The 57671-nt window shown below is 38.3% G+C and carries 41 protein-coding genes, 2 tRNA genes, 2 rRNA genes and 1 pseudogene (2 of these 46 cut by a window edge); 20 read left to right on the plus strand and 26 right to left on the minus strand.

Annotation, left to right across the window (positions count from 1 at the left end; genetic code table 11):
* The 8 genes from AL022_RS01040 to rdgB form a co-directional block, all read left to right on the plus strand.
* A protein-coding gene (locus AL022_RS01040) for a DUF6048 family protein (protein WP_014934378.1) crosses the window boundary here: on the plus strand, positions 1 to 118 show its end. It extends 650 nt beyond the left edge of the window; the window shows 118 of its 768 coding nt (coding positions 651-768); the start codon falls outside the window, past its left edge; the stop codon is at positions 116 to 118.
* Between the two features lie 45 nt (positions 119 to 163).
* A complete protein-coding gene (locus AL022_RS01045) occupies positions 164 to 775 on the plus strand; it encodes a signal peptidase II (protein ID WP_014934379.1) in 612 nt (203 codons plus the stop codon).
* Between the two features lie 11 nt (positions 776 to 786).
* Complete coding sequence (locus tag AL022_RS01050; RefSeq protein WP_014934380.1) at positions 787 to 1371, plus strand: lipoprotein signal peptidase; 585 nt, start codon at positions 787 to 789, stop codon at positions 1369 to 1371.
* 513 nt (positions 1372 to 1884) lie between these two features.
* Positions 1885 to 2043: a 50S ribosomal protein L34 gene (gene rpmH / locus AL022_RS04220; protein WP_014934381.1), complete on the plus strand. Its 159-nt coding sequence runs from the start codon at positions 1885 to 1887 to the stop codon at positions 2041 to 2043.
* A gap of 24 nt (positions 2044 to 2067) precedes the next feature.
* Positions 2068 to 2475, plus strand: a complete 408-nt coding sequence (gene rnpA, locus AL022_RS01055) for a ribonuclease P protein component (RefSeq protein WP_083851388.1) — start codon at positions 2068 to 2070, stop codon at positions 2473 to 2475.
* 149 nt (positions 2476 to 2624) lie between these two features.
* Positions 2625 to 5978, plus strand: coding sequence for an HD domain-containing protein (locus AL022_RS01060; protein WP_014934383.1), 3354 nt, complete (start codon positions 2625 to 2627; stop codon positions 5976 to 5978).
* 34 nt (positions 5979 to 6012) lie between these two features.
* On the plus strand, positions 6013 to 6759 hold the full coding sequence (fabG, locus tag AL022_RS01065) for a 3-oxoacyl-[acyl-carrier-protein] reductase (protein WP_014934384.1): 747 nt from the start codon (positions 6013 to 6015) through the stop codon (positions 6757 to 6759).
* Between the two features lie 186 nt (positions 6760 to 6945).
* On the plus strand, positions 6946 to 7539 hold the full coding sequence (gene rdgB, locus AL022_RS01070; protein WP_014934385.1) for an RdgB/HAM1 family non-canonical purine NTP pyrophosphatase: 594 nt from the start codon (positions 6946 to 6948) through the stop codon (positions 7537 to 7539).
* A 12-nt stretch (positions 7540 to 7551) separates the two neighbouring features.
* Here the strand turns inward: rdgB and fabD are convergent, their stop codons facing one another.
* The 3 genes from fabD to dprA all read right to left on the minus strand — a co-directional run bounded on the left by fabD (position 7552) and on the right by dprA (position 10526).
* The gene (gene fabD / locus AL022_RS01075) at positions 7552 to 8448 is read right to left on the minus strand and encodes an ACP S-malonyltransferase (RefSeq protein ID WP_014934386.1); all 897 of its coding nucleotides are present in this window, start codon (positions 8446 to 8448) and stop codon (positions 7552 to 7554) included.
* A gap of 71 nt (positions 8449 to 8519) precedes the next feature.
* Complete coding sequence (trhO, locus tag AL022_RS01080; RefSeq protein ID WP_014934387.1) at positions 8520 to 9326, minus strand: oxygen-dependent tRNA uridine(34) hydroxylase TrhO; 807 nt, start codon at positions 9324 to 9326, stop codon at positions 8520 to 8522.
* 69 nt (positions 9327 to 9395) lie between these two features.
* Entirely contained in the window at positions 9396 to 10526 is a 1131-nt protein-coding gene (dprA, locus tag AL022_RS01085) for a DNA-processing protein DprA (protein ID WP_014934388.1), read from the minus strand.
* A gap of 674 nt (positions 10527 to 11200) precedes the next feature.
* On the opposite strand from dprA, the gene AL022_RS01095 reads away from it, so the two are divergent.
* Positions 11201 to 12640, plus strand: a complete 1440-nt coding sequence (locus AL022_RS01095) for a sodium:solute symporter family protein (protein ID WP_014934391.1) — start codon at positions 11201 to 11203, stop codon at positions 12638 to 12640.
* Positions 12641 to 12825: 185 nt separating this feature from the next.
* Here AL022_RS01095 and AL022_RS01100 read toward each other — a convergent pair whose 3' ends face one another.
* The 12 genes from AL022_RS01100 to thrS all read right to left on the minus strand — a co-directional run bounded on the left by AL022_RS01100 (position 12826) and on the right by thrS (position 29578).
* Entirely contained in the window at positions 12826 to 14256 is a 1431-nt protein-coding gene (locus tag AL022_RS01100; protein ID WP_014934392.1) for a cryptochrome/photolyase family protein, read from the minus strand.
* An 8-nt stretch (positions 14257 to 14264) separates the two neighbouring features.
* Positions 14265 to 16853 carry a DNA gyrase subunit A gene (gene gyrA / locus AL022_RS01105; RefSeq protein ID WP_014934393.1) on the minus strand — a complete coding sequence of 863 codons (2589 nt, stop codon included), beginning with the start codon at positions 16851 to 16853 and terminating at the stop codon, positions 14265 to 14267.
* 76 nt (positions 16854 to 16929) lie between these two features.
* Positions 16930 to 18330: an aspartate--tRNA(Asn) ligase gene (gene aspS / locus AL022_RS01110; protein ID WP_014934394.1), complete on the minus strand. Its 1401-nt coding sequence runs from the start codon at positions 18328 to 18330 to the stop codon at positions 16930 to 16932.
* A gap of 43 nt (positions 18331 to 18373) precedes the next feature.
* Positions 18374 to 19360, minus strand: a complete 987-nt coding sequence (locus AL022_RS01115; RefSeq protein ID WP_014934395.1) for an ABC transporter ATP-binding protein — start codon at positions 19358 to 19360, stop codon at positions 18374 to 18376.
* Positions 19361 to 19364: 4 nt separating this feature from the next.
* A complete protein-coding gene (locus tag AL022_RS01120) occupies positions 19365 to 20357 on the minus strand; it encodes an ABC transporter ATP-binding protein (protein ID WP_014934396.1) in 993 nt (330 codons plus the stop codon).
* Between the two features lie 2 nt (positions 20358 to 20359).
* Positions 20360 to 21220, minus strand: a complete 861-nt coding sequence (locus AL022_RS01125; protein WP_014934397.1) for an ABC transporter permease — start codon at positions 21218 to 21220, stop codon at positions 20360 to 20362.
* A 7-nt stretch (positions 21221 to 21227) separates the two neighbouring features.
* Positions 21228 to 22169 (minus strand): ABC transporter permease, encoded by a 942-nt coding sequence (locus AL022_RS01130; protein ID WP_014934399.1) that lies wholly within the window; start codon positions 22167 to 22169, stop codon positions 21228 to 21230.
* A gap of 143 nt (positions 22170 to 22312) precedes the next feature.
* Positions 22313 to 24058: an ABC transporter substrate-binding protein gene (locus AL022_RS01135; protein ID WP_014934400.1), complete on the minus strand. Its 1746-nt coding sequence runs from the start codon at positions 24056 to 24058 to the stop codon at positions 22313 to 22315.
* 240 nt (positions 24059 to 24298) lie between these two features.
* A complete protein-coding gene (lpxA, locus tag AL022_RS01140) occupies positions 24299 to 25069 on the minus strand; it encodes an acyl-ACP--UDP-N-acetylglucosamine O-acyltransferase (protein WP_014934401.1) in 771 nt (256 codons plus the stop codon).
* Positions 25056 to 26483 carry a bifunctional UDP-3-O-[3-hydroxymyristoyl] N-acetylglucosamine deacetylase/3-hydroxyacyl-ACP dehydratase gene (locus AL022_RS01145; protein ID WP_014934402.1) on the minus strand — a complete coding sequence of 476 codons (1428 nt, stop codon included), beginning with the start codon at positions 26481 to 26483 and terminating at the stop codon, positions 25056 to 25058. Before AL022_RS01145 ends, lpxA begins: the two co-directional genes overlap by 14 nt.
* A gap of 66 nt (positions 26484 to 26549) precedes the next feature.
* Positions 26550 to 27545 carry a UDP-3-O-(3-hydroxymyristoyl)glucosamine N-acyltransferase gene (gene lpxD, locus AL022_RS01150; protein WP_014934403.1) on the minus strand — a complete coding sequence of 332 codons (996 nt, stop codon included), beginning with the start codon at positions 27543 to 27545 and terminating at the stop codon, positions 26550 to 26552.
* 110 nt (positions 27546 to 27655) lie between these two features.
* Complete coding sequence (gene thrS, locus AL022_RS01155; protein ID WP_014934404.1) at positions 27656 to 29578, minus strand: threonine--tRNA ligase; 1923 nt, start codon at positions 29576 to 29578, stop codon at positions 27656 to 27658.
* A 38-nt stretch (positions 29579 to 29616) separates the two neighbouring features.
* On the opposite strand from thrS, the gene AL022_RS04635 reads away from it, so the two are divergent.
* Positions 29617 to 29742, plus strand: a complete 126-nt coding sequence (locus tag AL022_RS04635) for a hypothetical protein (protein ID WP_256364577.1) — start codon at positions 29617 to 29619, stop codon at positions 29740 to 29742.
* Between the two features lie 578 nt (positions 29743 to 30320).
* Here AL022_RS04635 and AL022_RS01160 read toward each other — a convergent pair.
* From AL022_RS01160 to AL022_RS01170, 3 genes are all read right to left on the minus strand, one after another.
* Positions 30321 to 32807, minus strand: coding sequence for a bifunctional UDP-N-acetylmuramoyl-tripeptide:D-alanyl-D-alanine ligase/alanine racemase (locus AL022_RS01160; protein ID WP_014934407.1), 2487 nt, complete (start codon positions 32805 to 32807; stop codon positions 30321 to 30323).
* 127 nt (positions 32808 to 32934) lie between these two features.
* Complete coding sequence (groL, locus tag AL022_RS01165; RefSeq protein WP_014934409.1) at positions 32935 to 34572, minus strand: chaperonin GroEL; 1638 nt, start codon at positions 34570 to 34572, stop codon at positions 32935 to 32937.
* Between the two features lie 55 nt (positions 34573 to 34627).
* A complete protein-coding gene (locus AL022_RS01170) occupies positions 34628 to 34906 on the minus strand; it encodes a co-chaperone GroES (RefSeq protein ID WP_014934410.1) in 279 nt (92 codons plus the stop codon).
* A gap of 358 nt (positions 34907 to 35264) precedes the next feature.
* Here AL022_RS01170 and AL022_RS01175 point away from each other — a divergent pair, with 358 nt between their 5' ends.
* On the plus strand, positions 35265 to 37661 hold the full coding sequence (locus tag AL022_RS01175; protein WP_014934411.1) for an alpha-ketoacid dehydrogenase subunit alpha/beta: 2397 nt from the start codon (positions 35265 to 35267) through the stop codon (positions 37659 to 37661).
* Positions 37662 to 37903: 242 nt separating this feature from the next.
* Here the strand turns inward: AL022_RS01175 and rrf are convergent.
* A 5S ribosomal RNA gene (rrf, locus tag AL022_RS01180) occupies positions 37904 to 38015 on the minus strand.
* A gap of 94 nt (positions 38016 to 38109) precedes the next feature.
* Positions 38110 to 41009 (minus strand): 23S ribosomal RNA (locus tag AL022_RS01185).
* Positions 41010 to 41767: 758 nt separating this feature from the next.
* Between AL022_RS01185 and AL022_RS01190 the strand changes: the two genes are divergently transcribed.
* The 3 genes and pseudogenes from AL022_RS01190 to AL022_RS01200 all read left to right on the plus strand — a co-directional run bounded on the left by AL022_RS01190 (position 41768) and on the right by AL022_RS01200 (position 45342).
* Positions 41768 to 42070, plus strand: a complete 303-nt coding sequence (locus AL022_RS01190) for an iron-sulfur cluster assembly protein (RefSeq protein WP_014934413.1) — start codon at positions 41768 to 41770, stop codon at positions 42068 to 42070.
* 57 nt (positions 42071 to 42127) lie between these two features.
* Positions 42128 to 44566, plus strand: coding sequence for an FtsK/SpoIIIE family DNA translocase (locus tag AL022_RS01195; RefSeq protein WP_014934414.1), 2439 nt, complete (start codon positions 42128 to 42130; stop codon positions 44564 to 44566).
* Positions 44567 to 44634: 68 nt separating this feature from the next.
* Positions 44635 to 45342: pseudogene (locus AL022_RS01200) on the plus strand (IS6 family transposase).
* A gap of 73 nt (positions 45343 to 45415) precedes the next feature.
* Here AL022_RS01200 and tsaE read toward each other — a convergent pair.
* The 6 genes from tsaE to AL022_RS01230 form a co-directional block, all read right to left on the minus strand.
* Positions 45416 to 45829 (minus strand): tRNA (adenosine(37)-N6)-threonylcarbamoyltransferase complex ATPase subunit type 1 TsaE, encoded by a 414-nt coding sequence (tsaE, locus tag AL022_RS01205; RefSeq protein WP_014934417.1) that lies wholly within the window; start codon positions 45827 to 45829, stop codon positions 45416 to 45418.
* The gene (locus AL022_RS01210) at positions 45826 to 47943 is read right to left on the minus strand and encodes a MutS-related protein (protein WP_158309908.1); all 2118 of its coding nucleotides are present in this window, start codon (positions 47941 to 47943) and stop codon (positions 45826 to 45828) included. Before AL022_RS01210 ends, tsaE begins: the two co-directional genes overlap by 4 nt.
* A gap of 207 nt (positions 47944 to 48150) precedes the next feature.
* Positions 48151 to 50454: a type I DNA topoisomerase gene (gene topA, locus AL022_RS01215; protein WP_014934419.1), complete on the minus strand. Its 2304-nt coding sequence runs from the start codon at positions 50452 to 50454 to the stop codon at positions 48151 to 48153.
* 157 nt (positions 50455 to 50611) lie between these two features.
* Positions 50612 to 53233: a BamA/OMP85 family outer membrane protein gene (locus tag AL022_RS01220; protein WP_158309909.1), complete on the minus strand. Its 2622-nt coding sequence runs from the start codon at positions 53231 to 53233 to the stop codon at positions 50612 to 50614.
* Positions 53234 to 53379: 146 nt separating this feature from the next.
* Positions 53380 to 54426, minus strand: a complete 1047-nt coding sequence (gene queA / locus AL022_RS01225; RefSeq protein WP_014934421.1) for a tRNA preQ1(34) S-adenosylmethionine ribosyltransferase-isomerase QueA — start codon at positions 54424 to 54426, stop codon at positions 53380 to 53382.
* Between the two features lie 123 nt (positions 54427 to 54549).
* Positions 54550 to 55188, minus strand: coding sequence for a hypothetical protein (locus AL022_RS01230; protein WP_158309910.1), 639 nt, complete (start codon positions 55186 to 55188; stop codon positions 54550 to 54552).
* Between the two features lie 272 nt (positions 55189 to 55460).
* Between AL022_RS01230 and AL022_RS01235 the strand changes: the two genes are divergently transcribed.
* The 6 genes from AL022_RS01235 to AL022_RS01255 form a co-directional block, all read left to right on the plus strand.
* Positions 55461 to 55781: a YraN family protein gene (locus AL022_RS01235; RefSeq protein ID WP_014934424.1), complete on the plus strand. Its 321-nt coding sequence runs from the start codon at positions 55461 to 55463 to the stop codon at positions 55779 to 55781.
* A 165-nt stretch (positions 55782 to 55946) separates the two neighbouring features.
* Complete coding sequence (locus tag AL022_RS01240; protein ID WP_014934425.1) at positions 55947 to 56615, plus strand: L-threonylcarbamoyladenylate synthase; 669 nt, start codon at positions 55947 to 55949, stop codon at positions 56613 to 56615.
* A 127-nt stretch (positions 56616 to 56742) separates the two neighbouring features.
* Positions 56743 to 56825, plus strand: a tRNA-Leu gene (locus tag AL022_RS01245).
* A 73-nt stretch (positions 56826 to 56898) separates the two neighbouring features.
* Positions 56899 to 56973: transfer RNA gene (locus tag AL022_RS01250), tRNA-Val, on the plus strand.
* Positions 56964 to 57098 carry a hypothetical protein gene (locus AL022_RS04640; protein ID WP_256364578.1) on the plus strand — a complete coding sequence of 45 codons (135 nt, stop codon included), beginning with the start codon at positions 56964 to 56966 and terminating at the stop codon, positions 57096 to 57098. The genes AL022_RS01250 and AL022_RS04640 overlap by 10 nt, the downstream gene beginning before the upstream one ends.
* 73 nt (positions 57099 to 57171) lie before the next feature.
* On the plus strand, positions 57172 to 57671 hold the 5' portion of the coding sequence (locus tag AL022_RS01255) for a M23 family metallopeptidase (protein WP_041546054.1). The gene runs 202 nt beyond the window's last position; 500 of the gene's 702 nt are visible here — the first part of the coding sequence; the start codon lies at positions 57172 to 57174; its stop codon lies off the right edge, out of view.

Here is a 57671-nt window from a genome sequence, read left to right on the forward strand (position 1 = left end):
CGGATTAGCAGAATTTGACGATGTTTTTGGTTATAGTTTGTATCTTTTAATCCGTATTCCACTACAGAAAACAGACAAAATATGCCATCAAAACCTTGCGCAAAAAAGTACAACATAAACAAATGATGGCTCGCTATATAGCATAATTAGACCTTATTGTATCATGAAGAAACATCTAAAATACTTTTTAGTATGGTTGCTGATCATTCTTGCCGATCAAGGGTGTAAACTTTGGGTGTATAGTCACATGTCATTGGGGTTAGACCACCATATTAAAATCTTTGGCGACCTATTTAAGTTTACCTATGTATTAAACTATGGTATGGCTTTCGGATGGCAATTTAGCTTTAAATATGGAAAGTTACTGATTACGCTTATCCGTCTTTTTGCCTCTTTTTATATAGCCATCCATATTCTTCGGTTATTGGCACACGCTGCCCCGCCTATTTGGATTTGGGGATGGATATTGCTTGTATCAGGCGCAATCGGCAATTGCATTGATAGTGTTTTTTATGGTATTTATTTAAACAATGCACCCGATATAGCGCCAATGAAGTGGTTCCATGGTCAAGTTATTGATATGCTCCATATTGATTTTTGGTCTGGTATCCTCCCCGATTGGATACCCATTTGGGGAGGGCAAGCGGTCTGTGTGCTGCCTATTTTTAATATAGCAGATATGTCTATTTTTTTTGGATTGGGGCTCCTATTCTACGCTTGTAAACGATTGCTTCCATCTCAAAAAAAAGAGCAAACAAAGGATTTTATCCTATAAAATATTTTATCATGAAACAGTTTGTAAAGTACTTTTTTATAATATCGCTGATTGTTCTTGCAGATCAGGCCTCTAAACTTTGGGTATATACCCATATGGAAATGGGGACAGAGGGACAAATAAATCTTTTGAGCAATATCTTCAAACTTACCTATACTTTGAATCCAGGTATGGCTTTTAGCATGCATCTTGGTTTCAAGTATGAAAAAGTATTGATTACAACCTTCCGTGTTTTGGCTTCTTTATATATCTTCTGGTATATCATTCAATCCATAAGAAGAAAGGCAGCTGCGCCTTGGATCTTAGGATGGAGTTTGATTGTAGGGGGGGCTATTGGCAATAGTATAGATAGCGTTTTTTATGGTGTTTATTTGAATAACGCGCCTACAGATGCCCCTATGAAGTGGTTATATGGTCAGGTCATTGATATGCTCCATATTGACCTTTGGTCTGGTCTTATGCCTAGTTGGCTACCTATTTGGGGAGGATATTATGTATATTGCCTCCCTATTTTTAATATAGCAGATGTAGCAGTATCCGCTGGATTAATAGTTGTTTTATACGCCTTTCATCTACAAGATGCTCCAAATCATTAATGTTGGGTTTGCCGCATTTGTTTTAAAGAAAATATTAAATTGGCCTTTCCATTTAATACTTATTAAAAATGTTTTCTATTACTACAAGATTATTAGAATATTTTAAAGGACGATCCATCAAAAAAACAAGAAATAATAACTTATTGAAAATGAGTCTATTTTTTAAATAGATAGATACAAGCATTTGGATTCTATCAGAGATTTACCTACCTTGCTAAGGCAAAATCAGTAACCATTCTAGGCAAAGCCACTACTTAATAGCTGCACACTCATTTAAGCGTGGTCGCATGCATGCCATAAACAAATGGATGAAATTTGGTTATTGCTATCTAAGATAAAACTTAATCTATAAATAATGTATATTGATTGATTGATTGATTGATTGATTGATTGATTGATTGATTGATTGATTGATTGATTGATTGATTGATACATAAAAGAACATATAAACGAACCATATAAAAAGTAAAGGTTTTATTTATTCTAAAGCTATATTTAAGATTTTAACCGGCTATGAAAAGAACATTTCAACCATCACTTAGAAAACGAACCAACAAACATGGCTTTAGAGAGCGAATGTCGACAGCTAATGGTCGCGCTGTATTGGCCAGAAGGCGTGCCAAAGGACGGGTTAAGTTAACGGTTTCTGATGAACTTAGGCACAAACGTTAATACATCCTCCTTCTGCTATTGGCCATGGGAAAAAACAAATTCCCCAAGTACAATAGATTAGTCAACCGAAGCGATATACGTATGCTTTTTCAGCAGGGTAGTGTGCTTAAGCTGCATCCCTGTAGTGTGTTTTATCTACAAAAAAAGAAAGAGCTATTTTTATACAATAAGGTTCTATTTGCGGTATCTAAACGAAACATCCCCTCTGCGGTGCAACGTAATCGTGTAAAACGGTTGCTTCGGGAAGCTTATCGAATCCATAAATCCATATTGGATGATGTTTTAGAGACCACTGCTTCTAAATTTGTCTTTTTAATAGGATATGTGTATACTGGGAAAGAGGAAAACATCCACTATCCTATGTTCAATAGGGCAGTTATTAAATCGTTGGAACATTTTAGATTCTTGCTAAATAGAACGCCACCTGAATAGTGATTCAATACTGACTGTTAACGGCTTGGTATAGCTTTAATAATGAGTTTACGGGTCCTATCATTTGTTATCTAAAATTTTATAGACGATTGTGGGGTTAAATCCTTATAAAAGCATATTTTTTCAGCAAAATAACAAAAGGGCTCTACATGCATTTAAACAGTCTTATTTTTCTTCTTTTTCTATTGGTTAACCTATTTGTTGGCATACGGTCCATTAGACGTCCTCGTACCCAGCATACGCAATCTACTACAGCCAATATTATTGGGGCCATCTTAGCCATAACCTATGGGGGGGAAGTGCTCTGTAATCCGCTTAATATAGATGACTTATTACGGTTGGCAGGTAATACGATTAGTTATTTTATAATAGGAAACTTGCTCGCAAATCGTTTGCATTTTTTTTTAAGCAATGGTTCAGTAGCAGAAACAATGGGCAAGCTCTATGGCCATCTTATTCGAAAAATTGTAGCCATATGTGGCATATTACATAGCGCAGGAGTAGCGGCCATACAATTCAAACTACTCTCGATTGCTATATGCTCGTTTTTTCCTATTCAAGCAAATTGTAGCTTGATTATAGCTGCGCTCTTGATAACCTTTAGTATTGGATCGAATAACATACAATCCCTAACGTTGGTACGTGTAGTACGTTGTACTACCTTTGGCATATTATTACCCATGATGGCTTGGACGGTATGGAAATATATGGTAAGTCAGTATAATGGCAATCAAATGCATCTTGCTTTAGCCATTAAACACTCCTGGAATAGCTTAATCGACCTTCATACTGATCCATTAGACTATATTGCTTATTTTACTGTTTTTGCTATACCCGGTTTCTATCCTGCTCAGGTAGAACGTATTGTACTTTCTAAAAATGCCACCCAAATCAAAAGTTCCTTTAATGGAGCTGGTTTTTTTTCCCTAAGCATAAACTTACTTTTAGTATGGGTTGCATTATTGGTACAGAAAGATACTTGTAACTTGATGCTATCAACTATTCCCTGCAGTACCTCTGCTACGTATATGGAATTAAAACCATTATTTATGCTAGGGATTGCAGCTTTAACCATCTCTACAGCAGGCGCAAACTTACATGCAGCTACTGGTTTAATGGCCAATGATTTACCCAATTTATTTAAATGGGTCAAACAACCAGTTCTGTATCAGGCTATAGTAGGGATAATGGCTATACTTCTTTCACTATACACTAAAGATCAAGTAATATGGATGGCCATTATGCTGTTTAAAACGGTTATAAGTGTACCATTACTGCTCTCTTTAATTGGGATTTTCTTGCATCGAGATGCAGTCTTAGTAGGTATGCTAACAGGTGGTTTAACCACTATCGCATCGTACTGTTTTGAATCTAACCTAGGTATACATGGTGTATGGTCAGCCATTGGCATGAATCTACTGAGCAGTATTGCTATTCAAATGGTAAAACGCAAACAGCTGACTAAATCATATCACGATGCATTCGCCCAAACAATAGTATCCAACACACAACCATTATGGAAAAAATTGTCCAAATATACTTTGAAACATATGAAGCAATTTAACCTTTGGGACTACCTTCAAAAACAACGGCCAAAAGATCCTTTGCCTTATATACTTTTTAGTTTTTATATTTTGTTGACAGGTTATGGCTCTTTTTATACTTTCTCTAGTAATCCCAAATGGTACACTATATTAGAATCGTTTGTGCTTATACCAAGCCTCGTTGTAGCTACATTTTTCTTAGTTTATCTCTCGATTACTCCTCAACCATATATCCATAAAATTGCATCAGTAATATGGCCATTGAGTCATATTTATTTCTTTTTCTTAGTAGGAACTGGTATGGCTATACTCAGTAAATTCGCACATATACATAATATCATTTTTATGATTAATCTAGCCTTAGCTATCTTTATAACTCCATCGATTGTGGTATGGTTTGGATATATGATAAGTGCGATCATGACCTGGATCATCTTCCACTATATGAGTAGTAATACATTTATAGCTTGCTTCTTAGACCTGAATATAACCATTGCATATGGAATATTTATGCTCTTTCTTTTAATTGGTGGCTTGCTCTATCATAATAAGGGCGTAGAAAAACTTTTATCCATTATACAAGCATTAACTTCTGAAAAAGAGGAACACAATGCAAAACAATTTTTTAATACACAACAAATAGAAGCACTTGCTTATGAAAGCAATTGTATTATATCTCAATTGAATAACAAACTCACTCGATTGGAAAAACCGGAAGAGCGCTTTCTTGCTTATTCAGAACAAGCTGCTATGTTAAAAAAGTATCGCAACCGTATTTTTAACCACCTAAAACATAACCTCTATTTAACTACCAATTGGATTAGCATTGATCAACTATTGGCCGAATGTTTCGATGCCATCGAAACGAACAATATATATAATGCGCCATATGTGATGATAGATACCAAACACCTCTATATACAATGTGCTATAGAAAGTATAAAAAACCTAATCATTAATAGTTTATACTCCTGTAGTGCATATAATACCCTACATGACCACAAAGAAAATGATATATATATCTATATAGATGATACAAAATTAGGTTATCGGTTAACACTTTTAGAGGGCAAATTACAAAAAGTAAATGCGATTAGCTTGATCATCACAACTTCTACACGTTTGCCTATCATACGCCCTTTATACAAAGTAACAGAAATGGCAGATATTCAAATATTAGATGGAAATGAGGAAAAAATTGATTCAGAAAATCAACATATCGTCGATGCACATTATGGTTACTATGAACGCTTCAATTCTGAATCAGCTATTACCCATTTATACGTAATACCTGTAAACGTAAAGGAAATTACGAAGGCATTTGCTACGCTTTCACCTGTGGTCCATACAAAAAGGACAGAGTTAGATCCAATAAGTATGCAACAAGAAGCAGATTTTTTAGAAAAAGTTAAGCAGAAAAAAGAGCTGGACATTGATACAGTTATAGATGCACTGCAATTGATTAAAGTTTATTATACAACGCAAAGAAGAAAAACAGGTGAGTTATCGTATTTACATCCTATGGCAGTGGCTTCCATCTTACTGAATATAACAGATGATGCGCATGTTATTATTGCTGGCTTAGTACATGATGTAGTACAAAACACGCCTCTTACAGAAGCAGGCTTAACCACACTATTTGGCAATTATATTACACAGATTGTACGGGTTGCAGCCCATTTAGAAAAAGAACTACCAAGCGAAAAAGATAATTATACTACCTATATTGAAGCTATAATACGTAATAAAAATCATGATGCTATACTGGTCAGGCTAGCAGATGTGTTGCATAACGCAAGAACAATTGCTGGTCACACAGTTGAAAAACAGATAGAAAAGGCAAGATTAATCCAAAAATTTTACCTACCATTGGCGATACAAATGCAGCTAGTGACTATAAGCGACGAATTGCAGCTACATATTCAAAATGTATTAAATATAGCCATGGTAAAACACTAATAACTTAATTTTAATCTTGAACCATATAATCGATATGCATCTAAAAGAAAAAAGAATATTTATTACAGGTGCCACACGAGGAATCGGAAAAGCCATTGCACTTAAATTGGCAGAGGCAGGTGGCCATATTGCTTTTACTTATTGTGAATCTGACTTAAAAGCGGTACAAGCTACAGAAGCAGCATTGCGTGCTTTTGGCGTTAAGGTTCAGTCTATGCATGTAGACGCTTCTGACTTTAAGGCTACGCATAAAGTAATAGAAGATACAATAGATAGGTTTGGTGGACTAGATGTATTGATTAATAATGCAGGCATTACTAGAGATAACTTGCTATTGCGTATGCCAGAAGCAGATTGGGACGCAGTATTAAATATAAATTTAAAATCTGTCTTTAACGCTGTCAAAGCATCTATTAAAACCTTTCTTAAGCAACGCAGTGGTTCTATTATCAATATAGCTTCTATTGTAGGCATTAGTGGCCACGCTGGACAAACAAACTATGCAGCTTCTAAGGCTGGTATAATTGGTTTTACCAAGTCAATTGCCTTAGAACTAGGTAGTAGAAACATACGTGCGAATGTTATTGCACCAGGCTTTATAGCCACCGCTATGACAGACCAAATGGAGCCATCGATTCAACAAGCCTGGATCCAAAATATTCCGCTTAAGCGGGTAGGACTTCCAGAAGACGTAGCGAATTGTACGCTTTTTTTAGCTTCTGATGCATCAAACTATATTACGGGACAAGTCATCCAGGTAGATGGCGGTTTGCTTACATAGCACAAAAGCATATATATTATATGTGTAGTATACTAACTTATTTATTTGTATATTGGTAAAAGTCCCTTTGCCAATATATTGTTGTCTCCTGCTAAACCATTCCCAGAACAAGCAGCGCTAAAGGTACCTTATCCGCTCCTAAGCTGGTAAATAGCTATTTTTGATTTAAAACATTAAGAAAACTTTATGAAAAAAGTAGTATTAGCTACAGCCAATCCTGGTAAAGTTGCTGAATTGTCTGAACTGCTGAAAGGATTCAAATTTGATATTATTGCTCAAAATGATCTAGGTATAAGTTCAATTGAAGAAATTGGGCTAACTTTTATAGAAAATGCTATTTTAAAAGCACGTCATGCCACAAAAGTAACTGGCTTACCTGCTATTGCTGAGGACTCAGGTATTTCTGTTCATGCATTAAACGGTGCACCAGGTATCTATTCAGCACGCTATAGTGGTCCGTATGCTTCTCATCAAGATAATATGAAGAAATTATTAACAGAGATGAAAAATATACCAGACAATGAACGTCAAGCCCAATTTGATTGTCTATTGGTTTATTTACGCCACCCCGAAGATCCCACACCACTGGTATGTCATGGTATATGGAAGGGTTTGGTAAGGCGTGAACCTAAAGGTAATAACGGTTTTGGGTATGATCCTATTTTTTATGATCCGCAGCTAGGTCTTACAGCAGCTGAATTAACAAAAGAAAAGAAAAATATTGTATCACACCGTGGCCAAGCTTTAAGGAAACTACTAGAATCTTTGGGTAAGCGCTAAATTACTAGACTACTAGCTTTCCAAATAGCTTAGCTGAAGAGATCCAATGGATAAATCAGGAATTATTTTTCGGGTTAACCCTTGTAAAACAGTTCCTGGACCACATTCAATGCATTCGCTAATGCCATTTTGCACTATATGGTGAATGGTTTTTGTCCAATAAATAGGTGCAACCAACTGCTGCAGTAAGTTTTCTTTTATGATTTGGGGATCGGTAACGGGTAACCCAGTCACATTTTGATAAATAGGACAAGTCCCTTTAGCAAAAGAAATAGAGGCAAGTGCAGTGGAAAAATTTTCCTGGGCAGGCGCCATAAGTGGAGAATGAAACCCTCCTTCTACTTGTAAGGGTATTACTTTTCGCGCACCTGCTTGTATCAAAGCTTCTATGGCCAAGGTGACACCTGCTTGGCTGCCTGAAATAACCAATTGTCCTGGGCAATTGTAATTGGCTGGAACGACAACTTCTTGTGTAATCCTTGCGCAAATTGCTTCAACTACTTCGTCCGTTAGACCCAATACAGCAGCCATTGTACCGGGACAAAGCTGACAAGCTTTTTGCATCGCTTTAGAACGGACCGCTACCAAATAAAGGCCATCTTCAAATGGAATAACCTTACTGGCCACCAGAGCGGCTATTTCGCCTAAAGAGTGGCCTGCCACGGCTGCTGGATGAAACGCATCACTTAGGAAAGCGGTTGCAACCGCATATAAAAAAATAGCAGGCTGTGCAACAGTAGTTGGTTTTAACGCTTCTAAACTACCTTCTAACATAACCTGTGTCAAATCCATACCTAAGATCCGATCAGCTGTTGCAAACATTTGACGTGCGCGTTTGCTATGTTGATAAAGCGCTTTGCCCATCCCTATATATTGACTCCCTTGACCAGGAAATAAATAGCCTTTCATTTGTATATATTTAACCTTAAAGTACTGCTTAAAAGGTTTATCGGATTCATTTCTTTATGCATAGCCCTATATTATTTATTTTTTAGACAAAATTTACACTGCACACCAGGTTGGTAATCTGCATCTAGATCTGCTGGGGTTAAAGGCATACGACAACCATAGCAAAGTAGGCAACTTCCTTTTTTTAATCCATGGTCTAAGGATATGCGCTCATCAAAAACAAAACATTCGCCTTGCCATTTGGATTGATCTACTTTGGTATGGGCTAAATATTGTAGGATGCCACCACTGAGTTGATACACTTCTTTGAACCCATTGGCCAACATATAAGCAGATGCTTTTTCACATCTGATGCCTCCTGTACAAAACATCGCAATGGGTTGCCCTTTGTAAGCCATTAAATTTTGGTCAACAAAAGTAGGAAATTGACTAAAATAGGTGGTATGCGGGTTTAAGGCACCGGAAAAACTTCCCAATCGACATTCATAATCGTTTCGGACGTCAATAACAAGCGCTGCCTGTTCTAAAGTTTGATTCCAGTCTTTGGCTAAGACGTGGCGACCACGTAGTGGCATAAATGAACCTTTTGACCGGTGCATAGTAATAATTTCTTTTTTAATCCTAATCTTTAGACGGCGAAATGGTTTAGTGCTGGCTTCAGAATATTGATACCACAAATCGTTAAATGATGGCATAGCCGTTAGATGAGCTAGGGCCTGATCCAATGAACCAGGTAAACCAGCAATGGTACCATTGATCCCCTCTGGGGCAATCAGTAGTGTGCCGGTTAGGGCTTTACATATGGATTGAAGTTTCTGCTGTAGCGCAGTTAGGTCACTTAGGGGTACAAATTTATATAAAGTCGCTACTTTAAACATATATTGAATGATGTTGATCTATGCATGCCATTTAAGCTACCTCAAATTTAGCTAAATTCTTTACATAAATCATACTTTACGGTTGTGGCTATAGATAGGAGCTATTGTAAAACGCTTACCTGGTAGGGCATGTAATAATCCTTGTAACTCTAAAGACAATAATGCGGCTTGTAAGATCCCAGGTGGCAAGTCCGTAGCATGGATTAAAGCATCAATGGTGATGGGTTGCGTAGCTTCCTGAACCTGGATAAAAACGGTTTGTTCTGATTCAGTAAGTGGATAGTTAAGATAAGTATCTGATTGAGATGGCTTGTCGACTTCCCAATTCATGATATAGACCAAGTCATCGATATGGGTCAAAAGATGTGCTTGATTACGTTTAATCAATCGATGGCATCCTGCGGCAGTAGCTGAGTAGATACTACCTGGCAAAGCAAAGACTTCCCGATGATAACTATTGGCATAGTAAGCGGTAATTAATGCACCACTTTTTTCCTTAGCTTCAATAACTATGGTTACATCTGCCAAACCAGCTAAAATTCTATTGCGGGCTACAAAAGTATAGGGACCTAGGCCACTTCCTATGGGATACTCCGTGAGTAATCCTCCGCTGCCCCCACACATCTCCAAAGCTATTTTTTTGTGTGCAGTAGGATAAATCTGATCCAAACTTGTAGGCAAAACGGCTACAGTGGTGAGCCCTATCTCTAATGCTTGCTTATGGACCCATATATCTGCTCCATAGGCCAAACCACTGACTACAAGGGGCTGATAGGGAAGAAGTTCTTCTAAAAACTTAGTAATAGCGGCTTGCCCATAGGGTGTCAATTGTCTGGTACCAACAATGGTGACTACCCGCTGTTGATTCAAAAGGGCTTGCCCTTTATAGTACAAGATAGCAGGACGATCTGGTAAGTCTAACAATCTTTTGGGATAGATATCCTCCTCTATGGTTAGCAACTGAATGGCTTCTGATGCATGCAACTGTAGGATTTTTTCTGCCCGAGCCAAACTACTGCTTGAGGTGATCGATTGAGCTAGTGTATAGGGCAGAAAAGTATTGCCTTTATGTGCAGCTGCAAAGACTGCTTGAGCGCTGCCAAAATAGGCCAATAATTTTTTCAACCGAACCGCACCTATACCTGGTACCAAAGAAAGTGCCAATCGGTAGTGTTTTTCTGCTGAAGTAAGGGAGGCCATTGTATTGTATAATCCTAATGTGCAATAGCTAATTTAAACTTTTTTGATCAAAAACGGCTGTAATACTTACCTTATATCGCTCTACAATTTACCTAACTAACGCACAAGATAGTGCTTAACCTTTATACACCAAAGATATCAAACCACTTGTATATGTAGTAAAAATTAAGTAATATGCAAATTATTTCATAGATTCTATCCTCAATAAGAAGTGATGTATGCTATCATTTAACACACTGTTCCTAATAGTAGGTGGCTTTTTAGTATTGAACTTGGTAGTAGGACTAGCTAGTAAACCAGCGACCACATTTCGGGAATATGCTGTGGGCAACAAACGGTTTCCTACAGCTATGCTAGTAGCTTCAATATTGGCTACTAGTTTTGGGGGAGGAACAGTAACCCATATGGATTTATCTACTTGATTTACAACTGTATTAATAGAGTATTTTATTGGTATTTTTGCTAAAAATTAGCTATTTTACTTGATTCTATCAAGTAATTTTTAATATACAAACCTGATAAACAAAAGTAATTTATATAATATATATTCTTTATACAACTGTTTATAAATAAATTTTATTAAATTATTTTATAACTGTTTATAAAATTAAAATATATTATAATTCAGAATTCACGTTAAAAAATATTTATGCAAAATAACCCATAACTACATTATGTCACTTGATGTTTTATTGATACTACTTGGAGTATTTTTGCTATTAACATTGGTAATTTCTTGTTTCTCTTTAAATAGAAAGGTTTCGAACTTTCAGCAACATGCCATTGGTCATAAACAATTTTCTACAGCTACCATAGTAGCTACTATATCCGCTACGCATTGTGCAGGTACACTGCTAAAACGTAGTATAGTAGATGGTTCTATGGGGATATTTTATATAGCTTATAGAATAGGTATTGCTGTTTTTCCATTATTATTATTAAGCTGGTTATCAGGACATATGTACAAGTTTATGCATAATCTATCGATGCCAGAGACGATGGCTACTTTATCTCGTAGTTATGGCAGACTGATAACTGCTCTGTTTGAGGTTTTCCATGCGATCATTATGATCTCATTACAAATTCAGGTTATATCTAATACAGTTAGCCCATTGATAACTTCAGCTAGTCCACTAGTTATTACTACACTAATTACAGTAATCATACTTGTTTATGCTATGTCTGGTGGTGCGCGTGCTATTACATTGACAGATATATGGCACTGTATTGTTTTCTCTACACTCCTTATTGTACTAACTTGGTTAGTTTTAAAAAAAACAGGTACCCAAATTATTGAATTTATTCATTTTTTAAAATCTAAAAGACAATTCGAACTACATAATCTTATGTATTATGATGATAATAATAAGATAACAAGTATACTTCAATACCTCGCTTTTCCTTTTGGTGCTATAGGTCCACATATGGTTCATAATGTATATATATGTTCTAGTCCCAATCAAGCAAGAAAGGCATTTTTATATGCTGGTATTTTTTGTACTATGATTACACTATGTATGCTAATAGTTGGCTTATTTATTTTTTACTGGTTTCCACATATAAAAAGTGAATGTATTTGGGACCATTTTCTGTCTCATGCTTCTACTCCTTTAAAAGGAATGGTCTGTTTTATTACATTATCTTGTGCTATGTCTACAGTTGATTCTAGATTACATGTAGTTAGTATTATAATTGGTTATGACATACTAAGAAGTATACCTTTCTTAAGAAGATTTGTGCACGCTTACCAACTCTTAGTAACGCGTACAGCTCTATTCGCTGTGACACTACTCACGCTGGCATTGGCTTTTAATTATTCTAGCATTACGCTAGTAAGAATTCTGACATGGTATGGTCTTTTTTATATGCCAACAATAATAGCTCCATTTATTTTAGTTGTTTTAGGCTTACGTACTACTTATCCTGTCACTTTAATAGGCATGTCTACCGGACTACTATCTGTTTTTGCATGGCATAAGTGGATATTTCCTATAATTCATACAAATAACAGCTACTTTCCTTGTATATTAATGAATGGTCTAGCTATTATTATGGCACACTATTTACTAACCAAATACAGAAAAAATAAACAATCTAACAAGCCATTAACCTGATACAGTCTATTTGTTTAGTCCCGGATAATTGTGGTATATTATATAGTTCAACAAACAAATGGAAAAATAACTTATGGGACAAATCTTACACTCAAATTCCAGAACAACGGAGGCCACCTGTGCGTTGCCTCACAAATCCAACTTCCTACTATACGCTCGAAATATACAGGCTCTTTTTCGGGCCACTACGCTCCTATTTTTTTAAAAGTTTCTATGGCACGTATTCTAGATAATGTATAATCCACCATCGGTTTAGGATAATCGGTATGGAAGGTATGAAAATCCATAGTATGGATGATGTGTCCAGGTACTCTTTCTAGACTTGGTAAGTATTTTTTGACATAGTGACCATCGGGATCAAATTTTTTTCCTTGTAGATAAGGATTAAAAACTCGAAAATAAGGGGGCGCATCTACTCCACAAGCGCTGGACCATTGCCACCCTCCTACATTGGAAGCGAGCTCATAATCCATAAGGTGCTGCGCAAAAAAACTTTCACCTTTGCGCCAATCTAAAAGTAGATTTTTACTAAAAAAGCTGGCTACAATCATTCTTGCTCTATTATGCATCCATCCTTCAGACCATAGCTGCTGAACGGCTGCATCTATGATTGGATAACCGGTTTGCCCATGGACAAACCGATTATAATCTTCTGGTTTGCTATTCCAAGGTATGGTATGGCGGTATTTTTCTTGGAACGCTTCATGGATAATATTTGGAAAATGGTATAAAATATTTGCATAAAATTCACGCCAAATTAATTCATTGATCCAAGTCGTAACGCCTACATTTGAGGCCAATGCACATGCCTTGCGATAACAGGAGCGAATAGATATCAACCCGAATCTTAAATAGGGGCCGCATCTGCTGGTCCCATTCAGCTCTAAAAAGTCTCGATTTGCTTTGTAATGGTCTACCTGGTTTTTAAGAAAACCATCTAATGGATTAACGCCATTTTTAGGATCCCATAGGCTATCTTTTTTATATATATAGCCAACCTGTTTTAAAACTTTTTCCACCCCTACATTCAAGTCAATAGATCTACCATCTAGCGCTGAAGGGATAAATAATCTCCCCTCTAAGGTATAGTTATATTCTATTAGAAGCCTATTCTGTGCCAACGCTCCCTGAGCGGCTATATAGGCCCTAAATGCTTTCATATAAGCGGTATATACTTTATAAGGCTGGTTAGATTGGGTGCGCATCGTACCCGGCTTTATAAGCAAATGGTCACAATATAGATGTAGGGTGCAATGGGGCGCCAATGCTTTTTGAAGGGTTCTATCGCGTTCTATATTGGCTGGCTCATAATCTTCATCGGCATAAATGGCTTCAACCTTTAAATCGTTAACCAGTTTAGGAATAATCTCTAAAGGTGTGCCATGAAAAACGAAAAGGCTGCCTTCTAACCTTTTTAATGCATCATGGAGTAAACAAAGCGTATGGGCTAGAAAAGAGAGTCTCCTATCATAAGGATTGGGAAACTGCTTTAAAATAGTGGTATCAAAAATAAAAATGGGTAAAACTTTATCCACATGCCGTAATGCGGCTGCAAAAGGCTTATTATCCTGTAGGCGCAAATTACGCCGCAACCAAACGATAGCAACTTGAGCCATAAAAAAGTTTAATCTTCTATTGGATCATCTAAACCTTCAATTTCTTCTCGTAAGGCTAGATCTTCTTCTATAACTTGATCACCCGACGCTGGAGCTATACCCATTTCTGCTACATCGGATGGCACTTTATGATCTGGCCCATCTACCTCGTCTAACATATCTATTCTAGCTACAGAAACTACTTTATCCTCTTGTCCCAATCGAATCAACCGAACACCCTGTGTCGCTCTGCCTATAAGGGGTAAGGTACTTACTTGTATCCGAATGGCCAAACCAGCTTGGTTCATAATCATCAATTCATCCTGGTTTTTTACCGCATGAATGGCCACTAGCTTTCCGGTTTTTTCAGTAATTTGCATGGTTTTTACTCCCTTACCGCCTCTTTTGGTAATACGATAATCTAAAAGGGAGGAACGTTTGCCATACCCATTTTCAGAAACTACCAAGACGTCCCAATCTGATGTCGGGAAACAGGCCATGCCAATTACACGATCCTGTTCATGGGCTAAGGTGATGCCCCTTATGCCGGAAGCTACCCGTCCCATAGGACGTACATCTTGTTCATTAAATTGTGTAGCCCTACCAGAGGCCAAGGCCAATACAATGTGATGGGTACCATTGGTCAGCTGTACATCTAATAGCGAATCGCCTGCTCGAATTACAATCGCATGAATGCCATTGGCACGTGGGATAGCATAGGCACGAAGGGGTGTTTTTTTAATGATTCCTTGCCTAGTAGACATAACGACATAATGCTGATCCACATAGGTCTGATCTTGCAAATCCCTAACTTGAATGATACTACGGACCTGATCTCCAGGCGCTATATTGATTAAGTTTTGTATGGCTTTTCCTTGTGTAGCTTTCTTAGTTTCTGGTATGGTATACACCTTTACCCAATAGATTTTACCATATTCGGTAAATATTAGCAAATATTGGTGCGCAGTAGCGATAAATAGATGGGCGGTAACGTCATCTTTTTTAGTAGTAATGCCCTTAGCTCCTACACCCCCTCGACCTTGTAGACGGTAGTCAACCAGTGGTGTGCGTTTAATATAACCTTGATTGGAAATCATAATGACCATTTCAGTATCTGGAATCATATCTTCCATGGTAAAGGCATCTGCTTCATATTCCACTACAGTCCTACGTGCATCGCCATAACGCTCTTTCAGTTCCATCAACTCCTCTTTAATCAACTGCATACGAAGCGGTTTATCAGCCAATACAGCCAATAAATGGTCAATCAGTTTCTGTACCTGATGGTATTCCTCTATGATCTTAGCCCGTTCTAAACCTGTAAGCCGCTGCAAACGCATCTCTAGAATGGCTTTTACTTGTAGCGCACTCAAAGGAAAGGTCTCCATCAATGCAGCTTTAGCGATCTCTGCATCCTTTGAACCACGAATCAATGCGATAACCTTATCTAAATGATCCAAAGCAATAAGATAACCCTCTAACAGATGTATTTTCTTTTTTGCATGTTCTAAATCAAAGGTGGTTTTTCGTACCAATACTTCATGTCTATGGTCTACAAAATGAACAATAAGTGCTTTGAGGTTTAAAATTTTAGGCCTACCTTCCACCAAGGCGACATTGTTCACACTGAAAGAGCTTTGTAACTGGGTTTGTTTATAGAGGTTATTGAGTACAACATGGGCGATTGCGTCCCGCTTAAGGTCATACACAATACGCATACCTTCTTTGTCAGATTCATCTCGAATATCGGCAATCCCTTCTATTTTTTTTTCGTTAACCAGCTGTGCGGTCCTTTCTATCATAACCGCTTTATTCACTTGATATGGTATCTCTGTTACAATAATTTGCTCTTTCCCATTGGCAGACACTTCCACTGTAGCTTTCCCGCGCAATAGGATACGCCCTTTGCCTGTTTGAAAGGCTTCACGTACCCCACTGTAGCCATAAATTATGCCTCCAGTAGGAAAATCAGGGGCAATCATATATTCCATTAAGTCAGGAATGGTTATATCATGATCCTCAATATAGGCTACAATAGCGCTTAATGTTTCTGATAGATTATGAGGCGCCATATTGGTGGCCATACCGACTGCAATACCAGAAGCGCCATTTAAAAGCAAATTGGGAAGTTTAGCAGGTAATACAACGGGTTCTTCTAAAGAGGCATCAAAGTTAAGCTGAAAATCAACAGTATTTTTATTTATTTCTTTAATAAGCTCTTCCGAAACGCGTACCAAACGGGCTTCGGTATAACGCATAGCGGCAGGCGCATCTCCATCGATGGATCCAAAGTTACCTTGCCCTTCTATGAGCGGATAACGGAGTGCCCAACTTTGGGCCATACGGGCTAAGCTTTCATAAACGGGTACATCACCATGTGGATGGTACTTACCCAATACTTCCCCCACAATTCTTGCAGACTTCTTGTAAGTTTTACTCTGACTAAGACCAAGCTCATACATACCATACAATACGCGCCTATGCACAGGTTTTAAACCATCGCGCACATCGGGGAGTGCCCTAGCGACAATCACAGACATAGAATAATCTATGTAGGCATCCCGCATTTCATCCTCTATATTAATTGGGATAATACGATCCGATGGTGTTGGCTCCATAAGTAGGGAATTAAAATTTATAAATGGTTAAAAATAGACCTGAAATGGTATGATCACATCACAATACATAGCGTTATTAAGGATACAACCGTTTAGGATCACGCGGAAATAAGCTGCTGTAACGTACATCTGGTAACCCTAAAAAACATTTTAACATCCGTTCTAGCCCCATACCAACGCCTGCATGAGGCGGCACTCCATATTTAAATGCATTCAAATAATGATCTAGGGTAGTGGGCGCTATGCCGAGCTGCGCAACGCGTTGGGATAAACTAACGTAATCATGTATCCGCTGTGCACCGGAAAGGATTTCTACACCTCGTAACATAAAATCATAGGCATGGGTATATCGGCCATCATTTGGGTCAACCATGGTATAAAAGGGACGGACACTAGATGGATAATGGGTAATCACATACAAATCTGTATGATACTTTTCTTTTACAATAACACCTAGCTGCTTTTCATCCTCCTTAGATAAATCGTCGAAATCTCCTCTTTCTTTGCCATAGGCCTTTAGAAAGGAAACGGCATCTGGAAAAGGTATAACGACCAATTCTGATGAAAAAGTTAGTGGGAGCAGATTAAAACAAGATCGTATAATAGCGATTTCTCGATGGTATTTCTTACTTAATGTATCAAACAGATCCAACAATAGCTGATATACTAGATGGACTACTTCCATATAGCTCTGATCGATAACCATCTCAAGGTCAACGCCTATAAACTCTGTAAGATGTCTATTGGTGTCTGAGTTTTCGGCACGAAAAACAGGACCTATTTCAAATACCCGTTTGAAATCACCCATAATCGCCATTTGCTTATACAACTGGGGACTCTGTGCCAGACAAGCAGGTTTACCAAAATAGTCTACCTTAAATACATCTGCCCCTCCCTCAGAGGCCCCGCCTATTAACTTGGGTGTTTTAATTTCTATAAACCCATGGTTTCGTAAGTAGGACTGTATGTAAAAAAGCATACCATCATTGACTCGAAAAATAGCTTGTGCCAAATCGGTACGCAAATCTAATATGCGATTATTCAATCGTTTTACATAGCGAATAGAGGAAAAGTCTTGACTTTCAGTTTTTTGATCTTCTTTAATTGCTGCCTCTTTGAGTGTAATGGGTAAATCTAGTACAGATCTGCTGAGTATCGTATAACCGATTATAGCTAATTCAATCGATTGTTGAGAACAAGCCGATACAGGCTGCTCCGCACAATAAATTGTACCGATTAGCTCAATAAAAGATTCGTTTTCAATTTTACGCAATAGATTATAGTCTTCTATAGATAGCTGACCATCAGTGCCTTCTTTATTTTTTACTAGAACGGCCTGCAAGGTATCGATACCATCTCGTACAATCAAGAATAATATACGTCCACAATCTCTTTTGGAAAAGACTCTTCCTCTCACTCTAACTACTTCTTGATGATTTAAAATAGAAAGATTTTTTAGCTCTGAGCGTTGATACATAATATTTTATCATCTGATTTTAAACTATAAATAGATTAAATATTTAATCTATCTCTGGAAAATGACAAGCTACTTGATGATTTTCCCCGCCTATTTTAGCCAATTCTGGCTGGATATAGCTACATTTTTCTACAGCCTTCCAACAACGTGGATGAAAACAGCAACCTGTAGGCAGGTTCCTTGGGCTAGGAATATCTCCTTGCAAAATAATCCGTTCCTTGCTCTTGGATGGATCCATAGTAGGTATAGCAGAAAAAAGCGCTTTCGTATAGGGATGTGTAGGGTTTTTATAAACTTCTGCTGCTGGGGCAGCTTCTACAATCTTGCCTAAATACATTACGGCAACCTGATCAGCTATAAATTCTATAACCCTTAAATCATGTGAAATAAAGAGATAGGTTAACCCTAGTTCTTTTTGCAAATCCATTAAAAGATTAATAACCTGAGCTTGTACGGAAACATCTAATGCAGCAATGGCTTCATCACAAACGATAAAAGTAGGTTCAACGGCTAATGCCCTTGCTATACAAATACGTTGGCGTTGTCCTCCAGAAAGTTCATGTGGATATTTGTACAAAACAGTGCTAGGCAACTGGACATAATCCAATAGTTGATAGATGCGCTTGGTAGATGCTGCTTTTCCATCAGCCATATGGTGAATCTGTATAGGTTCTGCTAGGATTTGGTGGATAGCCATCCTAGGATTTAAAGCAGCATAAGGATCTTGAAAAATAATTTGCATCTTTTTCCGCATGCTGCGCATCTGGCGCGCACTACAATGGGTAATATCTACCCCATCAAAAATAATACGTCCACTAGTAGGCTCAAGCAACCGCAAAATAGTTCTACCCAGTGTGGTTTTACCACAACCGGATTCGCCTACTAAGCCTAGTGTTTCCCCTTTATATAAAGTAAAACTTACATTATGCAGCGCAGATACTTTACCAATGGTATGGCCTAAGAGATGATGGCTTACCGAAAAGGTCTTACAAAGGCGATCCACTTCTAATAAAATTTCTTTATGTTGCATAGCTTTAATCTTTAGCAATCGCTTGTAAGGGATAAAAACAGGCCACAGAATGGCCACAACTGACTTCTTGAAGCGGTGGTTTACTTGCCCTACATAGCTCTTTTACATAAGGACAACGGTCTTGAAAAGGACAACCTATAGGCAGATCAGACAAAGCAGGCACTACGCCACTAATCGTACGTAGTCTTTGGGGACGACTACCATCAGACAAAGGAGGAATTGCATCCAATAACGCCTGTGTATAGGGATGTAATGGAGCATTAAAAATAGTTTCTACAGGGCTTTTTTCTACAATGCTACCACCATACATGACTACTACCTCATCACATGCGTCAGCTACTATGCCAAGATCATGGGTAATCAATATAATGCCCATTTTCTTTTCCGCTTGCAGTCTTTGTATGAGATCGATAATCTGGGCCTGGGTCGTTACATCTAAAGCAGTAGTCGGTTCATCTGCAATTAATACGGCGGGGTTACAAGCCAATGCAATCGCAATCATCACCCGTTGACGCATGCCACCTGATAGCTGATGTGGATAGTCCAACATGCGCTGATGGGGAGCGGGTATGCCGACTCGTGTTAACAACTCTATACAACCTATTTTTGCTTCTTTGGGTGCAACCTGTTGATGCAACTGAATGGTTTCCATAATCTGCTCACCAATGGTAAAAACTGGGTTGAGCGCCGTCATAGGTTCCTGAAAAATCATGGAGATACGATTCCCACGTATCTCTTGCATCTCCTTTAGTGAAAGTTGTAAGATATCTTTTCCTTCTAGCAAAATGGCCTGTCCGGTAATGGTACCAACAGGCGGTTCAATCAAACGCATCAGTGAAAGGGCCATAGCGGACTTACCAGAACCAGATTCTCCAACAATGGCTAGTGAACAACCTGAAAAAAGATCAAAGGAGACATTATTAACCACTGTGACCCTATTTTTACCAGTGGTATACTGCGTCATTAAGTTTCTAACTTCAAGAATTTTTTCCTCCATGCCTATCGACCTTTTAACTTTGGATCTAATAGATCCCGCAATGTATCAGCTAAAATATTAAACACAAATACCAGTAAAAATATGGCCATTGTGGCAAAAAAAAGCTCCCACCAAATACCTCTTACTAACCCTGTTTTGGCATCATTAATCATAATGCCCCAACTAGGCTTGTTTTGAACGCCAATCCCCAAGTAAGAAAGAATGACCTCATGTTTTATAGCAGTTTGAAAAACCAAAGAAAACTGATAAATGGTTAAGGGTAGTATATTGGGCAATAGATGTACAAAAATTTTACGGGCACTACTAGCGCCAATGGCTGAAGCTGCTTGGATGTATTCTCTAGATTTATGGCGGATTACTTCAGCACGTATCAAACGACAGGTCTCCGTCCATTCTGTTACAACCAGTGCAATACAAATCGTGCGCATACCTTTTCCCAATACTAAGGCAACGACCATCAATAAAATTATAGTGGGAATAGCCGTTACAACTGTATAAAGCCAAACGACACATGTATCTACTACACCACCAAAATAAGCGGCTACTATACCAAAAGTAGCGCCAAGCAAAACAGCACCTAACGCTACTACAAATCCAACCGTCATGGCTACTTCGGTACCATGTAAAATCTTAGCCAAAACACTCCTACCTAAGACATCTGTACCAAAATAATGGAGCGCATTAGGGGATTGATACGCCTCCCCCACTTCTCTATGCCAATCAGCGCCTAGCCATCCTACTTTAGTACCTACTGCTACGAGCACATAGCCCAATAAAATTACAAAACAAAAAAGGTTTAATTTTTTACTTATTAAAGCCTTTGCATTACAACCAAATTGATGAAGCAGATTACGTTTATACATACTTATACTACAATTTTATACGCGGATCCACTAAAGTATACAAAACATCCCCTACTATGTTACAGAAAACACTAAGTACCGCAGTTATTATAGCAACGGCTTTAATCATTGGAAAATCACAAAGGTTTACGGCATCTATTACAAGATTACCTAGTCCTGGGATGCTAAAAAAATTCTCTATCACTACAGATCCAAATAGTAAAGATGGAAAATCTTTTATCAAGGTTGTCAGAATAGGCACCATGAGGTTTTTAAAAACATGCTTAAATAAAACAACTTCTTCTGACAATCCTTTTGCCCGTGCAGTACGTACATAGTCTTGATAAACTTCATCTAACATAATGGTTCTATAAAACCGATAGTTATAACAAAAATGAAGCAATACCAGAATAATGGTTGGCAAAATAATGTAGGGGACACAGGCGAAAAAACCATTTTTATAACCCATTATTGGAAAAATTTTTAATTTACAAGCAAAAAATACCTGACCAACTAGAATATACACCAATATAGAAATGCTACTCATCACCATGCAACCGATCACTAAAAGGCGGTCCCAAATGGTTCCTTTATATTGGGTCATCCAAAGGGAAACATATATTAATAAACCATTTCCTATCAAAAAAGAAGGTAGTGTAACTGTTAAAGAGACCAGTCCACCTTGTTGAAAAGTTTTTAAAATAGGCTGCTTGGTAGCCCAGGAGGAACCAAAATTAAAGGTGAAAGCAGATTGCAGTACCTCACAATACTGGAGATACCAAGGTCTATCTAAGCCTAGTTGATGGCTAAGTGCAGCCATAGCTTTCGGTGTAGCATATTTACCCAATAAGATAAGGGTAGGATCTTCTACAAGCATGTTAAAGATCACAAAGACTAAAAAAGTAACACCTACGATAACCGAAAGCGCATAGAGCAACTTTCTTAAGAGGTATACAAAAAAAGAGATCATAAAAATAGAAGTGATGATTTACACTTCGGGTAAATAATCGCTTCTATCTACCTACACTACATCAATACAGCATTAAAAATAAATATATAAAACTGAAGCGCTATTGTATACCCGAAGGTAGGATATACCTAAATTAGGTAAGATTACTTGGTAGCTTTAACCTTTTCTGCCATATCTACTGCGATATATGCATCTAGAGATCCAGAAAAGTCATTACAAGGCACATTGTTAACCCAGTTGTAATATAACATTTGAAGAGAAGGATGGACCGCACAAATCATAGGTACTTCCTCTGCTACCATTTTATTCAACTCTACATACAAGCGCTTTCTTTCTGCCTCGTTGACGGTTTGCATAGCTTTATGTAACAACCCATTAAATGTAGTATTTTCATAGTGCAAACCAGCTAATTTCTTGTCCATAATTATATCAAAAAAAGTAGAAAGATCAGGATAATCAGAACACCAAGTTAACATATGCATCATAGTAGCTCCTTTAGTAACTTTATTAAGTAATTCTGTCCAAATATTGGTTACTACCTGAACTTGTATGCCAATATGGGCCATACATTGGGCAAAAAATTCTGCTTTATCCTTAAAACTTGTTTCTGGGCGGATATCAAGTGTAACAACTGGGAATCCTTGCCCACCTGGGAAACCTGCTTTAGCCAAATATTCTTTTGCACGCTCCAGATTATAGCCATATGGATCCTCCAAGCCATTGGCATTATCCATTAATAGAGGTGGCACTAGAGATTGTGCTACCTGCGCAGTACCTTTATAAAACTTTTGATTATAAGATACTCTATCAAAAGCCATAGACATGGCCTGCCTTACATAAGAATTTTTAAAAATTTCATGGCTATGATTATAAATAAATAACTCAGTTCTAGCAGCCGGAACTTGCTCTAAGACCAATCTTTGTTTGCTCCACTCTGGTAAAAGTTCACCTTTTGGTCCGGTAAGGCCTAATATAAAACTGGCATCGCTAACGTGCTGCATATCAATCTCCCCATTTTTCATTTTTAACCAACGTGGCTGGTCTTCCACAATAATATCGGTGACAACTTTATCTACCAAAGGTAACCTTTTACCCGCATAGCGCTCTATTATAGGTCTATATAACGCATCTCCTTCAGCAGGGAATAATACTTCCCTGAAAGTGGGATTCTTGACAAAGGTCAATTGCTTGGCTTGCGGATTAAACCCACCCTCTAGCATAAAAGGACCTGTACCCACCGGATGGTTTAAAAATTCAGAGCCATAATGCACCACCGCCTCCTTAGCAACCACAAAAGCAATCGGCATAGCTAAAAAATTCAAAAAAGTTGCACAAGGTTGCGTAAGGGTAATCTGCAGGGTATAATCATCCAATGCTTTTAACCCTTCTACCTCTTGCGCATAATCTGCCTGCTCTTTCCATGCATCCAATCCTTTGATTTTGCCATCTATCAGAGCAAGATAAGGGACTGTATTTTTAGGATCTACCACTCTTTTTAAACTAAAAACAAAATCAGCTGCTTTGAGTTCCCTACCTTTTCCATTTCGGAAACAGATATCATCTTGAAATATGACAGCCTTCTTAATTTTAAAAGTATAAACCAAGCCGTCTGAAGAAACAATAGGCATTCCCTCAGCAAGATTGGGTACCAACTGAAACGGTCTTTTAAAGCAATGATAGGTATATAACCCTTCATATATCTTGCTAATTACCTCAAAAGAACTCAAATCTTGAATTCTTAGTGGGTCCGTACCATTAATGGAACGCACAGATATGTTGTTTAAAGTGGGGGTAGCAAGCAACTGCTTCTTTTTGTTATACTCTTGATAGTAGATGGTACCAAATACCCATACAGCCATCAATAATAATATTGTTCGTTTACTAATCATAATTTTGTATAATATTTGTAATTTTAGTATTTAAAATTAGTAGGCCAATCCTAATGATGAAACGGCATCGAAAAGGTTGACAATAAAATTTTAGCTTACAAGGCATAAGCAATAAATTCATAATATTTTACGCAATTTAACTTATTTTAGCGTAAGAAACAACCGATGACCTGTTTTTTAGCTTATACTTAATAAACAGAAGATTATGACGTTCTCTGGAATGCAAGCTCCTTTTCCGACTCATATTAGATTGGTCTTTTTTACAATTCCTTTGGGACTATTGCGTATAAAAGAGAGCACCATCTCTTTTTCCTTAGAATCGATCACTTGGTTCACGACTGCTTCTAATGCCAAGGGCAACAACAATTGGCTATGATAGATCAAACGGTAGATATGGCGTATCGTATCGGCTTGTTCTTTTGTAAAACTATGCCGTTGTAATGCGATCAGATTGATGCCACAATAGCGCAAAGGTTCTCGTGCTACTTTAATAAAAGGTGGGACATCCTTACGCACAATACTTTTAGAAGCGACCATGCTATAGGCCCCTACCTGCATAAACTGATGAACCGCTGCCATACCACCTATTACGGCATGGTGATGGAGTTGGACATGACCTGCCAACTGTGCAGCATTAGTAACGGTTACATGATCTTCAACGATACAATCATGCGCCACATGCACATACGCCATGAGTAATACATGCGCACCTATAATCGTATCACCCAAAGTGCCTCTATTAAGGGTGACAAATTCACGTATAACGGTATGATTCCCCACTTCTACATAGGTTTTCAAGGTGGTTGACTTGCGACCCTGTGCTACGGCACCAATTACTGCACCTGGAAAAATTTGGCAATGCTTCCCTATACGACTTCCAGACATAATGGTCACATGAGGCCCTATATATGTACCCTCACCTATGACTACATCTTCCTGAATCGTTACAAAATTGCCTATGGTTACCGATTTGCCCAGCGTAGCACTGGGATGGATATCAGATTGCTTCATGTTGTTTGACCATTTGAGCCAATAAAACTGCCTCGCACGCCAAATTTTCACCTACAAAAATGCGTCCTTTTACCTTTGCAATGGCTACAGAGTGTTTTTGTGTCGTACTAAATTTTATATCTGTCAGCAATACACAATGTAATACTAGGCTATCTCCAGGCACCACCATACGACGAAATTTACAGCCATCAATGGCAAGAAAGTAGGTTAGATATCGTGCGGGATCTGGTACTTTATCCAATGCCAATATACCACTTGTTTGGGCCAATGCTTCTACCTGAAGAACGCCAGGCATAATAGGTGTACCAGGAAAATGGCCTTGAAAAAAGGGCTCATTAATGGTTACATTTTTAATCGCAATCACATGGTCGTCACCTAATTCCATAATCTTATCTACCAATTGAAAAGGATAACGATGGGGTAGCATTTTACTAATTTGTGCTACATTCAACCGGGGCGTAGCGTGTAGGTCACAAATGGGGGGGGCTTTGACGGACTGTCTCAACAAGTGATTTTTCAAAGCAGCCACAAAACGTATATTGGCCCCATGACCGGGCTGATGGGCAACGAGTTTCCCTTGCAAAGGCCTACCCAATAAGGCTACATCACCGATAAGGTCTAATAATTTATGACGCGCTGGTTCATTGATATAGCGTAAAGCAGATAGACTGGAGGGACTAGGGGTTACTAAATTTTCAACTTTTTTACCAGATAAGTGGGTAACTTGCTGTAACTGTTCTGTAGGGTCGGTATGATCAGAGAAAATAACCGCTTTGGTAGGATCTCCTCCCTGCAACAATCCCTTCTGATACAAGGCAACGATTTCATCCAAATAGATAAAAGTGCGGGCAGCGGCTATTTCTTGTTTAAAATGGGCTAACGTGAAGAGGGTTGCATATTGATGGCCGATGGGCCATCTATTGTAGGAAATGGTTGCATGCAAGCTATAATCTGTATCAGGATAAAGTGTATAATGGCTGCCTGTATCAGGGTCATCATAGACAAATTTTTCCTTGATGGTAAAAAACTTTTGTGATGCTTCTTGTGGTAACAGACCTGCTTCTAATAAAAGTTTTACAAAACCTAACGCACTACCATCTAAATCTGGTACTTCCGGCCCATCTAGTTGCATACAAATATTATCCACTTGCAATCCTGCTAGCGCGGCTAGCCAATGTTCTACCGTAGCCACTTGTACTTGATCTTTTTCAAGCATGGTCCCTCTTTCTGTTGCGACTACATGGGCTACGCAGGCTTCTATAATAGGTTGATTGGGGAGGTCAATCCGTTGAAATTGTATACCGGTATCAATTGGCATAGGGGTTAATATGCCCTTAATTTTTTTTCCCGTATGGAGGCCAATGGCTTCAAAGGAAATGATACGTTGAATGGTCTGTTGTAGCCGTTGCATCATAAATATTTTAAAAAATTGTATGGAAAATGCTTTGATCCATAAAAAAGTATCATCTACATGCGTTTGCTACTTTTTTGATGGTGCAAGTTTTTTAAACCTGGCATAACAAGCTAAGAATTTTTTATTTTCAAAAGCAGGTGTACCGGAAAGGTTAATATTTCCTTTTGGAAAAGAACGGGTAATACCGGCTCTACCAACTGCTGTAACATGATCACCCAACTGGAGGTGGCCCGCTACACCTGTTTGACCACCCAACTTACTATAATCCCCTACCCTAGTAGATCCAGCAATCCCCACTTGTGCCGCAATACCCGTATGTTTCCCTATGTGAACATTATGGGCAATTTGCACCAAGTTATCTACCTTAGTGCCTTTTCCTACTATGGTACGCCCTACGGTAGCTGCATCTATAGTAGTATGGGCACCAACTTCTACATCATCCTCCAATAAAACATGGCCAACTGAGGGAATACGTTTGGCACTGCCATCTGCATGGGTTATAAAACCAAAACCAGGGCTGCCAATGACTGCGCCCGCATGGATGGTACATCGACTACCTATTACGGTATAAGGGGCTATTTTGGCACCACTATAGAGTATGGTATCATCGCCAATGGTTACATAATCTCCTACATACACATGTGGATAAATTTTTACCTTTGTGCCTATCACTACATGGTGACCAATATAGGAAAAAGCGCCTCTGTAAACATTTTCCCCTACTGTAACCTGCCTCCCTATATAAGAAGGAAATTCTATGCCCCATTTCGGAACCATTTTTTCTTGGTATACTTCCTCTATAAGGGCACAAAAACAGCGGTAAGGATCCTCCACCTTTATCAAAGTAGCGGCTACGGGTACAACTGGCTTGAAATTTTGGGGAACCAAAACAGCTGTGGCTTTGGTTTGATAAAAAGCAGTAGTGTATTGCGGACTTGAAAAAAAACTAAGCCCTCCTGGGCTTCCTTCCGCCAATGTACAGAGATGGGTGAGGACCGCATCGACACCACCCATCTGCTTCGCACCAAATCGCTTTACCAATTCTGGTATGGTCCATTGCATGGTTTTACATTTTTATGGTATAAAAATTGCTAATAACTAAATAGGGCTAAAACATTTATAATGGCTAGCACTGATGTGCACAACCATTATTAAAATGGTACAGCCGGTGGCTAGCTTATACTACAACTGGCTATTGTAGCCAATTCTGCACGAATCTGCTGAATAAAATCATTTAGAGCCATACTAATTTGGTTGTTTTGTTTTCGAATGGCAACGGTTTCATCTGCCATTTCTTTTTCGCCAACGACTAATATATAAGGAACTTTGCGTAAAGTAGCTTCACGAACTTTTTTGCCAATGGTTTCACTTCGGATATCTAAGACAGTACGTATCTCATTTTCCAATAGTTTCTGGTGGACCACTGTAGCATAACTGGCATATTTATCGGAAAGGGATAAAACTACTACTTGTTCTGGCGCTAGCCAGAGTGGAAATTTGCCCGCTGTATGCTCTATTAAAATGGCTATAAAGCGCTCCAATGAACCAAACGGAGCACGATGGATCATAACAGGCCGATGCTTTTGGCTATCGGCCCCCATATAGGTTAGATCAAAGCGAATAGGAAGCTGGTAATCCAACTGCACCGTACCCAATTGCCAACTACGCCCCAAGGCATCTTTTACCATAAAATCAACTTTTGGTCCATAAAAAGCAGCTTCCCCTAGGGCAACGGTAGTTTGCAAACCCTTCTCTTGGGCAATGGCTTGAATTGCTGCTTCTGCCAGATCCCAATCTTGCGGATCCCCCATATAGGTATGGCTATTGGGATCTCTAAAAGAGAGTTGTGCAGTATAGTCCTTAAAACCAAATAGACCAAATACATAGCGTACTAAATCAATTACTTTGGCAAACTCTTCTGGTACTTGGTCTGAACGGCAGAAAATATGGGCATCGTCTTGGGTAAAACAGCGGGTTCGGGTCAATCCATGCAAGGCACCATGTAATTCATAACGATAGACCGTCCCAAATTCTGCCAAACGTATGGGTAACTCTTTATACGAACGGGGGGCACTGGTATAAATCTCACAATGATGGGGACAGTTCATAGGCTTTAGAAGGTATTCTTCCTCAGCGGTACGAATGGGTTGAAAGCAATCGGTTTGATATTTTTCATAATGGCCAGAGGTTATATAAAGTGCCTTATGGCCAATATGAGGGGTAACAACTGGCTGGTATCCCCGTTTGATTTGCTCTTTTTTAAGAAACTGGACCAATGTATCACACAATAGTGCCCCCTTAGGCAACCAAAGGGGTAGACCCAGTCCTACCTTTTCAGAAAAGGTAAAGAGGCCAAGTGCTTTTCCAATTTTTACATGGCTTCTTTTTTGGGCTTCTTCTCGTCTATGTAAAAAATCAGCTAGTTCTTTTTTAGTTGGGAAGGTGATGCCATAGATACGGGTGAGCTGTTTATTTTTTGTATCCCCCCGCCAATAAGCGGCTGAAACATTTAAAATTTTAACTGCTTTTATCCATCCAGTATGGGGCAAATGGGCCCCCTTACATAAATCAGCAAAATCACCTTGCTGATAAAAGGTAATGGTACCTTCTTCGAGTCCTTCTAATAGCTCTAATTTATAAGGATCTTTTTTTTTAGTAAAAAAGGCAATGGCTTCTTGTTTGGAAACGACTCGACGGACAAATGGATCCTTGCGCTGGGCCAGTCTCATCATCTCTCTTTCTATGGCTGCTAGATCTAAGCTATTTGTAGGATAAGGTCCTAAATCGACATCATAATAGAATCCTTCTGCAATAGGAGGACCTATGCCAAAAGTAACACCTGGATAACATATGGACAATGCTGCAGCCAAAAGGTGGGCAGAAGAGTGCCAAAAGAGCTGCTTGCCTGCTTCATCTTCCCATCTAAGAAAATGGAGGGTAGCATCTACCTCAATAGGGCGCGTAAGGTCATAAACGAGGCCATTTACCTGAACCGCTAAGAGATCAAGGGTTGCGCCAAATTGTTGGGCAATGGCTAAGCCAGTAATCCCTTTGGGAAATGACTTTGTTTGACCATCCATTAAAATATGAATCATTTTATTCTATTAGCTGGTAATATACAATGGACTATGCGATGGCTATAAAAGTTGCACTGCAAAAGGTAAACATAAGCAATGCGCTACTGCTTTTTTTGTTTGATAAAGTAATAGGCCACAATCATACGCTAGGTAAAAAATTACTAAAAGAAAAGCAACTTTAGAGCTGGAAAAATAGAAGGTATACCTGTGGTAGCCTTCACTAAAGGGTTTGGTACGCTATCTCCAACCGGTGCTTTTTGACCGCAATCTTTTGCAAGCGCCTCTTTTATGCTGGTTGAAATATAATAGTACAAATGACTGAACCAATGCATTTTGTTTGATTAAAAAGGGTTGTACTCAGTATAGCTACACTACTGCATAAACCAAAGAGGTCAATACAAACAGAACCACTATAATAAAATAGGGAACATTATGTTCCCTATTCCTGTATAGGCCTTTAAAAGGGTTCCTTAAGATAGGAAGCCTATCGTTAACGCCTTGGCGTGGCCTAAATAGATGGTTAGGTAGGGCTAGCTGCTACTCAATAATTTCATTATCTCAATGTTATAGGCAGCAGATGCATAAGAGAAAGCAGAATTTCCGGATCTATCCATTATTTCCTTCTTTGCCTTTTTAGCTATCAACTCCCTAGCAGACTCTATATTATTGTGTATTACTGCTTCCTTTTTTGTTGACTGGCAACTATAATGGTAAGAAAAAATAAATACCATTCCAAATGGAAGGGACTAGAAAATAGATATTAAGTATAATACACACGTTTTACCCTTTGGCTTATTTGGGTGAGTAATTCATAAGAAATAGTACCCAACCGTTCGGCTAGCCTATCTATTGGATGTTCCGCACTAAAAATAATCACTTCATCACCACGTTTTAACGCTAGACCTGTGACGTCTACCATCGCCATATCCATGCATACATTACCTATAATAGGACATTCATGTCCTTGAATAACCACAGTGGCTTTGCCGCACCCAAATGATCTGCTTAAACCATCTGCATAACCTATAGGTATGATGGCAATCGTCATCGCTTGTGTAGCGATGACTTTGCGATCATAGCCTATGCTATCGCCTTTTTGAATAGACTTGACCTGTGAAATGGTGGTTTTAAGCTTGCTGGCTGGTAATAGATGGGGCTGTATGGTTTGATCAACCCCTACACCATGTAAGCCAATGCCTAGTCGTACCATATCAAATTGAAATTGTGGAAAACGTACGATACCATTGGTGTTTAAAAGATGTTTCAAAGGCTTTATAGCCAGATGTTCTTCTATATATTGCGCCATTTTTATAAATCTTTCTGCCTGCACGAGGGTATATGCATCGTGCAGGTCTGCTTGTGAAGCAGCTAAATGGCTAAAAATACTTACTACATGTAGACTGGGGATTTGTTTCAACTGCTCTATGAGCTGGTCTAGCTCTGTTGCTGCTATACCCAAACGGTGCATGCCTGTTTCTAATTTAAGGTGAATGGGTATGGATTGGACCGATCTTTCTGCCATAAAACAAGCCAATGCATCTAATAATGGCAAGCTGTATATTTCTGGTTCTAAATGATGATCTAAGATGGCATCAAAATGATCATCGGTTGGATTCATCACCATAATCGGCAAAGTGATGCCTTTTTGGCGCAAACAGATGCCCTCGTCCATATAGGCGACCCCTAGGTACTCCACACCATGGCGCTGTAGTACAGCAGCTAGTTCAAAGTTGCTGCTACCACTGCCGTAGCAGGAAGCTTTTACCATAGCCATAATTTTAGTGCCTACGTTTAGTTGTCTTCTAAAGTAAGAAAGGTTATGTCTGATCGCATGCATATCGATCTCTAAAATGGTTCCATGGTTGTTTTGTTCTATTGTTTGCACCACCCGTTCTAATCGAAACGTACGTGCGCCCTTTGCTAAGATGGTTTCATCTTTAAAAGATGGCTTTTGTGCCAAATAATCTTCTATACCATTAAAAAATATCGTTTCTGGTATAGGAAAAAGCGTTTTATACTGGGATATAATGGGGCCAATACCGATCAGCCGATGGATGGTATGTTGGGCCAATAAGGCAGCTAGTTCCTGATATAGTTGGTCATCAGGTGTAGCAGATTGTAGTATATCAGTTAAAATAGCGGTTCGTTTCATTGGCTGTTGTTGTTGCATAAAATCTAATGCAATGCTTAGGCTGACCATATCATTGGTGTAGGTATCATCTATGATCTGGCATCGATGGATGCCCGCTTTAAGGGTCATACGCATCGGTATGGAGGTAAGCTGGAGCAGTGAACGTTGCAGTGGTCCGGGATCAAATCCATTATCTAATAAGTAGACCAGACAATGGGTTATATTCTCTATGGAAGCCTTATCCCGAAAAGGAATTACAAAAGTGTTGCTTTGGGTGGTTGTAGTAATGTATAGGGTGGTTTGGTTGCTTAGCCGTTTGTAACGAACCTTATAATCGGCTTTTTGGTTATGAAAAGACCAATTTACTAATATTTTTGTCTTACCATATAGCTGCACCATGGCTAGATGAATCAGCCGATGGTCTTTACAATAATAAATAGTTGTACAGCTGGCAAACAATTTTATTTTCTCTTCAACTTTTTGCATGATGTTTTGAAACCCTTGGCTGTGCGCAGGGCCAATGTTGGTAAAAAGCCCATGCGTCGGTTGAATTAGTGGGGCTAATTTAGCCATTTCACCTGTTTGCGCAATACCTGCTTCAAAGATACCATATGCATGGCTGGGTTGTAATAGGCTTATTGAAAGTGGTACGCCAACCTGAGAATTGTAACTCTGGGGGTTGCTAACCGTTTTATACTTCCTGGATAAAAATTCATGCATCCATTCTTTTACAATCGTTTTGCCATTGCTACCGGTAATGCCCAATAGCGGTAACTGATATTTTGAGCGGTAAAAAATAATAAATTGGTGTAAAGCTTCTAAGGTATGGGTTACTTGTAGGATATTGACTCCATGGAGTTTTTCTATGATAGCACAATGGTATGGATGGGCGACAACAAACTGGCGTATGCCTTTTTCATAAGCTGCTGCTATATAATTGTGTCCATCGTGGTTAATGCCTACAATGGCAAAAAAAATAGGGAATGGGGTAGTGGGTTTATTTCTGCTATCTATGATTAATTCTGTTATGGGGAAATTAGCTGCTTTAACGATTACTTGGCCATTTGTAACCACTACTAAGTCACTGAAGTAAGCCAGCGTGTGATGAAGATGCATGGTTGACTAAATGGAGTTGTATAGGCCAAATAACAGTAGCATGAGGGAAAAGGCTTGAAGGGAGCAAGGTGATCGGTTGGATATCGATCACCTTGATTGGACCAATAGATGGCTGTCAACCAATAGGTTACATCATGCCACCCATTCCACCACCCATTTGAGGCATAGGAGCAGGCTTTTCATCTTCCGGATCATCTGCTACTACACAAGCCGTTGTCAGTAAAAGAGAAGCAATAGAAGCTGCATTCTCTAACGCTAATCTGGTTACTTTAGTTGGATCAATAATCCCTGCCTTATACAGATCTTCAAACACATCTGTACGCGCATTGTATCCAAAAGAATCGGTACCTTCTTTTACACGTTGGACCACTACAGATGGCTCACCGCCTGCATTGGCTACAATGGTGCGCAAAGGCGACTCTAGTGCAAGTCTCAAAATTTTGATACCTGTTTGTTCATCTTCATTTTCTACAGCTAGGTTATCTAATGACCCAGAGGTTGCTGCACGCAACAATGCAACGCCACCACCTGGCACAATACCTTCTTGTACAGCAGCTCTTGTTGCATGCAATGCATCATCTACACGGTCTTTTTTTTCTTTCATTTCTACTTCTGTAGCTGCACCAATATACAAAATGGCTACACCACCAGATAACTTTGCCAAACGCTCTTGGAGTTTTTCTTTATCATAATCAGAAGTAGCATGTGCTATTTGTGCCTTAATTTGGGCGATCCTCGCTTCGATATCTTTCTTATTTCCACCACCATGTACAATAACGGTACGATCTTTATCGATATTGATTTTTTCTGCAGTACCCAAATAGTCCAAAGTAACACTTTCCAGTTTGCAACCTTTTTCTTCTGCAATTAAATTACCGCCTGTAAGTACGGCAATATCTTCTAACATTGCCTTTCTTCTATCACCAAAACCAGGTGCCTTCACAGCGGCTACACGTAACACACCTCGAATTTTATTTACAACAAGGGTAGCCAATGCTTCGCCATCTATATCTTCGGCAACGATTACCAACGGTCTTCCACTTTGAGAAACGGCTTCTAAAATAGGAAGCAGATCCTTCATAGTAGAAATTTTCTTATCACAAATCAGGATATAAGGATTGGAAAGCTCTACTTCCATCTTTTCTGTATTGGTTGCAAAATAAGGAGATAGATAGCCCCGATCAAATTCCATTCCTTCCACTACCTTTACTTCTGTTTCTGTACCCTTTGCTTCCTCAACTGTAATCACGCCATCTTTACCTACTTTTTCCATAGCATTTGCAATCATTTTACCGATCTTGGAGTCGCTATTAGCGGAAATAGTGGCTACTTGTTCTATTTCTTTAGAATCATTTATTTTTTTAGAGATTTCTTGTAGCTTCTTAACAACGGCTGTTACACCTTTGTCTATACCACGCTTGATGTCCATCGGATTAGCGCCTGCAGCCACATTTTTAATACCATGTGTAAAAATAGATTGAGCCAAAAGTGTGGCAGTAGTAGTACCATCTCCAGCGCTATCCGCTGTTTTAGAAGCTACTTCTTTCACCAGTTGTGCACCCATGTTTTCTACAGGATCTTTTAGACTAATTTCTTTTGCTACTGATACACCATCTTTGGTCACACTAGGAGCACCAAACTTTTTATCTAAAATAACATTCCTACCTTTTGGACCTAGGGTAACCTTCACTGCATTGGCCATGGTATCAATGCCTCTCTTTAGCTTCTCGCGTGCTTCTGCATCAAAAATTATATTCTTTGCCATTGTATATTAGTTTAATAAGGTTATAAGAATTTAATTGATTATGTATACTATCAAATTAGGTAATAGCATAAATATCTGATTCTTTCATAATGAGATAGGTTGCACCATCTATATCTAACTCTGTACCACTATATTTGCCATAAAGCACCTGATCCCCTACTTTAACCGTCATAGGTTCATCTTTCTTACCTGGTCCTACTGCAATCACTTTTCCTTTTTGAGGTTTTTCTTTAGCGCTATCAGGAATAATAATTCCGCCAACTGTTTTTTCTTCAGCTGCTGCAGGTTGTACTAGAACCCTATCAGCTAATGGTCTTATATGAACTTTGCTCATAACTTATATATTAATAATAATGGTTGATCGTATACATCTACATTAAGCTATGTGTACAACATGCGAACTTGCTTGCACACATTTTAATCTGACTTATACTAAAGCAGATTTCATGCCAAATGGCTTAAATAGATCAAATTATAAAGTATAGATGAACAGATGCTGACAATTAGTCAGTGTTTAGCCAGCATGTAATGATAGCCATATTCATTCAACGATGTTATAAAGACGTTTCAGGCTACACAGTGATTATATAATTCATAACGATAAGTAATGATTTTGGATAAAAAGCATCTAAATTTACAATGGTATATTTTTAATTTAGAATCTAGTAAGTGGTTTGCACTACAAAAAGCATATGTTAAACGCCTTATCCATTACGCCTACTGACATACTGCATGACTATCGAATAGCTTGTGAGAGCAGAGCAGCAAGTGTCTTAGCACGGAAAGAAGTCTTTGCAGGAAAGGCGAAATTTGGTATTTTTGGAGATGGTAAAGAGGTAGCTCAACTAGCTATGGCTAAATATTTTCAAGCTGGGGATTGGCGTGCGGGGTACTATAGAGACCAAACTTTTATGTTTGCGATTGGTGCACTGACTTTGCAACAATATTTTGCCCAATTATATGCACATACTTCTATAGAGGCTGATCCGGCTTCTGGGGGGAGAATGATGAACAGCCATTTTGCAACAAGATTTATAGATGGAGCAGGCAATTGGTTGAATCAACTCACCCGTAAAAACGTTTCCGCTGATCTATCCTGTACGGCCTCACAAATGCCCAGATTATTGGGACTAGCCTATGCTTCTAAATTATACCGAGCTACTGATTTTCACAACATACAAAAAAAATTCTCTTATAAAGGGAATGAAGTGGCTTTTGGCACCATTGGTGATGCAAGTACTTCAGAGGGTATGTTTTTTGAAACCATTAATGCAGGTGGGGTTTTACAAGTACCTATGTGTATTTCTATTTGGGATGATGGATATGGTATCTCTGTTCCCCAACCCTATCATACTACTAAGGGAGACATTTCTGCCGTTTTAGCAGGCTTTAAACGGACAAAGGGAAAAACTGGCTATGAAATATTTGTTGCGAAGGGGTGGGACTATCTAGCTTTATGTCACACCTATCATCAGGCGGTAACCATCTGTAGAACCGAACATGTGCCTGTATTGATTCATGTTAAAGAACTTACCCAACCACAAGGCCATTCTACATCTGGCTCTCATGAACGGTACAAGTCGGCAAAACGATTAAGATGGGAAAGGGCATATGACTGCCTACCAAAGATGGCAGCATGGATGATAGAAAGTGGCATAGCCAATGAGGAGACACTCCAAAACATTGCCTTAGAAGCAGATAAAAAAGTAAAAGTAGCGCAGCAAGCTGCATGGCATGCCTCTATCCATGACCGCAACCAAGCAAAAAATGAGCTACTTGCTTTGTTAAACGATATTGTATTGCCCCAAGAAATAGCAGACACGAGCGAGTGGTCTACTATTATGGATACCCTAACTGCACAACCCCATCTCCGTTACTTAGATATCAGTCAAGCAATAGATAAAGCCCTCTATACATTACGGGAGATACCTTATGTCCATAAAAAGGGTCTACTGGCTTGGTGGCACAAAAATATAAGAAACAACACAAACAGATTTAGTAGCCATCTTTATAGCCACTCTAGAAGTGCTGCTTTATATGTAAAAGGAATACCTCCTATTTATACAGACCATCCTTCACAGGTAGATGGTAGAGAAATATTATGTAGTTGTTTTAAATCGTTATTAGCGCGTGATGGTCGTGTTTTTGCGATTGGACAAGATTTAGGAAAAATAGGCGATGTAAACCAGGGTTTTGCAGGTCTACAGCCGCTATATGGTCCACTAAGGGTAACCGATGCCAGCATTCGAGAGTGTACTATGATCGGTCAAGGCATTGGTGCAGCCATGCGTGGGCTAAGACCAATCGTTGAAATACAATATTTAGACTATCTTCCTTATGCTTTACAAATTATACAGGATGATTTAGCTACACTGCTATATAGAACGAAAGGAGGACAAAAAGCACCTATGATCATTCGGACAAGAGGCCACCGACTAGAGGGTATTTGGCATGCTGGTTCTTATATATCGAGCATTATGCATGCCATAAGGGGGATCTACCTACTAGTGCCCCGGAATATGACCCAAGCAGCTGGTTTTTACAATACTATGATGCGTTCAGATGACATTGCTTTAATCATTGAGTGTTTGAATGGTTACCGCTTAAAGGAGCCTATGCCTAATAATGTAGCAACCATGGCCATACCGATAGGTGTACCAGAACTACTTCGTGTAGGCAAAGATGTGACGATTGTAACCTATGGTGCGATGTGTAGAATTGTTTGTGCTGCAGCGGATAGACTCTCAGATTTAGCCATTGAATGTGAAGTCATTGATGTACAGACTTTATTACCTTTTGATATACATCATAGTATTGTACAATCTTTGGCAAAAACGAATCGTATTGTTTTTGCAGATGAAGATGTCCCAGGCGGTACAACTGCCTATATGATGCAACAAGTATTGGAAGAGCAGAAGGGTTACGCTATGTTGGACGAAGCACCGATAACGATTAGCAGCAAACCACATCGCCCAGCCTATGGAGACGATGGAAACTATTTTTCTAAACCTAACGTAGAAGAAGTAGTCAGTAAAATATATAGCATGATGCATCAAGTGGATCCCTTGTGCTATCCAGCTATTTTATAGCTAAATTTTAAATTCAAAAACCAAAATAATCACCTGAGCGCTGGACTAGATTTTAATTTTTGAGTTTAAAGAAGCTCCTTTGTGTTTTAAATTTAGGGAATTAAAAAATAACCCGAACAACCAAAGGAGCCAATTATGGATGTAGACAAATTAGTATATGGCGTTCCCCAATTAATTTCCAGGTGTATATATAAAAAAAGTGCTGTGCAGCTAATAAATACTGCACAGCACAAAAAAATAAAAGATGGCAACTACCTACTCTCCCGCGTATTACCGAAGTACCATCGGCGCTGCTGGGCTTAACTGCTCTGTTCGGAATGGGAAGAGGTGCACACCAGCGCTTTCGTCACCTTTATTTTTAATTTCTAACAAAGCATTATATTATTTATTACTTATCTAATACTTTGCAAAAGTAATTGACTACTGTAAAAGCAAAATCAAGAAGAAAAACAAGAAACATTCGGGTAATTAGTATTGCTTAGCTTTGCCATTTCTGACTTTACACCTGCAACCTATCAAGGTCATCATCTTTAACCACCCTTATTGAAGTCTCATCTTGAGGCGAGTTTCGTGCTTAGATGCTTTCAGCACTTATCTCTTATAAACGTAGCTACTCAGCAGTGCAACTGACGTCACAACTGATACACCAGAGGTTTACCCAACCCGGTCCTCTCGTACTAAGGTCAGCCCCTCTCAAACTTCTAACGCCCGCAATAGATAGAAACCGAACTGTCTCACGACGTTCTGAACCCAGCTCGCGTGCCACTTTAATGGGCGAACAGCCCAACCCTTGGAACATGCTTCAGCTCCAGGTTGTGACGAGCCGACATCGAGGTGCCAAACCTCCCCGTCGATAAGAGCTCTTGGGGGAGATCAGCCTGTTATCCCCAGAGTACCTTTTATCCTTTTAGCGATGGCCCTTCCATTCGGAACCACCGGATCACTATATCCGTCTTTCGACTCTGCTCGACTTGTTTGTCTTACAGTCAAGCACCCTTATGCTATTGCACTCTACGTACGATTACCATCCGTACTGAGGGTACCTTTGAAAGCCTCCGTTACTTTTTAGGAGGCGACCGTCCCAGTCAAACTACCCACCAAACACTGTCTTCTTTTTCAAAAGAATTAGATAACACATAAATAAAGGGTGGTATTTCAACGGCGGCTACTTACGTAGCCTCCCACCTATTCTACACATTATTTACATATTATCAATGTTAAGCTATAGTAAAGGTTCATGGGGTCTTTTCGTCCCATTGCGGGTAGACGGTATCTTCACCGCCACTCCAATTTCACCGAGCTCGTGGCTGAGACAGTACCCAGATCGTTACACCATTCGTGCAGGTCGGAACTTACCCGACAAGGAATTTCGCTACCTTAGGACCGTCAAGGTTACGGCCGCCGTTTACTGGGGCTTCTATTCAGAGCTTTAATTTTACAACTTGACTCCTCCTATTAACCTTCCAGCACCGGGCAGGTATCAGACCTTATACTTCATCTTTCGATTTTGCAAAGTCCTGTGTTTTTGGTAAACAGTCGCCTGGGCCTTTTCACTGTGGCCTATTGCCCCCCTTAAAAAGGGGAACAATGAGGCACCCTTTCTCCCGAAGTTACAGGGATATTTTGCCGAGTTCCTTGGCCACGAATCACTCGAACACCTTAGGATATTCTCCTCAACTACCTGTGTTGGTTTACGGTACGGTTAGCTAGCACTTAAAAACGATTAGAGGCTTTTCTTGGAAATATGATTAGGGTCATTATCTACGCTCCTGAAGGATTGCAGTACTATTACTTTCGACAGGTATGGTGGATTTGCCTGCCACACCTATATCTACGGGCTTTAACCTTCTAAATTCGTCAGAAGGCAGACCTTTCACTCTTTCGTCCCCCCTTCTCTGTTACTAGCTAGTATCGGAATATTAACCGATTTTCCATCACTTACGCCTTTTGGCTTCAGCTTAGGGACCGACTAACCCATGGATGACAACCATCGCCATGGAAACCTTAGTCTTACGGTGTAATGGTTTCTCACCATTATTTTGGTTACTCATGCCTACATTTTCTTTTCTAATCAATCGACTAAGCATCACTACTTAGCTTCAGCTTTATTAGAATGCTCTCCTACCCCTTACTACCTAAAGCAGTAAGGCCATAGCTTCGGTAATATACTTAATGCCCGTTTATCATCGACGCTTTGTCGCTCGATCAGTGAGCTGTTACGCACTCTTCAAATGAATGGCTGCTTCCAAGCCAACATCCTGACTGTCTAAGCAACTAAACCTTCTTAGTTCAACTTAGTATATATTTGGGGACCTTAGCTGATGGTCTGGGTTCTTTCCCTCTCGGACTAGGACCTTAACGCCCTAGCCCTCACTCCTAAGCAAAACTGATAGTATTCGGAGTTCGTCTGGACACGGTAGGTTACCCCCCTAGTCCTATCGGTAGCTCTACCCCTATCAGTATAAACTTAAGGCTGTTCCTAAAAACATTTCGGAGAGTACGAGCTATCTGCCAGTTTGATTAGCCTTTCACTCCTACCCACAGCTCATCCAAGGACGTTACAATATCCACTGGTTCGGTCCTCCACGTTGTTTTACCAACGCTTCAACCTGGCCATGGGTAGATCACTGGCTTTCGCGTCTAACTCTTCTGACTCAACGCCCTATTCAGACTCGCTTTCGCTTCGGCTTTTTCTTTCAAAAGAATTTACCTCGCCAGAAAAGATTAACTCATAGGCTCATTATACAAAAGGCACGCCGTCATTTTAAAAAAAAACTCCGACTGCTTGTAAGCGTATGGTTTCAGGAACTATTTCACTCCCTTATTCAGGGTACTTTTCACCTTTCCCTCACGGTACTTGTTCACTATCGGTCTCTTAGGAGTATTTAGCCTTACCGGATGGTGCCGGCAGATTCAGTCAGCCTTTCACCGGGACTGACCTACTCAGGATACTAACCAACTTAATACCTATTACCTTGACAGGGCTTTCACCTTCTATGGCTTACTTTTTCAAGTAATTTAAGTTCTTGATATTAAGTTGCATGGCTAGTCCTACAACCCCATAACAGCAGAAACTGCTATGGTTTGGGCTAATCCACGTTCGCTCACCACTACTTATGGAATCACTATTTGTTTTCTTTTCCTCTGGATACTTAGATGTTTCAGTTCTCCAGGTTTACTTCCTTTAATAATAAAAGATACCCTATCTAAATGATAGGGTGGGTTGCCCCATTCAGAAATTTGCGGATCAAATCGTACAACCAATCCCCGCAACTTATCGCAGTTTATCACGTCTTTCATCGCCTCTAAGAGCCAAGGCATCCCCCATACGCCCTTATTTATTTCTTACTCGCTCTTGAAATAGAGATACGCTAAATTTCTAAAAAGAAATTTAATCTACCTTATTTTGCTTTTACAATAAGTCAAAGAACATTTTTAAAATGACACATTTTTATTTTATGTTTCTGCACTTTTAATGCTTTTAACACTTTTATATTTTTACCTGCGTCGAATCGTAATACAAAGGTATAACTTTTATTTAAATCCGCAAATATTTTTCTCAAATAAAAGATGTTTTTAGGGATATTAAGTTATTACAATAGTAAACATTGGTCCAACCATAAAACCACAGCAGATTTTTATAGATTTTTTAGCTTGTTTATGTGTGTAACAATTAGTCCTTAAACTTAAAAAGTGGTGCTATTGCACCTATAGAGAACCTCCACAGAGCTATCGAGACATTACTCGATTCTATAGACCCTCTGCGAAAGAATGTGTTCGTTACACATGGTGGCTATAAGCCATATTTTTATGAAATTTTTAAGAAAAATAGTTACAAAATCTAAACTTATCAGGTCAAAAAATGACCTAAAGACAGCATAGAAAGCATATGTTTCTTGGGTATACAAATGCATATTAAGTTTCGGAGAGGGTCTTATGATGTAGAGAGTAACAGAGGTGCTTTTGCTATTGGCTTGAGCCGGTAATTTTTTCAATCATCCCAACTAAAAATTTTATGAAGTGACCTGCTTTATATGAACCGATCGTATCTGTTTTAGAGATGATTGGTTATATTTAGAATTAATCTACTACTTAAATCAATTACTATGGTTCAAAAAGAACAAGTCATAGAAGCCATTAAACAAGTTTACGATCCAGAAATACCTGTCAATATCTATGAACTAGGGCTTATTTATGAAATTACGATTTTACCACTAAATAATATTGAAATCTTAATGACACTTACTTCTCCTAATTGTCCAGCGGCAGATATTATCCCAAGTCAAGTAGAAGAAAAAATCAAAGCCATAGAGGGCGTACATGCAGTAACCGTACATCTTACCTTTGAACCAGCTTATACAATGGATCGAATGTCTGAAGCAGCAAAATTAGAATTGGGATTTGCTTAAGTTTTCCCTATGTGATCTGTTCTACATTATATTTTTTATATTTTTTTCGTTTATTGAATGGCCCAGAATAATTATAAAATCCAACCAGATACGCCTAAAAAAAGTACCCCGTCAAAGCCACTTATACTAGATCAGCGTACTAAAATAACCGTTGGACTTCTGCTGCAGGGGATAACTATTTTTTTAGCATTTTCCTTTTTGGCTCATCTTATTCATGGCACTAAAGATCAGCATCTTATTGAATCTATTGGGAAATTAGGTCTAAAACCGTCCAATCTGGCTACTGGCAACTGGTTAGGTTTTACAGGCGCTTTTGTAAGTTATTATTGTGTCCATATATGGTGGGGCATCACTGCTTTTATTTTTTTGCCTTGCCTATTTTTAATCGGTCTAAAAATGGTTACACAAAAAATTTGTCCGAACCTTTCTTTATTAAAAGTGATGATGGCCTCCATTTTTCTGGTATTATGGTTTAATATTTTACTGGGCTATCTATATGCACTCTACCCAACTGCTGCCCTACTGGCCAATTACCTTGGAGGGATTGGCTATACACTCGGCATCTTATTTAAAAATTTATTAGGCTATGGTACTTTTATTTTTCTTGTGGTTACTTTGATCATTTTTGCTGTAGTATGTTTTAATATAACCTCTTTACCAAATATTAATTTATTCTCAAGCAAAAAAGCAAAGAATAATGCTACATGTTTGATTGATCACGAAAGTAATAGAATAGCTGATGAAACATTTAATACAGAAAATGAGGTCCCCTCTAGTAAAAAAAAAACGAGTAACATAACGACTACACATGCTACTAGAGATTTAGAAGATATAAGTGATCAAACTGGTACAAAAACTATTGCTCCACACAAAAGCAATGTAGCTTTTGAAATAGTTTCCCCTGAACCATCTCCTAAAAATCTGCCTCAAGCGCCTCCACCTGCTATTGGTTCAACTGTACCCTTAAGCGACATCCGGAGTGAAAACTACGATCCAACTTTAGATCTATCTAACTACAAATATCCTCCTTTAGATCTACTAGAACGGTATACACAAGAACAACTATCTGTTACACAAGAAGAATTGGCTATCAATAAAAATAATATTGTACAAACCCTACAGAACTTTAAGATCAATATTGCCAAAATAAAAGCCACTATTGGTCCTACTGTTACCCTTTATGAAATAGTACCCGAAGCAGGAGTCAAAATCTCCAAGATAAAAAACCTCGAAGACGATATTGCACTTAACCTGGCTGCATTAGGTATTCGGATCATTGCACCCATACCAGGAAAAGGAACGATTGGTATTGAAGTACCCAATAAAAATAGAGAAGTAGTACCCCTCCAGGAGATGGTTGGCTCTGAAAAATTTTTAAAAGGGAAGATGGACTTACCTATTGTATTGGGTAAATCGATCTCAAATGAATTGTTTATTGCAGACTTGAGCCGTATGCCGCATCTACTGATTGCCGGTGCTACAGGGCAAGGAAAATCTGTGGGGCTGAATGTACTACTCACCTCTTTGATTTATAAAAAGCATCCCTCTCAATTAAAACTGGTACTAGTAGACCCTAAAAAGGTAGAACTTTCTTTGTATAATAAATTGGAACGTCATTTTTTAGCGAAATTACCGATCAGCGAAGAACCTATTATTACAGAAACCAAAAAAGTAATCCATACCCTTAATTCTTTATGCATTGAAATGGACCATCGGTATGAACTGCTAAAGGAAGCAGGGACCCGTAATATTAAAGAATATAATCAAAAATTCATAAAAAGGATACTGAGCCCTCAAGAAGGGCATCTGTTTTTACCTTACATTGTATTGGTTATAGATGAATTCGCAGATATGATGATGACAGCAGGTAAAGAAATAGAAGTACCCATTGCTCGACTGGCCCAATTGGCACGTGCCATTGGCATACATCTTGTGTTGGCGACACAAAGACCCTCTGTAAATGTGATTACTGGTATTATCAAAGCCAACTTTCCTGTTAGGATTTCCTACAAAGTAAGTTCACGAATTGACTCTAGAACCATTTTAGACGCAAGTGGTGCAGAGCAATTAGTAGGCAATGGTGATATGTTGCTCTCTATGAATTCTGATATTATTCGATTACAAACTCCCTTTTTAGATACCGGAGAAGTGGAACGTGTTTGCAGCTATATTGGTGGACAACAAGGCTACCCATCTGCCTACCTGTTGCCTACTTATGATGAAGAAGACAAAGAAGATGGCGTGTCAGTAGATTTACAATCAACAGATCCACTATTTGAAGAGGCAGCAAGACTGATTGTCTTACATCAACAAGGAAGTACTTCTTTGATTCAACGGAAACTGAAGCTGGGCTACAACCGATCTGGAAGACTGATAGACCAATTAGAAGCTGCAGGCATTGTAGGCCCTTTCGAAGGGAGTAAAGCTCGAGAAGTTTTGGTAACAGATGAAGGCAGTTTAAATGAAATATTAGCTAGGTTACTACGCAAAGACTAAATTTGGTTCTGTCGCATTTGTTTTAAGAAGGTATTTATTTTAGTAATTTTAGTTAAAAATTTACTAAAATGTTTAGTATTACCCGTAGATTATTGCCCTATTTTAAAGGATTTTGTTCTTCACCAGAGTTAATCCTTCTATTTGTATATATGCAATGTCGTTTTTCTTTAAGCTATAGAGACTTGAAAGAGATGATGCGTATGAGAGGCGCAAAGATTGACCATTCTACTTGACAAAGGTGGGTCATTAAGTTCATGCCACTCATAGATCAAGAAGTAAGAAAACGAAAACGCCCAGTTGGTAGTAGCTGGAGGATGGATGAAACTTACGTGAAACTAAATGGTAAGTGGATTTATTTATATAGAGCAGTAGATCGTTATGGAGATACAGTTGATTTTTTTCTAAGTGAACGTAGAGACAAGTCTGCAGCTCTTTCTTTTTTTCGTAAGGCTATCAAAGATAATAACACTCCATCCAAAGTGGTAGTTGACAAAATCGGTAGTAATAAAGCTGCACTTGATGCTTTAAATACAGAAATAGATCAAGATCACAAGATTCAAATATTTCAAAATAAATACTTGAACAATAGAGTTGAACAAGATCATAGGTTTATCACAAAACGGATAAAACCTATGTTGGGATTTAAAAGTTTCCATTCAGCTAACATTACCATTACAGGAATAGAAAATATTAGAATCATTCAAAAAGGACAATTAATCCGAGCTAAAAAACAGGTATCTACTTTTGAGAACTTTGCTAAACTTATGGCCGCATAATATCCAAAATTCAAGACAAGGGAGACAACTATACAAAATTAAATACAGATGCGACAGAGCCGAACATCAGCTACTATATATGACAAATCAGATTTCTACTTGTCGGCGTTTTTACTTCTATTGTAATCAAGAAATAATGTAAAGGTAAAATCGATTCAATTTTCGAAGGCCATTCTATAAAACAATAGCAACCAGAAGCAAAATAACTTTCAAAATCTAGTGCAATTGCATCATTAACATTATCCAACCTGTAGCAATCAAAGTGATAAATAGGAATATGATCTACTGTTTCATATTCATTAATAATTGAAAAAGTTGGACTGTTGACCGTATGAACCGTTTGTAGCGCCTTACAAAGTTCCTTAATTAGGGTGGTTTTACCAGAACCTATAGGACCTTCTAGTAACCATATTCTGTGGTTAGCTGCATAAGTTAGCAATTGATAAGCTGTGTGTGGTAGCTCTTTCCAAACACTTTTTAAGATCATCTGTGGTTGCTACATTTTACTCTTTTTTTATCTTTCCCTTGAAAGTATTTTAACAAAGGCCACTTTTGAGTGTTTTGAACAATATCCTCTGCTTGTTTCAATAGTGCTGGATCATATCCTTCCTGTTCAAGTATTTTCAAAGCAATGGATTGGTCTGCCTCACCTGGTACAACTTTATAAGTATAGTGTAATTTTTGATCTGGCTTTTTATCTATAAAAACTTTAAAATTTCTAATACCCCTGTCTTTAAATGTATCGGCTAGATGCATTAAAATTGGATAATGTGTAGAAACAATATGAAGCGCATTAGTATATTTGGCCATACCAGCCAATATACTATAAGCTGCAGCACTGGCTTCAACTGGGTTGGTACGGGCAAAAGGTTCATCAGAAATAGTAAAAATAAATTCATTGGGTTTGGCGTTTTCCAGCATATTCATATACCGATGCATGCGTTCTACTTCTACCATAAAGAGAGAAGCACCACAGGCTATATCGTCCTTGAGTTCTATAAAGGTGTTGATCTTATCAAAAGGAGTAATAATAGCACTTTTAGCCGCTGCAATCCCAAAGGTTTGGCTGAGTAGTAAATTACTTGCTACACCAGAAATAAAAGAAGATTTTCCACCTGCATTCGGTCCACAAAGGATCATATTACGAGTCTTATGGACATCCATTTCTATAGTATTATCTACAACCGTTTCAGGATTCAACATTGGATACCACATTCCATCTAACATTATACATGGAGTAGTTTGTTGTGAACGATCTAAGAACTTAGTGAAAGTGTAACAGTGTGTTGGAAAGGTTTGTTTTGCTTCTTTTACTAAAGTAGCCATACCCATAAAGCCATCTAACTGACCTAATGCATACATAGCAGGTTTTAAGCAATCTTTATGTTCTATGAACAAATTGTATGTAGCGAGTAGCTTACCACTATTTCCATGAATATAGGACCAATTATTAAGTTTCATATCCAGCAAGTTGCTTATTAAAATGCCTATTTCACTCGCTTCTTTACGTTTCGCCAATAGGGTCCTTATCGCACTTAAGGATGGACCATAATTGGCTTCTAATGGTTGATTGGCTGCTACAATGTTACTGATCTGTTGGATGGTTTGCATAAAAATTTGTACATCCCGCATACGGTTGGCTAGGCTGCGAAAAACAGCACTATACTCTTTATAACTTTTTATGCCACAATAACCGCGCCATACAGCTGCCGTGTGCGTAGCCGCTACACCTAGAAAAGGTAAAAGAGATGGCTGGCCATTGGTATCCTTATAATGCTCTATAACAGATCTGATGGAAATAATGGGTACAAATAAGGGAAAGGCAGAATAGCTACTGCTTCTATCGCCTGGCATCCAACCTCCTTTTGAAATAGACGTCATCCAGTGTGTAGCTTCACACAAAAACAGGCCTAATACCGGAAGCGCGACAAATTCTCCATATATGTCTAAAACGTTTCTAAAAAAAATCCGGGTATTAAGCTTGCGAGCTATTTTATTTGCAGCAGGATTAGGTGATAGGAACCGCTGATGCATATAATTTCTATATGCATGGGTATAAAGTGGATCTGTATGGGTCCATAAAGAAATGAAACGTTGTTCTACCGTTTGGTAGCATGCCAAAGCTTGTTTTAAATTTGCCAAAGAAGTGGGATCTTCTAATAATAGTTGCAAGGTTTGTTGACGGTTGGTTAGTGTCGTAATATCACTGGTTGGCGTTACCAAAAGTGTAGCCAATGCACACTCACCTAGTACAGTAGTGGTACGATTAATGCGCGACAGGAAGTGGTACGCTAGATTATTAGGTCTTCCACAAAAAAGCATTAAATCTGTCCATGCATTATTGTTCAATATACTACCACTTTCTGTCGGAATATTAACATCAATATTATCAAATATCGTACGTAATACGACTTTGCGTTGGGTGCTTTCAGCCAATTTTATACTATCCGTTTGTAAAATGTTTTTCTCCTTTGTTTTTGAAGGTACTAAAGTAGAAGAAGCAGGAAGAATAGTAAAAGACCTTAGGTAATGATGTGCAATTTTTGCAGTAGTTGACCCATAGGTTACCTGTGGATCAGCCCATACGCAATCACTACGCATGCAATGCAATAATAAGGTAAAACAAAATATAATGATGGTATTACGGTTGTTATTGTGGCTCATAATGGGTAAAAAAATAAAAATTACTTTTGAATTTATTACAGACAAATTTCTTCCCTCTTTTACTACATGTAATTTACATATAAAGTTTTATGGATTAAAAAATCCAGTCACTGTTTTATACAATAAGCAAGTAATAGCAATTTTTTATTTATTTTTTGATTTTAAATTGCTTTCCATAATATTCAAACATTTTTCTAAGCTAAGCGACTTAGGATCTGTAATATCTTTAGGAATACGGGTATGTTTTTTATCATTTTTAATATAAGCGCCCCATCTTCCATTTAAAATTTGTATAGTTGGATCTTCAGGAAAAGTTTTGATTAATTTTTCAGCATCTGCTTTCCGTTTGGCTTCAATAATCGCTATTGCATTTTGTTCATCCATGGTAAATGGATCATCTGTTTTTGGTATAGAATAAAAAAGCGAACCATGTTTAATGTATGGGCCAAATCGGCCTATATTGATCATGAGCGGGAGGGTTTCAAAGGTCCCTACTAGGCGTGGTAGTTTAAACAGTTCTAAGGCCTCTTCTAGGGTAATTGTTTCCATACGCTGATTGGCTTGTAGTCCTGCAAAACGAGGTGCTTCCTCACGACCATCTTCTTCAATGCCTAACTGAACCAATGGACCATACTTACCCAATCGGACTATTAACGAAGCATTGGTTGCTGGATCTTTTCCCAAAAGCCTCGTATAGTTTACCATAGTTCGGTCTATACCCGCAGTAGCTTGCACTTTAGGATAAAAACCATTGTAAAATTCTCTTAGCATTTGATTCCAGATCTTCGTACCTTGTGCAATCTTATCTAACTCCTTCTCTACATGTGCAGTGAAATTATAATCTGTTACATCAGAAAAGTGTTTAACTAAAAAGTCATTGACGACAGCAGCCATATCCGTTGGGAAAAGCTTTTGCTTCTCTGCACGAACAATTTCAGTTAATGTTTCTCTACGAATCAGCTTATTTTGTAGCGTCAATAACCTATAAGCACGTGGAAAGCCTTCACGAGATTCCAACTTAATATACCCTCTTTTTTGAATAGTCGCAATAATAGGAGCATAAGTAGATGGACGCCCGATTTCTTTTTCTTCTAGATCTCTTACCAAAGTAGCCTCCGTATAGCGAGCGGGCGGATTACTGAACCGTTCTCTAGCCAATATTTTTTCCAGAAGGAGTTCTTGACCTATATGGAGCGGTGGCAACATCCCTTTACAATCTTCTGCTTCATCCACTTCATCGCGTACATATGCTTTTAAAAAGCCTTCAAATTTTAATACTTCTCCCGTTGCGATTAGTGGCTGTTCTACTGTAGAAATTTGAACCGTTGCTATTGTTTTTTCTATTTGTGCATCGGCCATTTGAGAAGCGATGGCTCTACGCCAAATCAGTTCGTAGAGCCGCTGTTCGTCTTTATGGCTACTGGCTACTTGTAATGAAAAATCAGTAGGTCGTATCGCTTCATGCGCCTCTTGTGCAGTAGATGATTTAGTAGTATAGGCTCTAGCCTGAAAGTAATCAACCCCATAGATCGTTGAAACCGTTTCCGACATACTTTGTATAGCTTCCTTGGACAGATTAACCGAATCTGTTCTCATATAGGAAATTTTACCGGTTTCATAGAGCTGCTGAGCAAGTACCATAGTACGGTTTACAGAATAGCCAAGTTTTCTACTAGCCTCTTGTTGTAATGTAGAAGTAATAAAAGGGGGAGAAGGGGACCGTTTTAATGCTTTTGTATCCAATGCTTTAATAGAAAAAATGGCTTCTTGGCATTCTTCTAAAAAGGCAAAGGCTTCTTCTGCTGTTTTAAATTTCTTTGTACCATCTGCCTTTAACAACTGTCCCGTTGGTAAAATAAAAAAAGCCGATATGGCAAAATGGGCGGTTGAAACGAAACGATCAATAGCTCTCTCTCGCTCTACGACCATCCTTACCGCAACAGATTGTACACGGCCTGCAGAAAGACCTGGTTTGATCTTTTTCCATAATAAAGGAGATAGATCATAGCCTACAAGTCTGTCTAAAACACGTCTGGCCTGTTGCGAATCTACCAAAGCTGAGTCAATGGCACGTGGCTGCTTCAATGCGTTCAAAACAGCCATTTTAGTAATTTCTCTAAAAACAATGCGTTGCACCTGATTATCTTTTAACCCAAGCGTCTCTTTTAAATGCCACGAAATAGACTCTCCTTCTCGATCGTCGTCACTAGCTAGATAAACACAATCAGAACCAGTAGCCAGTTTTTTAAGATGTTGTACCACTCTTTCCTTGCCAGGACTGATTTCGTAACTAGGCAAAAATCCTTGCTGAATGTTAATGGCATTATTGCCTTTAATAAGATCTCTAATATGACCATTAGACGAGGCTACTTGATAGTTACTGCCTAAATAACGTTCTAATGTTTTGGCTTTTGCAGGTGACTCAACAATAACTAAATTTTTTGCCATAGCAAAGTTTGTTGTAATAAAATCGTATGTTACAATGACATTATATAATATAATGATTATAGATCTATATAATATAAAACTTTACACAAATACTAATTTGTACAAAGCAGAGCATGGCTTTCTGATTATTAGTATAGTGAATAACAAATTATACTAACTAACGGATACTAGGTGCAAGGATGAAATGATATTCAAAAGAATTTTTAGCACTCCGTATATCTTTTACAGGATCCAATCTATAACCAAAATCCAAGCCAAGCATTGGTATAAGCGGTATAGGCAAGATAAGACGTATGCCACCACCTATAGATTTTTTCATATTATATAGATTGAAATCTTTATAGTTTAACCAACTATCGCCTATTTCTACAAATCCCAATAGATAGCAACAAATAGGTGACAAAGCAATTGGGTAACGCAACTCTGAAACAAGCTTATTGAATAAAACGCCCCCTTTTATCTTTGTTGTATAGTCTTCTGGTGTAAGACTCTCATCTGGATAACCACGTAACGTAACAAAATTAGTACCCAATAATTTTGTTGGCGTACTTGATGTACCGCCCAAATAAAATCGCTCAAAAGGTCCTATTTCTTTGCTAGACAAACTGTGCAAAAATCCAACATGGCCACGAAAATGTAAGACACAATTACCAAACAACCGTTTAAAGTAATATCCATCCATTATAAATTTTACAAATTCTTTAACCCGTGGCATAGCTGTTGCTACAGAGGGCGTATAACCCAACAAAGTATAGGGAGGTGTTAAGGTTAGAAAGTTAGACCAAGAAGCTCCACTAGTAGGATAGTTTGGATTATTGATACTAGAATACTGCCAAGCAAAATCTAATGTAAAATCATGTACGAAACCTGATCTTTTTGTCTGATCTTGTAATAATGGATAGGATGCATACCTATGGTAGTGGTAGTCCACTCCCCAATGGATTTCCCAATATTTAGCAAACCTTTTACCAAGGCCTACTCGGCCACCAATTGAGGAAATTGTAGATTTTTTATTTTGTTTTCCAACTGGGAATATATTTAAGTCTACCCAATCGTCCAATGCATGATTCCCACCATACGGAGCGTTTTGAAACGCACTATTGAAACTTATAGAAAATATATAAGGGTGGGATTTTAACCAAAGCCAAGGTTCTTGAAAAGAAAAGGTGAAATTTTTATAATCTTTACCATTTATCTGAGCGGTTAAATGCAACTCCTGCGCACCACCTATGGGTATTTTTCCTCTAAAGAGGTTTTTTAAAGAAACATTATTAGAACCAAGCTCAAGGCCGGCCATAATACCCTGACCACCACTGCAATTGAGTTTAATATCAAACTGGGGCTGTTCTTCTACTGAATAGATAAGGTCTACTGTATTTTTTATTTGGTTTGGCTGTATATCTGGATTTAATTTTTCATGCTTAAATAATCTTAACATGGCCAAGTTGCGTATGGAAGCTCGAACAAGTCCTTCGTTGTATTTTTCTCCAGGTAAGGTCAGTAGTTCACGGCGAATAACGTAATCATGGGTTAATGTATTCCCTATAATATCTACTTGACGAATGGTAAACTGTTTACCTTCTTGAATTCTAATTTCTAGATCTACGTGATTGCCTTCTAGACTGGTTTCAACAACTTCTGCACAGAAATTAAAATATCCATTATTGGCATATAAATCACGAATGGTTGGGGCTGTAATACCAGGGGTAAATCGGCTGGTAATATAGAGTGGATCATAGACTCTTCCTTCTTGCAGGTTTAACCACTTATCTAGTACTTGATCACTATAAACATAATTACCTACCCATTTGATATGACGAATGGTATATTGCTTTCCTTCATTAATTTTTAAATAAATATTTAACTTTCCACCCCTAGAAGGTTTCAAACGCTCTGCTGCAATATGTACGTCTCTAAATCCTTTTGACTGATAAAAAAGGATCAAATTTTCTTTAGCTTTTAAATATTTTTCTTCTGTGAAAACAGAAGGGAAAAAAGAAATATGACTAAACAAATAACGCTTCACTTCATCTATCGTCTTAGGCAACTGCAACAGTACACCGCCTTTGCGAATCGGTGCAAGGGTAATGCTTTTTTTTAAAATATCCTGGACCAGTGTAAAATGGGGTGCTTCTTTTAACGCTTTAAGATTATAAAGTAAGAGATCGGTATCTAAATGGTTGTTTCCTTCGAGCGTGATCTTATGAACTATACTTTTTTTACCTTTATGTATCTTAATTTTTAAGGTAATTTTTTGATCCATTGTTTGCGAAGGAATCAATTCTGTAGAGAGCTGCACATCCCTGAAACCTTTTTCTAAAAAAATTTTTTTAATCTTAGCAATCGTTTTCTGAAGAAAAAGTGGAGACAATGCAACATGCTTATCTATGGGAACCTCTTCCAGCAAGGCTTTTCGGTCTTTTTTTGTTAACCCTTCTAACAGATAGTTGACCAACTGAGGATGTTCTTCTACACGAATAACAAAAGTTGCTAAATGATTAATCTGATCCACGTCAGATAAATAGATCGCAACAGACTTGATACCATCATGTTTGGCAATTTTTCGAATAGAACGACGAATTTGTTCAGAAGATGAATCAATTATTACGCCCTTTTGTAAACCAGAAAGTGTAATCAATACGTCAGTATCTACCAAAAGATTGCCTTTTACCTGAATGTTGCGTACGGTGTAACCAGTTGTATCAAGGGTGGGCTGTGCCCATCCTATATGTAGGTAGCACAGGATAAATAAGCCGCACAACCGCTTAATTTTTTTCATATTTGTAGCAATCATTAGCATAATAAATAGAATAAATGTTCTGTTTTTCGTTGAAGATTTAAAAAATAGAGCTTACCAAGCGACAACTTTTTCTGAATATAGGAAATTATTAATGGTATGGCATACTAAAATGCGCTATATTATAATTATATAATCAACATAGAATCGCCATATAGAAAAAATCGATAGCCTTCTTTGATTGCTTCAGCATACGCATTTAAAATTAATTCCTCTCCTCCAAAAGCAGCTACACTGACCAAAGAAATAGAAGAAGGAAGATGAAAGGTAGTTAATAATGCACTGCAAACTTTAAAGGAATAAGAAGGTAAAATAAATTTATTCGTCCAGTCACTGGCCGGTTTTATTTGACAAGCAACTGAAACAGAAGACTCCATAGCTCTTAATACTGAAGTCCCCACGGCACAAACTTTTTTTTGATGCTGCAAGCTGTGGTTTACCACCGTTGCTGTTTCTGGGGTGATCGTAAAACGCTCAGAAGAGGCCCTTACCTTGGTTAGATCTTCCATATCAATGGTACTAAGTTCACCTAAACCAATGTGCAATGTAACCGGCACAACAGAAATATTTTGTAAAGCTAAATATTTCAATAGATAAGGGGTAAAATGCAATCCAGCAGCTGGCAATACGATACTACCTATATTTTGGGCAAATATAGTCTGATAATAGGCTCTATCTTCTGGCTCCGAAGAACGTCCTATTTGAGGAGGTAAAGGCATATGGCCAATTTGATTGACCAGTGCATAAAATTCTTCTTCTGTGCGGTCAAATAACAATTTAAGGGTACGACCTCTTGAAGTCGTATTATCTATAATTTCAGCCACCAACTCACCATTGCCAAAATAAATTTTATTCCCTATGCGAATTTTGCGTGCTGGCTCTACAATGGTATCCCATAAACCATGCTCATCATTTAATTTTCGTAATAAAAGTACTTCTACTTCTGCATTTGTTTTTTCTTTACAACCATAAAGCTTACAAGGTAACACTTTAGAATCATTGACCACCAAGGTGTCCCCTTCACTAAAATAAGTAGGCAGATCTTTAAAGGTTTTATGCTCTATTTTGCCACTATTTTTGTGTACAACCATTAAACGGGCCTCTTCCTTTCCCTCGATTGGATACTGTGCAATGCTATGCGCTGGCAGCTCAAACTTAAAATTTGATAGTTTCATAGTATGTATATAATTTAAAAAAGTTATAGGCCTTTTGTAGGCTGCTTTGGACAAATGCGCCTAGTTGTCCATTAACGATCATTATCTATGCTTTAGCTATTTAACTATACTTAGCAGATATGATTAAAATAAAAAGCAAAAATCAACGCAAACAAAGTTATTATGAAGATAGGTTGAACCATCATTTGAATCTTCTCTATACATCACACCAGATACATCCCAACAATAACTTAATCCTACAACAAGGCTATTGGTCAAACTAAAATCATACTTTACGCCACTACCTAAAAGGATAAAACAGCCTAAAGGCCGTTGGGTCAAAAAAGCAGCTTTACCTGAATGGTATGGTGCAGTGGATCTTCTAGGTAGATGTATAGAGGGTATGAGACCTAGCTTACAATAGATGCTGGTATCAATCATTACCTCACTAGTATAAAATCTACATAGAAAAGGTACCCACAGATAACGTACGGAATAAGCCTCATGTATAGAGGGTGCCGATGCACTAGCCGCACGAGTCCATTCCATATGGCTTAAAGCATAGGAAATACCTACACTAAGCCTAACGTACTCCTGTAGCAAAAAGTGATAGGCACCACCAAAATGGAGCCTTATGGGGTTCCCTTTGGTACAAAGGGGTGGTTTCATTCGACTATACACCCTATTAATAGCGCAAGAAGGGGAACATTCAGCACTAAAACGACCGGGTAATGCTATGGCACTACTAAGACCCATTGAAAAATACAAAGCTAAAATTACCATCCTCCTCATAGGGGACTAAATTACAGCTATTTTATGGTAAAAATAAATTTATATTTATTTAATTATATTAAGTTTTTACTTTCCACTTCTTAATTATAGTCTATCTGCCTGGAATGGGCTACTAGAAAGAGCACTCCAAATTATAAACAAAGTCCGACCAGATCATCGAATAATAAGGTCATACCTTAAGCGTCTTTAAGCAAACTATTTTCTATATTTATTTAGAGCATACATAATCTCTGTATAGCATACCAACTATTGATTTATAGCCTATGCCCACAAAAAATATGGCACAAGCCTTTGGTCAATACGCAGAAATAGTTGCTGCAGATTACTTAGTAAAAAAAGGCTTTAAAATACTGGCGCAAAACTTTCGTTACAAACGCTTTGAAATAGATCTTATTGTTAAAAAAGACGAATTGATTGTTTTTGTTGAGGTAAAAGCACGTAAGAATAATTTATTCGGCCATCCAGAAGATTTTGTTAACCGAAAAAAAATGCGTGCCCTACGCTTGGCTGCGACACACTACTTACGTACCCAAAATAACCAACAGGCCATACGTTTTGATATTATAGCGGTACTAGGTAGTTAAGAACAAATTACCGAGATTGTACATTTGGAAGATGGATTTTATTGAACTTCTATTAAAAAATTTTTTTGAAACCAAAGACATTTTTGTACTACATTTTATTTATTTGTTTGTAACATATAACTGCCGGATGGCTGACTAGACACTTTATAGCTTATTATTATTTTAATGACTTCATTTGTATCTTTAACGAGTCAAACAGATCAAGCGCTGTCATCGGCTGCTCCATGGCGATCTGCTGCCCAATATGCTGCAACATTATTACATAAAGGAGGCATCATTGCGCTACCCACCGATACGGTTTATGGCTTGGCTTGCTTGGCGCAAAATAAGCAAGCGTTAAAAAGATTATTTCAAATCAAAGAACGTGCAAACGATAACCCGATTGCCCTTTGTGTAGGAACTATTCAAGAGATCGCTAAATATGGTAAAGTAAACCTAAAGATTATACCTATACTAGGTAATTTACTTCCTGGACCGGTTACGCTGCTTTTTGAAGCATGGCCATCTATAGATCAAGATGGAATCGCTAACAGCCATTTAGTAGGCATTCGCATGCCAAATCACCCATTTATTATGCAAGTTGCCCAACTTTGTAATGGAGCGATTGCATTAACCAGTGCCAATAAAAGTAAAGAGCCAAGCTGTCTAAACGTACAAGAATTTAAGCCACTTTGGTGCGATTTAGATGCAGTTTTTGATGGAGGTAGATTGGGTACCATAGATCCGATGAGATTAGGTTCTACCATTTTAGACCTCTCTATTAAAGCATCTTTTAAAATTATAAGAAATGGATGTGCATTGAATGATGTAAAAAAAACTCTATCCATCCTTTAGCCATTTAATGATAATGGCTATCCAGTAGCCCAACGCATTCAGTCAATATTTGGCAAATATCTTATTATATACTAAATTAGTTTGGTTTATCTGGTTGCCAGGTGCAATGTATAAAACGGCTATTTTTGCGCATGTGGTGAAAATAGGTATACACGCCATCTTGAGGGGGTGGTGCTTTCGGGCATGGGGGTTCGAGTCCCCCTTTGCGCACAAAAAAATTAAAATTAAGCAGGTAAAGCCTAACCCTTCACGGGCTCTAATCTGGTTTTACAGGCGTCATTAGGGGTGGTTAGCTCAGATGGTTTAGAGCATTCCGTTGACATCGGAAAGGTCGTTGGTTCAAATCCAATGCCACCCACAACAGGTAAAATATGCCAAGCAACTGCTATTTCGATTGAAAAGCCCCTTTCATTAAGTGCTAAATATTTAAATAAATTGACCATTGCGTACCCAAAAAAGATTTCTAGATTATTTCGAAAATAGATATCAACTGATTATTCGAAATGTTGAAAATTTTGCGGAGTATATAACGCCTTCTTTCAGCTACGCAACCTTGATGACCATATTTTTATCATGGTTATGTATAAGTTTTGGTCTGAGCCTATGGCTGGCTAAAACTGTTTTAGCTAGGTGGATGAACCCCATCTATATAGAAACAGAAAATCAAAAAAAAATACTTTCCTTAGCGACTACAGTAGAAGCCTTAGAGCAACAAATTAGTAGTCAAACTGCATTTATTTCGACGCTCCAAAAGATCATTCAAGTAAAATCTAAATCTTCACTCCCTTTGTCATCTCGTACTACTATTCCAAAATCAATAGAAGAAGATGTTAAAGTGGTCTCATCTGTAGCGGTATCTACCAACCAAGAAAATACTATTCAGAATAGATCTCTTTTATTGGTTCCCCCTATTAATGGAATGATTACGAAAAAATTTCATAGAGCAGGTAACCATTATGGGGTTGATATTGTCGCAAAAGAAAAAGATCCTATTAAAGCCATATCAACTGGTATTGTGATTTTTTCCGATTGGTCCGTGGATACGGGATGGGTTAT

The organism is Cardinium endosymbiont cEper1 of Encarsia pergandiella, from assembly GCF_000304455.1.
Lineage (GTDB): Bacteria > Bacteroidota > Bacteroidia > Cytophagales > Amoebophilaceae > Cardinium.

What these genes read in the sequence shown, in the direction of transcription:
- AL022_RS01045 (WP_014934379.1), top strand. Translation starts at nt 164, where the DNA reads ATGAAGAAACATCTAAAATACTTTTTAGTATGGTTGCTGATCATTCTT.
- AL022_RS01050 (WP_014934380.1), top strand. Translation starts at nt 787, where the DNA reads ATGAAACAGTTTGTAAAGTACTTTTTTATAATATCGCTGATTGTTCTT.
- rpmH (WP_014934381.1), top strand. Translation starts at nt 1,885, where the DNA reads ATGAAAAGAACATTTCAACCATCACTTAGAAAACGAACCAACAAACAT.
- rnpA (WP_083851388.1), top strand. Translation starts at nt 2,068, where the DNA reads ATGGGAAAAAACAAATTCCCCAAGTACAATAGATTAGTCAACCGAAGC.
- AL022_RS01060 (WP_014934383.1), top strand. Translation starts at nt 2,625, where the DNA reads ATGCATTTAAACAGTCTTATTTTTCTTCTTTTTCTATTGGTTAACCTA.
- fabG (WP_014934384.1), top strand. Translation starts at nt 6,013, where the DNA reads ATGCATCTAAAAGAAAAAAGAATATTTATTACAGGTGCCACACGAGGA.
- rdgB (WP_014934385.1), top strand. Translation starts at nt 6,946, where the DNA reads ATGAAAAAAGTAGTATTAGCTACAGCCAATCCTGGTAAAGTTGCTGAA.
- fabD (WP_014934386.1), bottom strand. Translation starts at nt 8,448, where the DNA reads ATGAAAGGCTATTTATTTCCTGGTCAAGGGAGTCAATATATAGGGATG.
- trhO (WP_014934387.1), bottom strand. Translation starts at nt 9,326, where the DNA reads ATGTTTAAAGTAGCGACTTTATATAAATTTGTACCCCTAAGTGACCTA.
- dprA (WP_014934388.1), bottom strand. Translation starts at nt 10,526, where the DNA reads ATGGCCTCCCTTACTTCAGCAGAAAAACACTACCGATTGGCACTTTCT.
- AL022_RS01095 (WP_014934391.1), top strand. Translation starts at nt 11,201, where the DNA reads ATGTCACTTGATGTTTTATTGATACTACTTGGAGTATTTTTGCTATTA.
- AL022_RS01100 (WP_014934392.1), bottom strand. Translation starts at nt 14,256, where the DNA reads ATGGCTCAAGTTGCTATCGTTTGGTTGCGGCGTAATTTGCGCCTACAG.
- gyrA (WP_014934393.1), bottom strand. Translation starts at nt 16,853, where the DNA reads ATGGAGCCAACACCATCGGATCGTATTATCCCAATTAATATAGAGGAT.
- aspS (WP_014934394.1), bottom strand. Translation starts at nt 18,330, where the DNA reads ATGTATCAACGCTCAGAGCTAAAAAATCTTTCTATTTTAAATCATCAA.
- AL022_RS01115 (WP_014934395.1), bottom strand. Translation starts at nt 19,360, where the DNA reads ATGCAACATAAAGAAATTTTATTAGAAGTGGATCGCCTTTGTAAGACC.
- AL022_RS01120 (WP_014934396.1), bottom strand. Translation starts at nt 20,357, where the DNA reads ATGGAGGAAAAAATTCTTGAAGTTAGAAACTTAATGACGCAGTATACC.
- AL022_RS01125 (WP_014934397.1), bottom strand. Translation starts at nt 21,220, where the DNA reads ATGTATAAACGTAATCTGCTTCATCAATTTGGTTGTAATGCAAAGGCT.
- AL022_RS01130 (WP_014934399.1), bottom strand. Translation starts at nt 22,169, where the DNA reads ATGATCTCTTTTTTTGTATACCTCTTAAGAAAGTTGCTCTATGCGCTT.
- AL022_RS01135 (WP_014934400.1), bottom strand. Translation starts at nt 24,058, where the DNA reads ATGATTAGTAAACGAACAATATTATTATTGATGGCTGTATGGGTATTT.
- lpxA (WP_014934401.1), bottom strand. Translation starts at nt 25,069, where the DNA reads ATGAAGCAATCTGATATCCATCCCAGTGCTACGCTGGGCAAATCGGTA.
- AL022_RS01145 (WP_014934402.1), bottom strand. Translation starts at nt 26,483, where the DNA reads ATGATGCAACGGCTACAACAGACCATTCAACGTATCATTTCCTTTGAA.
- lpxD (WP_014934403.1), bottom strand. Translation starts at nt 27,545, where the DNA reads ATGCAATGGACCATACCAGAATTGGTAAAGCGATTTGGTGCGAAGCAG.
- thrS (WP_014934404.1), bottom strand. Translation starts at nt 29,578, where the DNA reads ATGATTCATATTTTAATGGATGGTCAAACAAAGTCATTTCCCAAAGGG.
- AL022_RS04635 (WP_256364577.1), top strand. Translation starts at nt 29,617, where the DNA reads ATGGCTATAAAAGTTGCACTGCAAAAGGTAAACATAAGCAATGCGCTA.
- AL022_RS01160 (WP_014934407.1), bottom strand. Translation starts at nt 32,807, where the DNA reads ATGCATCTTCATCACACGCTGGCTTACTTCAGTGACTTAGTAGTGGTT.
- groL (WP_014934409.1), bottom strand. Translation starts at nt 34,572, where the DNA reads ATGGCAAAGAATATAATTTTTGATGCAGAAGCACGCGAGAAGCTAAAG.
- AL022_RS01170 (WP_014934410.1), bottom strand. Translation starts at nt 34,906, where the DNA reads ATGAGCAAAGTTCATATAAGACCATTAGCTGATAGGGTTCTAGTACAA.
- AL022_RS01175 (WP_014934411.1), top strand. Translation starts at nt 35,265, where the DNA reads ATGTTAAACGCCTTATCCATTACGCCTACTGACATACTGCATGACTAT.
- AL022_RS01190 (WP_014934413.1), top strand. Translation starts at nt 41,768, where the DNA reads ATGGTTCAAAAAGAACAAGTCATAGAAGCCATTAAACAAGTTTACGAT.
- AL022_RS01195 (WP_014934414.1), top strand. Translation starts at nt 42,128, where the DNA reads ATGGCCCAGAATAATTATAAAATCCAACCAGATACGCCTAAAAAAAGT.
- tsaE (WP_014934417.1), bottom strand. Translation starts at nt 45,829, where the DNA reads ATGATCTTAAAAAGTGTTTGGAAAGAGCTACCACACACAGCTTATCAA.
- AL022_RS01210 (WP_158309908.1), bottom strand. Translation starts at nt 47,943, where the DNA reads ATGCGTAGTGATTGCGTATGGGCTGATCCACAGGTAACCTATGGGTCA.
- topA (WP_014934419.1), bottom strand. Translation starts at nt 50,454, where the DNA reads ATGGCAAAAAATTTAGTTATTGTTGAGTCACCTGCAAAAGCCAAAACA.
- AL022_RS01220 (WP_158309909.1), bottom strand. Translation starts at nt 53,233, where the DNA reads ATGAAAAAAATTAAGCGGTTGTGCGGCTTATTTATCCTGTGCTACCTA.
- queA (WP_014934421.1), bottom strand. Translation starts at nt 54,426, where the DNA reads ATGAAACTATCAAATTTTAAGTTTGAGCTGCCAGCGCATAGCATTGCA.
- AL022_RS01230 (WP_158309910.1), bottom strand. Translation starts at nt 55,188, where the DNA reads ATGGTAATTTTAGCTTTGTATTTTTCAATGGGTCTTAGTAGTGCCATA.
- AL022_RS01235 (WP_014934424.1), top strand. Translation starts at nt 55,461, where the DNA reads ATGCCCACAAAAAATATGGCACAAGCCTTTGGTCAATACGCAGAAATA.
- AL022_RS01240 (WP_014934425.1), top strand. Translation starts at nt 55,947, where the DNA reads ATGACTTCATTTGTATCTTTAACGAGTCAAACAGATCAAGCGCTGTCA.
- AL022_RS04640 (WP_256364578.1), top strand. Translation starts at nt 56,964, where the DNA reads ATGCCACCCACAACAGGTAAAATATGCCAAGCAACTGCTATTTCGATT.